63 protein-coding genes, 1 tRNA gene, 1 pseudogene and 1 riboswitch (2 of these 66 only partly in view) are annotated in these 52,615 nt (G+C 63.6%); of the genes and pseudogenes, 36 read left to right on the top strand and 29 right to left on the bottom strand.

Annotated features, from left to right (window positions below; translation table 11 throughout):
- On the bottom strand, positions 1-72 hold the 5' end (the start) of the coding sequence (locus NKI08_RS07520) for a DUF1259 domain-containing protein (RefSeq protein ID WP_352471465.1). It extends 816 nt beyond the left edge of the window; the window shows 72 of its 888 coding nt (coding positions 1-72); its start codon is at positions 70-72; its stop codon lies beyond the left edge, outside the window.
- 92 nt (positions 73-164) lie between these two features.
- A complete protein-coding gene (locus tag NKI08_RS07515) occupies positions 165-791 on the bottom strand; it encodes a hypothetical protein (protein ID WP_352564559.1) in 627 nt (208 codons plus the stop codon).
- 182 nt (positions 792-973) lie between these two features.
- Between NKI08_RS07515 and NKI08_RS07510 the strand changes: the two are divergent.
- Positions 974-1,959: pseudogene (locus NKI08_RS07510) on the top strand (alpha/beta fold hydrolase).
- Here NKI08_RS07510 and NKI08_RS07505 read toward each other — a convergent pair.
- A tRNA-Arg gene (locus NKI08_RS07505) sits at positions 1,954-2,030 on the bottom strand. The pseudogene NKI08_RS07510 and the gene NKI08_RS07505 sit on opposite strands and share 6 nt — an antisense overlap.
- A 47-nt stretch (positions 2,031-2,077) precedes the next feature.
- Complete coding sequence (locus NKI08_RS07500) at positions 2,078-2,770, bottom strand: winged helix-turn-helix transcriptional regulator (protein ID WP_352457625.1); 693 nt, start codon at positions 2,768-2,770, stop codon at positions 2,078-2,080.
- A 338-nt stretch (positions 2,771-3,108) separates the two neighbouring features.
- Between NKI08_RS07500 and NKI08_RS07495 the strand changes: the two genes are divergently transcribed.
- The 4 genes from NKI08_RS07495 to NKI08_RS07480 all read left to right on the top strand — a co-directional run bounded on the left by NKI08_RS07495 (position 3,109) and on the right by NKI08_RS07480 (position 4,698).
- Complete coding sequence (locus tag NKI08_RS07495) at positions 3,109-3,435, top strand: DUF1330 domain-containing protein (protein ID WP_023677873.1); 327 nt, start codon at positions 3,109-3,111, stop codon at positions 3,433-3,435.
- A 127-nt stretch (positions 3,436-3,562) separates the two neighbouring features.
- Positions 3,563-4,087, top strand: coding sequence for a hypothetical protein (locus NKI08_RS07490; RefSeq protein ID WP_502898360.1), 525 nt, complete (start codon positions 3,563-3,565; stop codon positions 4,085-4,087).
- A 135-nt stretch (positions 4,088-4,222) separates the two neighbouring features.
- A complete protein-coding gene (locus tag NKI08_RS07485; protein WP_352768154.1) occupies positions 4,223-4,513 on the top strand; it encodes a hypothetical protein in 291 nt (96 codons plus the stop codon).
- A 38-nt stretch (positions 4,514-4,551) separates the two neighbouring features.
- Complete coding sequence (locus NKI08_RS07480) at positions 4,552-4,698, top strand: glycine zipper domain-containing protein (protein ID WP_023677876.1); 147 nt, start codon at positions 4,552-4,554, stop codon at positions 4,696-4,698.
- Between the two features lie 72 nt (positions 4,699-4,770).
- Here the strand turns inward: NKI08_RS07480 and NKI08_RS07475 are convergent, their stop codons facing one another.
- A complete protein-coding gene (locus tag NKI08_RS07475; protein WP_352616115.1) occupies positions 4,771-5,934 on the bottom strand; it encodes a M20 aminoacylase family protein in 1,164 nt (387 codons plus the stop codon).
- A 270-nt stretch (positions 5,935-6,204) separates the two neighbouring features.
- Here NKI08_RS07475 and NKI08_RS07470 point away from each other — a divergent pair, with 270 nt between their 5' ends.
- A complete protein-coding gene (locus tag NKI08_RS07470) occupies positions 6,205-7,383 on the top strand; it encodes a D-alanyl-D-alanine carboxypeptidase family protein (RefSeq protein WP_352768461.1) in 1,179 nt (392 codons plus the stop codon).
- Positions 7,384-7,387: 4 nt separating this feature from the next.
- Positions 7,388-8,485, top strand: a complete 1,098-nt coding sequence (locus tag NKI08_RS07465; protein WP_352768150.1) for a CobW family GTP-binding protein — start codon at positions 7,388-7,390, stop codon at positions 8,483-8,485.
- A 190-nt stretch (positions 8,486-8,675) separates the two neighbouring features.
- Here NKI08_RS07465 and NKI08_RS07460 read toward each other — a convergent pair whose 3' ends face one another.
- The 5 genes from NKI08_RS07460 to NKI08_RS07440 form a co-directional block, all read right to left on the bottom strand.
- Entirely contained in the window at positions 8,676-8,951 is a 276-nt protein-coding gene (locus NKI08_RS07460; RefSeq protein WP_352683120.1) for a sulfurtransferase TusA family protein, read from the bottom strand.
- A gap of 5 nt (positions 8,952-8,956) precedes the next feature.
- A complete protein-coding gene (locus tag NKI08_RS07455) occupies positions 8,957-10,282 on the bottom strand; it encodes a L,D-transpeptidase family protein (RefSeq protein WP_352768459.1) in 1,326 nt (441 codons plus the stop codon).
- A 210-nt stretch (positions 10,283-10,492) separates the two neighbouring features.
- Entirely contained in the window at positions 10,493-11,443 is a 951-nt protein-coding gene (locus NKI08_RS07450; protein WP_352471457.1) for an acetyl-CoA carboxylase carboxyltransferase subunit alpha, read from the bottom strand.
- Between the two features lie 99 nt (positions 11,444-11,542).
- Positions 11,543-12,460, bottom strand: a complete 918-nt coding sequence (locus NKI08_RS07445; RefSeq protein WP_352451196.1) for a site-specific tyrosine recombinase XerD — start codon at positions 12,458-12,460, stop codon at positions 11,543-11,545.
- Positions 12,457-12,606 (bottom strand): hypothetical protein, encoded by a 150-nt coding sequence (locus NKI08_RS07440; RefSeq protein ID WP_023677884.1) that lies wholly within the window; start codon positions 12,604-12,606, stop codon positions 12,457-12,459. Before NKI08_RS07440 ends, NKI08_RS07445 begins: the two co-directional genes overlap by 4 nt.
- Positions 12,607-12,764: 158 nt before the next feature.
- Between NKI08_RS07440 and NKI08_RS07435 the strand changes: the two genes are divergently transcribed.
- The 4 genes from NKI08_RS07435 to NKI08_RS07420 are packed head-to-tail and all read left to right on the top strand — an operon-like array spanning position 12,765 to position 16,249.
- A complete protein-coding gene (locus tag NKI08_RS07435; protein WP_352768146.1) occupies positions 12,765-13,367 on the top strand; it encodes a shikimate kinase in 603 nt (200 codons plus the stop codon).
- Positions 13,364-14,506: a 3-dehydroquinate synthase gene (gene aroB, locus NKI08_RS07430; RefSeq protein ID WP_352768143.1), complete on the top strand. Its 1,143-nt coding sequence runs from the start codon at positions 13,364-13,366 to the stop codon at positions 14,504-14,506. Before NKI08_RS07435 ends, aroB begins: the two co-directional genes overlap by 4 nt.
- Positions 14,503-15,399 (top strand): HlyC/CorC family transporter, encoded by an 897-nt coding sequence (locus NKI08_RS07425; RefSeq protein ID WP_352471453.1) that lies wholly within the window; start codon positions 14,503-14,505, stop codon positions 15,397-15,399. The genes aroB and NKI08_RS07425 overlap by 4 nt, the downstream gene beginning before the upstream one ends.
- Before the next feature lie 40 nt (positions 15,400-15,439).
- Positions 15,440-16,249, top strand: a complete 810-nt coding sequence (locus NKI08_RS07420) for an alpha/beta hydrolase (RefSeq protein ID WP_352540339.1) — start codon at positions 15,440-15,442, stop codon at positions 16,247-16,249.
- A gap of 3 nt (positions 16,250-16,252) precedes the next feature.
- Here NKI08_RS07420 and NKI08_RS07415 read toward each other — a convergent pair whose 3' ends face one another.
- On the bottom strand, positions 16,253-16,555 hold the full coding sequence (locus NKI08_RS07415) for a BolA family protein (RefSeq protein WP_352768138.1): 303 nt from the start codon (positions 16,553-16,555) through the stop codon (positions 16,253-16,255).
- 133 nt (positions 16,556-16,688) lie between these two features.
- Here NKI08_RS07415 and NKI08_RS07410 point away from each other — a divergent pair, with 133 nt between their 5' ends.
- The 6 genes from NKI08_RS07410 to NKI08_RS07385 all read left to right on the top strand — a co-directional run bounded on the left by NKI08_RS07410 (position 16,689) and on the right by NKI08_RS07385 (position 22,384).
- Positions 16,689-17,318 carry a J domain-containing protein gene (locus NKI08_RS07410; RefSeq protein WP_036238769.1) on the top strand — a complete coding sequence of 210 codons (630 nt, stop codon included), beginning with the start codon at positions 16,689-16,691 and terminating at the stop codon, positions 17,316-17,318.
- A gap of 123 nt (positions 17,319-17,441) precedes the next feature.
- On the top strand, positions 17,442-18,428 hold the full coding sequence (gene cobS, locus NKI08_RS07405; protein ID WP_352451201.1) for a cobaltochelatase subunit CobS: 987 nt from the start codon (positions 17,442-17,444) through the stop codon (positions 18,426-18,428).
- Between the two features lie 11 nt (positions 18,429-18,439).
- Positions 18,440-20,338, top strand: coding sequence for a cobaltochelatase subunit CobT (cobT, locus tag NKI08_RS07400; RefSeq protein ID WP_352451202.1), 1,899 nt, complete (start codon positions 18,440-18,442; stop codon positions 20,336-20,338).
- Positions 20,335-21,360, top strand: coding sequence for an esterase-like activity of phytase family protein (locus NKI08_RS07395; protein WP_352768135.1), 1,026 nt, complete (start codon positions 20,335-20,337; stop codon positions 21,358-21,360). The genes cobT and NKI08_RS07395 overlap by 4 nt, the downstream gene beginning before the upstream one ends.
- Positions 21,361-21,536: 176 nt before the next feature.
- Positions 21,537-21,905 carry an ArsR/SmtB family transcription factor gene (locus tag NKI08_RS07390; protein ID WP_352768456.1) on the top strand — a complete coding sequence of 123 codons (369 nt, stop codon included), beginning with the start codon at positions 21,537-21,539 and terminating at the stop codon, positions 21,903-21,905.
- Complete coding sequence (locus tag NKI08_RS07385) at positions 21,902-22,384, top strand: SRPBCC family protein (RefSeq protein ID WP_352505072.1); 483 nt, start codon at positions 21,902-21,904, stop codon at positions 22,382-22,384. The genes NKI08_RS07390 and NKI08_RS07385 overlap by 4 nt, the downstream gene beginning before the upstream one ends.
- A 56-nt stretch (positions 22,385-22,440) precedes the next feature.
- On the opposite strand, the gene NKI08_RS07380 is transcribed toward NKI08_RS07385, so the two are convergent.
- The 3 genes from NKI08_RS07380 to rpmB form a co-directional block, all read right to left on the bottom strand.
- On the bottom strand, positions 22,441-23,115 hold the full coding sequence (locus NKI08_RS07380) for a polyamine aminopropyltransferase (RefSeq protein ID WP_352768132.1): 675 nt from the start codon (positions 23,113-23,115) through the stop codon (positions 22,441-22,443).
- 76 nt (positions 23,116-23,191) lie between these two features.
- Positions 23,192-23,872, bottom strand: coding sequence for a queuosine precursor transporter (locus NKI08_RS07375; RefSeq protein ID WP_352451206.1), 681 nt, complete (start codon positions 23,870-23,872; stop codon positions 23,192-23,194).
- 82 nt (positions 23,873-23,954) lie between these two features.
- Positions 23,955-24,251 carry a 50S ribosomal protein L28 gene (gene rpmB, locus NKI08_RS07370; protein WP_006328411.1) on the bottom strand — a complete coding sequence of 99 codons (297 nt, stop codon included), beginning with the start codon at positions 24,249-24,251 and terminating at the stop codon, positions 23,955-23,957.
- A gap of 612 nt (positions 24,252-24,863) precedes the next feature.
- Between rpmB and NKI08_RS07365 the strand changes: the two genes are divergently transcribed.
- Genes NKI08_RS07365 through NKI08_RS07355 form a run of 3 tightly spaced genes read left to right on the top strand, consistent with a single transcriptional unit; the run spans position 24,864 to position 27,253 of the window.
- The gene (locus tag NKI08_RS07365) at positions 24,864-25,655 is read left to right on the top strand and encodes a DUF3108 domain-containing protein (RefSeq protein ID WP_352616079.1); all 792 of its coding nucleotides are present in this window, start codon (positions 24,864-24,866) and stop codon (positions 25,653-25,655) included.
- Positions 25,656-25,697: 42 nt separating this feature from the next.
- On the top strand, positions 25,698-26,585 hold the full coding sequence (gene yddG / locus NKI08_RS07360; RefSeq protein ID WP_352768130.1) for an aromatic amino acid exporter YddG: 888 nt from the start codon (positions 25,698-25,700) through the stop codon (positions 26,583-26,585).
- Complete coding sequence (locus tag NKI08_RS07355) at positions 26,582-27,253, top strand: lysoplasmalogenase family protein (protein ID WP_352768128.1); 672 nt, start codon at positions 26,582-26,584, stop codon at positions 27,251-27,253. Before yddG ends, NKI08_RS07355 begins: the two co-directional genes overlap by 4 nt.
- Positions 27,254-27,257: 4 nt before the next feature.
- Here NKI08_RS07355 and NKI08_RS07350 read toward each other — a convergent pair whose 3' ends face one another.
- Positions 27,258-27,686, bottom strand: a complete 429-nt coding sequence (locus tag NKI08_RS07350; protein ID WP_352768126.1) for a cupin domain-containing protein — start codon at positions 27,684-27,686, stop codon at positions 27,258-27,260.
- Between the two features lie 21 nt (positions 27,687-27,707).
- The gene (gene gloB, locus NKI08_RS07345; RefSeq protein ID WP_352471442.1) at positions 27,708-28,475 is read right to left on the bottom strand and encodes a hydroxyacylglutathione hydrolase; all 768 of its coding nucleotides are present in this window, start codon (positions 28,473-28,475) and stop codon (positions 27,708-27,710) included.
- 98 nt (positions 28,476-28,573) lie between these two features.
- Here gloB and NKI08_RS07340 point away from each other — a divergent pair, with 98 nt between their 5' ends.
- The 3 genes from NKI08_RS07340 to NKI08_RS07330 all read left to right on the top strand — a co-directional run bounded on the left by NKI08_RS07340 (position 28,574) and on the right by NKI08_RS07330 (position 32,294).
- Positions 28,574-29,356, top strand: a complete 783-nt coding sequence (locus tag NKI08_RS07340) for a class I SAM-dependent methyltransferase (protein ID WP_352768123.1) — start codon at positions 28,574-28,576, stop codon at positions 29,354-29,356.
- A 222-nt stretch (positions 29,357-29,578) separates the two neighbouring features.
- Positions 29,579-31,411: an ABC transporter ATP-binding protein/permease gene (locus tag NKI08_RS07335; RefSeq protein WP_352768121.1), complete on the top strand. Its 1,833-nt coding sequence runs from the start codon at positions 29,579-29,581 to the stop codon at positions 31,409-31,411.
- 76 nt (positions 31,412-31,487) lie between these two features.
- Positions 31,488-32,294, top strand: coding sequence for a DUF1194 domain-containing protein (locus NKI08_RS07330; RefSeq protein ID WP_352616064.1), 807 nt, complete (start codon positions 31,488-31,490; stop codon positions 32,292-32,294).
- A gap of 18 nt (positions 32,295-32,312) precedes the next feature.
- On the opposite strand, the gene NKI08_RS07325 is transcribed toward NKI08_RS07330, so the two are convergent.
- Both NKI08_RS07325 and NKI08_RS07320 read right to left on the bottom strand, forming a co-directional pair.
- On the bottom strand, positions 32,313-33,338 hold the full coding sequence (locus NKI08_RS07325; RefSeq protein WP_352768118.1) for an RNA polymerase subunit sigma-70: 1,026 nt from the start codon (positions 33,336-33,338) through the stop codon (positions 32,313-32,315).
- Between the two features lie 42 nt (positions 33,339-33,380).
- Positions 33,381-34,127 carry an SDR family NAD(P)-dependent oxidoreductase gene (locus NKI08_RS07320; protein ID WP_352683094.1) on the bottom strand — a complete coding sequence of 249 codons (747 nt, stop codon included), beginning with the start codon at positions 34,125-34,127 and terminating at the stop codon, positions 33,381-33,383.
- A 235-nt stretch (positions 34,128-34,362) separates the two neighbouring features.
- Here NKI08_RS07320 and NKI08_RS07315 point away from each other — a divergent pair, with 235 nt between their 5' ends.
- Positions 34,363-34,683, top strand: coding sequence for a DUF1330 domain-containing protein (locus NKI08_RS07315; RefSeq protein WP_352768114.1), 321 nt, complete (start codon positions 34,363-34,365; stop codon positions 34,681-34,683).
- Positions 34,684-34,768: 85 nt separating this feature from the next.
- Here NKI08_RS07315 and NKI08_RS07310 read toward each other — a convergent pair whose 3' ends face one another.
- A complete protein-coding gene (locus tag NKI08_RS07310) occupies positions 34,769-34,975 on the bottom strand; it encodes a hypothetical protein (protein ID WP_352483502.1) in 207 nt (68 codons plus the stop codon).
- On the opposite strand from NKI08_RS07310, the gene NKI08_RS07305 reads away from it, so the two are divergent.
- Entirely contained in the window at positions 34,974-35,195 is a 222-nt protein-coding gene (locus tag NKI08_RS07305; protein ID WP_352768111.1) for a hypothetical protein, read from the top strand. The two genes, NKI08_RS07310 and NKI08_RS07305, sit on opposite strands and share 2 nt — an antisense overlap.
- 51 nt (positions 35,196-35,246) lie before the next feature.
- Here NKI08_RS07305 and metW read toward each other — a convergent pair whose 3' ends face one another.
- Both metW and metX read right to left on the bottom strand, forming a co-directional pair.
- Positions 35,247-35,861: a methionine biosynthesis protein MetW gene (gene metW / locus NKI08_RS07300; protein ID WP_352471435.1), complete on the bottom strand. Its 615-nt coding sequence runs from the start codon at positions 35,859-35,861 to the stop codon at positions 35,247-35,249.
- A gap of 115 nt (positions 35,862-35,976) precedes the next feature.
- Positions 35,977-37,146, bottom strand: coding sequence for a homoserine O-acetyltransferase MetX (gene metX / locus NKI08_RS07295; RefSeq protein WP_292661143.1), 1,170 nt, complete (start codon positions 37,144-37,146; stop codon positions 35,977-35,979).
- Between the two features lie 76 nt (positions 37,147-37,222).
- A riboswitch (SAM riboswitch) is annotated at positions 37,223-37,300 on the bottom strand.
- 138 nt (positions 37,301-37,438) lie between these two features.
- Between metX and hisC the strand changes: the two genes are divergently transcribed.
- On the top strand, positions 37,439-38,548 hold the full coding sequence (hisC, locus tag NKI08_RS07290; protein WP_352768107.1) for a histidinol-phosphate transaminase: 1,110 nt from the start codon (positions 37,439-37,441) through the stop codon (positions 38,546-38,548).
- 6 nt (positions 38,549-38,554) lie between these two features.
- Positions 38,555-39,490, top strand: a complete 936-nt coding sequence (locus NKI08_RS07285; RefSeq protein ID WP_352471433.1) for a prephenate/arogenate dehydrogenase family protein — start codon at positions 38,555-38,557, stop codon at positions 39,488-39,490.
- 133 nt (positions 39,491-39,623) lie between these two features.
- On the opposite strand, the gene NKI08_RS07280 is transcribed toward NKI08_RS07285, so the two are convergent.
- Complete coding sequence (locus NKI08_RS07280; RefSeq protein WP_352768103.1) at positions 39,624-40,625, bottom strand: DUF2125 domain-containing protein; 1,002 nt, start codon at positions 40,623-40,625, stop codon at positions 39,624-39,626.
- Between the two features lie 114 nt (positions 40,626-40,739).
- Between NKI08_RS07280 and NKI08_RS07275 the strand changes: the two genes are divergently transcribed.
- Entirely contained in the window at positions 40,740-41,288 is a 549-nt protein-coding gene (locus NKI08_RS07275) for a gamma-glutamylcyclotransferase (RefSeq protein WP_352683087.1), read from the top strand.
- 19 nt (positions 41,289-41,307) lie between these two features.
- Here NKI08_RS07275 and NKI08_RS07270 read toward each other — a convergent pair whose 3' ends face one another.
- Complete coding sequence (locus NKI08_RS07270; protein WP_352768100.1) at positions 41,308-42,288, bottom strand: quinone oxidoreductase family protein; 981 nt, start codon at positions 42,286-42,288, stop codon at positions 41,308-41,310.
- Positions 42,289-42,634: 346 nt separating this feature from the next.
- On the opposite strand from NKI08_RS07270, the gene NKI08_RS07265 reads away from it, so the two are divergent.
- Positions 42,635-43,582, top strand: coding sequence for an aldo/keto reductase (locus NKI08_RS07265; protein ID WP_352768097.1), 948 nt, complete (start codon positions 42,635-42,637; stop codon positions 43,580-43,582).
- A 75-nt stretch (positions 43,583-43,657) separates the two neighbouring features.
- Entirely contained in the window at positions 43,658-44,278 is a 621-nt protein-coding gene (locus NKI08_RS07260) for a LysE family translocator (RefSeq protein WP_352768094.1), read from the top strand.
- A gap of 27 nt (positions 44,279-44,305) precedes the next feature.
- Here the strand turns inward: NKI08_RS07260 and NKI08_RS07255 are convergent, their stop codons facing one another.
- Positions 44,306-45,106: a lysophospholipid acyltransferase family protein gene (locus NKI08_RS07255; protein ID WP_352540198.1), complete on the bottom strand. Its 801-nt coding sequence runs from the start codon at positions 45,104-45,106 to the stop codon at positions 44,306-44,308.
- Positions 45,107-45,212: 106 nt separating this feature from the next.
- Positions 45,213-46,121 (bottom strand): LysR family transcriptional regulator, encoded by a 909-nt coding sequence (locus NKI08_RS07250; RefSeq protein ID WP_352768090.1) that lies wholly within the window; start codon positions 46,119-46,121, stop codon positions 45,213-45,215.
- 132 nt (positions 46,122-46,253) lie between these two features.
- On the opposite strand from NKI08_RS07250, the gene NKI08_RS07245 reads away from it, so the two are divergent.
- Positions 46,254-46,874 carry a pyridoxamine 5'-phosphate oxidase family protein gene (locus NKI08_RS07245; RefSeq protein WP_352768087.1) on the top strand — a complete coding sequence of 207 codons (621 nt, stop codon included), beginning with the start codon at positions 46,254-46,256 and terminating at the stop codon, positions 46,872-46,874.
- 29 nt (positions 46,875-46,903) lie between these two features.
- Here NKI08_RS07245 and NKI08_RS07240 read toward each other — a convergent pair whose 3' ends face one another.
- From NKI08_RS07240 to ftsE, 3 genes are all read right to left on the bottom strand, one after another.
- Positions 46,904-47,491: a YdcF family protein gene (locus NKI08_RS07240; RefSeq protein WP_502899572.1), complete on the bottom strand. Its 588-nt coding sequence runs from the start codon at positions 47,489-47,491 to the stop codon at positions 46,904-46,906.
- Between the two features lie 262 nt (positions 47,492-47,753).
- A complete protein-coding gene (locus NKI08_RS07235; RefSeq protein WP_352768080.1) occupies positions 47,754-48,737 on the bottom strand; it encodes a cell division protein FtsX in 984 nt (327 codons plus the stop codon).
- Positions 48,730-49,389, bottom strand: a complete 660-nt coding sequence (gene ftsE / locus NKI08_RS07230; RefSeq protein WP_023677923.1) for a cell division ATP-binding protein FtsE — start codon at positions 49,387-49,389, stop codon at positions 48,730-48,732. Before ftsE ends, NKI08_RS07235 begins: the two co-directional genes overlap by 8 nt.
- A gap of 236 nt (positions 49,390-49,625) precedes the next feature.
- Here ftsE and NKI08_RS07225 point away from each other — a divergent pair, with 236 nt between their 5' ends.
- The 4 genes from NKI08_RS07225 (at position 49,626) to NKI08_RS07210 (ending at position 51,203) form a co-directional block, all read left to right on the top strand.
- Positions 49,626-49,754 carry a hypothetical protein gene (locus NKI08_RS07225; protein ID WP_352768077.1) on the top strand — a complete coding sequence of 43 codons (129 nt, stop codon included), beginning with the start codon at positions 49,626-49,628 and terminating at the stop codon, positions 49,752-49,754.
- 5 nt (positions 49,755-49,759) lie between these two features.
- Positions 49,760-49,915, top strand: a complete 156-nt coding sequence (locus NKI08_RS07220; protein WP_352768074.1) for a hypothetical protein — start codon at positions 49,760-49,762, stop codon at positions 49,913-49,915.
- Between the two features lie 182 nt (positions 49,916-50,097).
- On the top strand, positions 50,098-50,640 hold the full coding sequence (gene hpt / locus NKI08_RS07215) for a hypoxanthine phosphoribosyltransferase (RefSeq protein WP_254816654.1): 543 nt from the start codon (positions 50,098-50,100) through the stop codon (positions 50,638-50,640).
- A 191-nt stretch (positions 50,641-50,831) separates the two neighbouring features.
- Complete coding sequence (locus NKI08_RS07210; protein ID WP_352691048.1) at positions 50,832-51,203, top strand: response regulator; 372 nt, start codon at positions 50,832-50,834, stop codon at positions 51,201-51,203.
- Between the two features lie 18 nt (positions 51,204-51,221).
- On the opposite strand, the gene NKI08_RS07205 is transcribed toward NKI08_RS07210, so the two are convergent.
- Positions 51,222-52,172 (bottom strand): DMT family transporter, encoded by a 951-nt coding sequence (locus tag NKI08_RS07205; RefSeq protein ID WP_352768070.1) that lies wholly within the window; start codon positions 52,170-52,172, stop codon positions 51,222-51,224.
- 223 nt (positions 52,173-52,395) lie between these two features.
- On the opposite strand from NKI08_RS07205, the gene NKI08_RS07200 reads away from it, so the two are divergent.
- Positions 52,396-52,615, top strand: the 5' portion of a protein-coding gene (locus tag NKI08_RS07200) for a LysR substrate-binding domain-containing protein (protein ID WP_352471415.1). 638 nt of this gene lie beyond the right edge of the window; the window shows 220 of its 858 coding nt (coding positions 1-220); it begins with the start codon at positions 52,396-52,398; its stop codon lies beyond the right edge, outside the window.

Raw genomic sequence — 52,615 nt, 5'->3', positions numbered from 1 at the left:
TGCCGCCGATGCCGGTTGGAGCAGCGCCGACATCGCGATCAGCATTGCTCCGGTCACGAGTTTTGCATGCATGGGATTTCTCCTTGTGATCTGCCCCCCAATTTGTCATGCGGCTGCTGGCTTCGTGGCGGGAGGGTCGGCGCCGCGCATGATCGCGGCAATGATTACGATCGCCGGGTCGCGCTCGAGCCCATTTTTGGATCGGGCTCGCCGGCATATGGAATCCTGTCGGCCGTATCATAATCCTCATTGCACCAGCGCCCCACGACGTCGCCGACCGGAAGGTTCTTTCTCGCCCATTTTTCCAGTTCGGCAAACCGCTTCGCCACGTCGCCGTCATAGGCATCCATGCTGCCGAGACGGTAGCCGGGATATGGGCTGCTCAGATCCTCCTGCATCTTCCAGATCACGCCGCGGCCAGGGACCACAAATGCCGGGTGAATGTCCCGCGCCAGCGCAATGCCGCGCTTGCGGTATTCCGGCTTCAGATCGCCGAGACGCGCCAGGGCGAACAGCCACATCGCCAGATAGTGGAAATACTGGCCGTCGCGATCGGCCGCTTCGCCGATCCTCAGTCCGCGCCGGCGGCCGAGCACACGCTCGACATCGGCCACCAGCCGCGCGGCTTCGCCCAGCCAGCGCTCTTCGCCAGTTTCCGCATAAAGCGAGACGTAGAGCACGACCCCAAAGGCATCGGTCCAGAGATAACGCCAGCCGTTGGGCCAGATGCCTTCGGCGCGCATCCAGTCGAGTTTTTGCAGGACATAGTCGACGTCACGCAGCATCGTCACGCAGCATCGCGCCAAGCCCCGAACTGGCAGAGCCGGCCCGTGTTCGGTGTCCCGCGATTGTGAGCATGCGGCATGTCTGCCTCCGCTCCGATTGGCCTTAGCCAGATACCGCGAAACGATCTGATCGGCGGCAGGTTCCTTGGCCGCTGTCACCGGCGCGACCGGGAACCCTCGACCTGATCATGAGTTTCGGATCCAGGCGCTCACAACGGGATGCGGGGGTTACCAGTCATTTTCGGAGCCTTTCGATCGAGGAGGCAAAGTTGCGACACCGCCAAATCAGAGTTGACGGAACTACTGTCTTCTTTCGCGAGGAAGGCCCGGCCGACGCTCCCGTGCTTCTGCTGCCGCACGGCTATCCCTGTTCGTCCTATCAGTTTCGAAGGCTGATGCCCGGACTGGCTGATCGCTGGCACACGTTCGCCCCGGATTTTCCTGGCTTCGGCTACAGCGCTACGCCCGACATGGCTGCATTCGGCTACGATTTCGAGACCTATGCCGGGTTTTTGGCGGCTTTCGCGGACGCGCTCGGCCTATCTCACTATGCGCTCTGGCTGCACGATTACGGCTCGCAGATCGGATTGCGCCACGCCATCGCCTATCCGGAGCGCGTTGCCGCGCTTATCATCCAAAACGGCGACATCTACGAAGACGTGCTCGGCCCGAAATACGCAGCCATCAAGGCGTATTGGAACGACAAGACGCCCGACAAGCATCGCCCGCTGGAAGAAGCGGTGAGCGAGGAGGGCTTCCGGCACGAGTTCATCGGTGAGGTTGGCGAGGCCGTGGCCGAGCGCGTGCCACCGGATCTGTGGAAACTCCATTGGCCTCTGATGGACACGCCGCCCCGTCGGCGGCTTGCGGTCGGCCTGATGGAGAAGCTGGAGGCGAACCTCAACTGGTTCCCGAAATACCAGGCTTATCTGCGCGAACGGCAACCACCGACACTGATCGTCTGGGGTCCCGAGGATGGCTATATGCCGGCCGCATCGGCCCGCGCCTACAAGCGCGACTTGCCGCAAGCAGAGCTCCATCTCCTCAATGGCGGCGGCCACTGGCTACTGGAAACCCATTTCGATGAGGCGCTTGCGTGGTGCGCGACTTCCTCGCACGCGTTCACAGCCGAGCACCGACGCGACCGTCAGGTAACCAGTTGAAAGCGTGGTGATCCCGACAGGAATCGAACCTGTGACCTACAGATTAGGAATCTGCCGCTCTATCCTACTGAGCTACGGGACCACGCGGCCCGACACATAACCGCTTCGGGACGTTTCGCCAAGAGGCAGCTAGGCCGCTCGCTTGGGTTCGACCGCGAACGGGCTCAGGCCGAGCCAGGTCTGCATTTTGCGCGCGATGTCCTGGTCGCCCGTCAAGATAACTTTCGGCCCGGCCTTCTCGACGGTGATCAGCCCCATCCAGATTTCGGTCATGGTGTGCAGGTCGGTCGAGACGTAGAGATCGACATCGAAGCCCGGATCGTACCAGCAGAGGTCGACCTCGCCGTGCTTCTCGACGATCAGCCACCATGACCGCTTGGAGGCGGGGAGCTCCTGATACAGAAATTGTATCACCGTGCGCCCGTCGGGCAGCGGCGACGCGTTGAGATTGCGCCGCATGTCCCACATCAGCAGCGATGGATCGAGGTTCTTCAGCGACAGCCGCGACTCGACCCATTTCTGGCCCCAAAAACCCATCGCCTCGACGACGGAACGGAGATCCCTGCCTGCCTCGGTCATCCGGTATTCGAAGATGCCTTTCTCGCCGCGCACCTCCTTGCGCTCGACGATCCCGGCCAGTTCGAGCTCCTTGAGCCGTTGCGACAGAAGGGTCGGCGACATTTTGGGGACGCCGCGGCGCAAATCGTTGAAACGGGTCGAACCCGCCACCAATTCGCGAAGCAGAACCATGGTCCAGCGGGTGCACAGCACCTCGGCGGCCATCGATAACGGGCAGAACTGTTTGTATCCAGACTGGGTCACGATGTTGCCTTCCCTCAAACTCCGCCGGAACCGTAGGCCTTTCCCGGCGACGCGGCGAGTACAGAAACTGTACCGGCCCAGTGCGGTGGATTCGAAGTTCCTGCTTTCTGGGTGGCATCAGCATTAGGAACTTCAAATCCAAAACCACACTGGAAATCCAAGCACTTGCTGGTGTGGCTTTTGAATCCGAAATTCGCTCGCTGCGTTGCTCCAAAGTGAATGCGAATTTCGGATTCGCCACACCAGTACAGATCGCGGACTGGCTGGCGCCGGCCCTGCCATGCGACCCCTTGGCCGCTGCACGGGATACCCCTGTGCACGACCAGGAGACATGACCCATGACCGCTTACGTTATCGCAGACATCAAGGTGAGGGACCCGAAGTGGATGCCGGCCTATGCCGCGTCGGTCCACGACCTCGTTCACAAGCACGGCGGCAGATATCTGTCGCGCAGCGGCAATGTGAAGACGCTCGAAGGCAAGCCGCTCGACACCACGCTGATCGCCTTGATGGCGTTCCCGACCGAGGCAGCGGCGCGCGCCTTCACCGACGATCCTGCCTACGCGCCGTTCGTTTCGGCCCGTCAGGGCGGCAGCGACAGCCGTTTCCAGCTGATCGACAACTCCGATCTGGCCGGAACCATCCCGTATCTGCCGAAGGGATGATCTTGCCCTGCATTCGACGCATCGGGACAGGAATCTCCCAGCAACAACAGCCACAGCGCCCACCTGCCGGACCTCCCTACTTCCGGTGGCCGGCCGGGCTGTGCTTTTCAAGAAGAATGGAATGACTATGACAATCAACTTTCGCAATAGAGTTCTCGCTGCCGCGGCGCTGCTGTCGGCCTGCACTGCGTTGGCGCAGGCGCATCAGGCAGCGCCCGCGTCCGGTCCCAATCCGCTGGCCGACAAGGTACGCGCGGCCAACAGCCGCTTCGAGAATGTGGCGGCGGCGACCGCTGAGGGCTATGCGCCGATTCCCTGCGCCAGCGGCATCACCGGCGGCGCCATGGGCATCCATTACGTCAATCCCGGCTACCTCAAGGACGACGCTGTCGATGTCGCCAAGCCGGAAGCGGTGATGTACGAGCCGATGGCCGACGGCACGCTAAAACTGATCGCCGTCGAATACATCACCTCGAAAGGCCCCGCCTCGCTCGATGGACATCTGTTCAACTTCAACAGCGCCCCCAACCGCTATGGCCTCGGCCCGTTCTACGAGCTGCATGTCTGGGCCTGGAAGGGCAACCCGACCGGCGCGTTCGCGGACATGAACCCGAACGTGTCGTGCGAACCGACGACTGCTGCCAGCCAGTAAGCAGCCGAGCCAGGCGGCGCCAACGCCGCCTGGCCGCGCTGAATTGCGGGGCAGCCGGCAACGGGCGCAAAGACGGCTCAGAGAGCGGAACTTTCGGGATGTCGACGCGCTTTAGTGTCCCGAAGGAGACACCGCATGAGCGCCACCAAAGAGTTCTTTGAGACCTGGCTGCAGGAGAATGTCGGCAATCTGCCGCCCGAGAGCGAGATGAGCGTCGCCGTCCTGGCGCAGCAATTCGAGCAGGATGCCGATGCTGCCGGCTATGGCCACGAGGTTCGCGAAGACGAACTCGGCAATATCCAGGAGGCGATCGAGGCAGCCCTGACGAAGGCGAGGACAGGCGAAGAGCCGCAGGCTTCCGACGACAATGAGCTGGCGCCGGTCATGGAGGCGCTGGAGGTCGAGGATCCGAAGAGCGGACCGTAGCCGTTGCGGCTCTTGCCTTCCACGCTACATGACCGGGCATGATGGATGCCAAACACCTCACACTCGGCGTCGTGATCGGCGTGGCTATCGGCGTCGTGTTGGACAACATTGTTGCGGGCATTGGTATAGGTATCGCTCTGGGCATTGCCTTCGGCCTTGCCCGGAAGTCGTCCGGCCGGAAGTGACCAGCAGAACATGTCCTGCCCGATTTTGCCACCCAGAGGTGCGGCGGTCGCCGCACAGCCGATGCGGAAGGGCTACGCCGCCAGCGCTGTTTCCGCCAGCTTCACCCAATAGCTCATGCCGTGCGGGATGACCTCGTCGTTGAAGTCGTAGGCTGGGTTGTGCAGGCCGGCGGTATCGCCATTGCCGATGAAGATGAAGGCGCCCGGCCGCGCTTCAAGCATGTAGGAGAAATCCTCGCCGCCCATCACCGGCTGGATGGCGCGGTGCACATGGCTGTCGCCGGCGACGTCGGCCGCGATGTCGCTGGCAAAGACCGTCTCTTCCGGATGGTTGAAGGTGACGGGGTAATTGGCATTGTAATCAACCTCGATTGTCGCGCCGAAGGCAGCGCCCAGGCCTTGGCAAAGTGCGCGGATGCGCTCCTCTGCCTTCTTGGCGACTTCCTTCTTCAGCGTGCGTACGGTGCCGGCGATCTCGGCAGTCTCGGGAATGACGTTATAGGCGTCGCCCGCGTGGAATTTCGTCACCGAGACGACCACCGCCTCGACCGGATCGGTGCTGCGCGAGGCGATCGTCTGCAATGCGCCGACGAGTTGGCTGGTGATGACGATCGGATCGATGGTGCCGTGCGGCATCGCCGCGTGGCCGCCCCGGCCCTTGACGGTGATGGTGAATTCGGCGGTCGCCGCCATGATCGGGCCCGGCCTGATGGCGAACTGGCCGACCGGCAGGCCCGGCATGTTGTGCATGCCGAAAACCTTGGAGATAGCGAAGCGCTCCATCATACCGTCCTTGACCATCTCGTTGCCGCCGCCGCCGCCCTCTTCGGCCGGCTGGAAGATGACCGCGACGGAGCCTGCGAAATTGCGCGTTTCGGCGAGGTATTTGGCGGCACCCAACAGCATTGCGGTGTGGCCGTCATGACCGCAGGCGTGCATCTTGCCGGGGACGGTCGAGGCATAGGATTTGCCGGTGATCTCGTTGAGCGGCAGGGCATCCATGTCGGCGCGCAGGCCGATGGTCGAGCCTTCGCCGTGGCGGCCGCGGATGATGCCGACGACGCCGGTCTTGCCCAAACCCGTCACGATATCGTCGCAGCCGAAAGCCTTCAGCTTCTCGGTGACGAAAGCGGCGGTCTTGAAGACGTCGAAATTCAGCTCCGGCGTCTGGTGCAAATGGCGGCGCCAGCCGGCCACCTCGTCCTGCATTTCGGCGGCTCGGTTCAGGATCGGCATGATAATTCCATTTCGCTGTTGGAGCAGGCGGTCTTGGCCTGCTGCTTTGCAATTGTGCCTGCTGCCTTGCAACCATGCACGCTGCTTTGCATTGTGCTGCTGCTTCCACATTGTGATCGGCAGCACTTTGCCATGTTGACGTCACATAGAGTAAATAGCACCGCGACTGTGGTCCGGGAACAGAGGGCCGGACCATTATCCTGGCGATCGTGTAACGAAATCTTACGGAGCCAGGTGCGACTGCGGCAAGAGGCTATTTCGGTTTTCATGATGCGCTACAGGCATTTCCTCAGACTGTTGGTGGCCGGCACGGTGGTGCTTGCGTCGCTGGCCGGGCCTGCCTTGGCCAATCCGACAATCCTGTTCGACCTGAACAGCGGCAAGATCCTGCAGCACCAGGAGGCTTTCAGGCGCTGGTACCCGGCGTCGCTGACCAAGCTGATGACCGCCTATGTGGCGTTTCGGGCGATTGCCGTGGGCGAGGTCCAGCTCGATTCGCCGATCAAGGTAACGAAACATTCCGCCGGCGAGCCGCCGAGCAAGATGGGCTTCAAGCCGGGCTCGGTGATGCGGTTGGACAATGCGCTGAAGATGATGCTGGTCAAATCGGCCAACGATATCGCCATGGCGGTCGGCGAGAATATCGGCGGTTCGCAAGCGGCTTTCGCCGAACGCATGAACGCCGAAGCGCAGAGGCTCGGCATGAGCGGGTCCCATTTTGTCAATCCGAACGGGCTCTATTCGCCGGACCAGTATACGACAGCGCGCGATCTCGCTTTGCTGGTGATGGCGATTCGCAAGGAATTTCCGCAATATGCCCCCTGGTTCTCGATCGAAGGCCTTGCGGTCGGCAAGAAGGCGATCTCCAACTACAACCTGCTGATCGGCCGCTATCCGGGTGCCGACGGCATGAAGACGGGTTTCGTCTGCTCGTCCGGCTTCAACATGATCGGCTCGGCGACCCGCAACGGCCGCACCCTGGTCGCCGTAGTGCTCGGCGAGCAATCGGCCATTACCCGTGCAGAGGCGGCGGCAAAATTGCTCGACCAGGGCTTTGCAACGCCGGCGCCGAGCTGGCTGACGGTAGCGGCGCTACCCACCTATGGCGATACCATTTCGGCCAACGACATGAATGACGAAATCTGCAAGAAGAAGCCGGTCGAGGAGCAGTCGGAAACCGCACCCGCCGTCGGCGACAAGGGCAAGGACGTGCCGAAATCGCCCTATCAGGAAAAGCTCGACCATGTACCGACGCTGATCGCCGTCGGCCTCGGCGGCGCCACGGGACCGAAGCCGAAGGCGATGCTCGACGCCTCCGGGCAGGAATATGCCGACGTGCCGCTGCCGACATGGCGGCCGGACCGGGCGCCGCCGGCCGGCGCCGAGCCAATTGTGGCCGGATCCGCCACCGCCGCGCAGGTCCAGCAGCCGGCCAAGGCGCTGAACTAGCCGCATGGCCGGCTTCCCGATCCCCGTTTCGGTGCTCACCGGCTTTCTCGGTGCCGGCAAGACGACGCTGCTCAACCGGCTGCTCCGAGATCCGGCGCTCGCCGACACCGCCGTCATCATCAACGAGTTCGGCGAGGTGGCGATCGACCATCTCCTGGTCGAGCAGGCCTCCGACGGCATCATCCAGCTCTCCGACGGCTGTCTCTGCTGCACGGTGCGCGGCGAGCTGGTCGATACGCTGGCTGACCTCGTCGACCGGCTGCAGACCGGCCGCATCGACCGGCTTGCCCGCGTCATCGTCGAGACCACCGGGCTCGCCGATCCCGCCCCCGTACTGCAGTCGATCATGGCACACCCCGCCCTGGTCCAGGCCTTCCGGCTCGACGGCGTCATCACCCTGGTCGATGCCGTCAACGGCAATGCGACGCTCGATGCGCATGTCGAGGCGGTGAAGCAGGTGGCCGTCGCCGATCGCATGGTGCTCAGCAAGGCCGACCTGACCACGGATGCAGGCGATGTCGAGGCGTTGCGGGCGCGGCTCAGGCAGCTCAACCCGGGCGCCGTGGTGCTCGACGCGGGCGAGGCAAGCACCGCGACCCTGTTCGATAGCGGCCTCTACAATCCGGCCACCAAATCCGTCGATGTGCAGCGTTGGCTGGGCGAACAAGCCGGCCACGACCATGACCACGGCGGGCATGACCATGCCGACCATGATCACCATGACCACAGGCACGATTCCCGCGTGCGTTCGTATTCGCTGGTTCATGACGGGCCGGTGCCGTTTTCGGCAATCGAGATGTTCCTCGATCTGTTGCGCTCGGCGCATGGCGAGCGCCTTTTGCGGATGAAAGGCGTCATCGAGCTTGCAGAAGACCGGTCGCGGCCGCTGGTTATCCATGGCGTGCAGAAGATCCTGCATCCGCCGGTGCAACTGCCGGCCTGGCCGGACAGCCAGCGCGGCACCAGACTGGTGCTGATCACGCTCGACATGCCCGAAGACTATGTCCGGCGGCTGTTCGCCGCCTTCACCAACCGGCCGTCGATCGACACGCCGGATCGCGCAGCACTGGAAAGCAACCCGCTGGCTATTGCCGGATCGTGATCTCCCCCCTTGAGGGGGAGATGTCGCCGAAGGCGACAGAGGGGGTCGCCTCGGCTGGCGCCCCTGTGGGACGAAAGAAAAGGTTGGCGCTTCACGCGCGGCAACCCCCTCTGGCCTGCCGGCCATCTCCCCCTCAAGGGGGGAGATTATCCCGCTCAGCCGCTTTCGCCAGAACGAGCTAAGTCGAGACTCAGCCGATCCCGCGCTCGACCAGGAAGCGGTGGCCGCCTGCCATCGCCGTCGTTTCGATCAGCCGATGGCCGCTCTCGGCGCAGAAGGCGGGAATGTCGATGACGGCGAGCGGGTCGGTGGTTTCGAGCCACAGGCGGCTGCCCGGCTGCATTGCGGCCAGGCGCTTTTTTGCCTTGAGCACGGGCAACGGGCAGTTCAAGCCTTTGAGGTCGTAGACGGCGGCGGGGCTGGTTGAGGGCCTGTCTTCCTGGCCCCCATCTTCCTGTTCAAGCATGAACCTCAGCCGCCAAACATGCCGAGCAGCTTCTTCTTCAGCCTTGTCGCCGTGCTTTCGGCGTCCGCAGCCTGCGTTTCGACTGCCGGGGCGGCCTCCGATGGCGCTACGGTGGCGGTGGCGACAGGCACCTCGGCGGCGGTCTTGGCAGCTTCCTTTTCGGCTAGCGCCTGGGCTTTTGCAGCTTCCTTCTCGGCCAAGGCCTGTGCCTTGGCTGCCGCTTTCGCTGCCTTCGCCGCTTCTATCGCGGCAAGCCGCTGTTCCTCGGCCTTCTGCTTGGCAGCCTTTTCGGCGTCGAGCGCTGCCATCTTGCGGCCCGCCGGCGAATCGATGCGGCCCATGCGCGCCGTTTCGGCCACCGTGCCGTCCGGGTTGAGCGAGGGCGGCTCGATCGGAACGCGTTCGCCGCGGGCACGCCGCTTCGACCAGTCGGAAACGATGCTGGCTTCCTTGATCCCGGCGATGGTCGGCTTGGGTGCCGGCACGCTGGCCTTCATGGCGCCGTTGAAGGCCGCCTCATAGGTGCTTTGATAGGCGTTGATGGCGCTCTTCAGCGAATCGGGCTGGGTGGTCACAGGGCAAGCGCCGGTCGGATTAAACGTCGAGCCGTCGGCCGCTACCTGGTTGAAGACGTAGCGCTTCTCGCAGACGTCGACTTTCGGCGGCACCTTGGTAACCTCGAAATTGTCGTAGCCGACCTTCAGCATCTTCCAGAATTCGTAGTTCGGATCGTTGCGATAGCGCGCCATGTTGGCTGCGGTCATGCGGAACGGAAAAGCCTGGATCTGGAACTCGGTCTGGCCGCCCTGGAAGGCGTCGCGGCCGAAAGCGTAGATCTGCTCGATCTGGGCGTCGGTCATCGAATAGCAGCCGGACGACGAGCAGGCGCCATGGACCATCAGGTTGGAACCGGTGCGGCCATTGGCGCGGTCATAGGCGTTCGGGTAGCCGATGTTGAAGGACAGGTGATAATTCGACCGCGGGTTCATCTGTGCCGGGCGGACCGTGTAAAAGCCTTCCGGCGCCTGGCGGTCGCCTTCGGTGAACTTCGGTCCGAGCTTGCCCGACCATTTGCAGATGTCGTAGCTGGCGACCAGGTCGTAGCGGCCGTTGGTCTTGGCCTTCCAGATTTCGAGCTTGCCTTCTTCCTTGAAGATGCGGGCCATCACCGAAGAGGTGCGGACCATTCCCTTGGCCTTCATCTCGGCCAGGATCTTGTCCGGCAGCGGCTTGTTGGCTTGCGGCGCAAAATCCTTCATCGAAGCGTCATTGCAGCCGGCGACGCCGATCGCAGCGATCAGAACTCCGGTGCGGGCAAGCTTGGCAAACATGGATATGGCTATCGTCTTCATCTCTGCGCCGCGGATGCCGCAGCTGCTAAACCGACCGCTGACGGACCTTAAGCCCGTTAACCTTGAAAATTCCTTACCGCAAGCATGCGGCGCGTCCCCTTGCGTTAAGCTCACTGAGCCGAATGCAGCGGCATTTTTGTGGCGAAACTGGTTCACGCCGCCACATTTCAGGCCGCGTGCCTGCGTTGGTTACAGATTGCGGCCCATCGCCAGGTATTTCTCGCGGCGATGCTCGCGGAAGTCGGTGTTGGCGCCGGAGAATTCCTTCATCGTCCTGGCGATGAGGTCGCCGGTGGCGGCGATCACCGTTTCGGGGGCGCGATGGGCACCGCCGAGCGGCTCGGCGATGATGGCGTCGATGATCTTCAGCTCCAGCAGGTCCTGCGCCGTGATCTTCATATTGGTCGCAGCATCCTTGGACCGCGTGGTATCGCGCCACAGGATCGAGGCGGCGCCCTCCGGCGAGATCACCGAATAGATGGCGTGTTCGAGCATGTAGACGCGGTTGGCGGTGGCGATCGCTATAGCGCCGCCCGAGCCGCCTTCGCCGATCACCACCGAGATCGACGGCACCTTCAGGCCAAGGCAGGCCGAGGTCGAGCGGGCGATGGCTTCCGCCTGGCCGCGCTCTTCGGCGTTGACGCCGGGATAGGCGCCGGCCGTGTCGACCAGCGTCAGCAGCGGGATCTGGAAGCGGTCGGCGAGTTCCATCAGCCGCACCGCCTTGCGGTAGCCCTCCGGCCGCACCGAGCCGAAATTATGCTTCAGCCGGCTTGCCGTATCGGAACCCTTCTCCTGGCCGATGATCGCCACCGGCTCGCCGCGAAAGCGGGCGAAGCCGCCGACGATCGCCTGGTCCTCGCCGAAATTGCGGTCGCCGGCAAGCGGCGTGAAATCGGTAAGCAGGCCCTTGATGTAGTCGATGCAATGCGGCCTGTCCGGATGGCGCGCCACCTGCACCTTCTGCCATGGCGTCAGCGCCTTGTAGGCGTCGCGCAGCGCATCGCGCGAGCGCTTCTCGAGACGTGCGATCTCATCGCCGACGTCGACCGCCTCGCCGTTCTCGGCAAGCTTCTTCAGCTCAAGGATCTTGCCTTCGAGATCCTGCACAGGCTTTTCGAAATCGAGGTAATTGTACATTCTTGGGCGAACCGGCAAGTCGGAAGGCAATGACTGACGCAAGCCCGAAAATGCAGGCTGGGCGCGGTGGAGCGTCGTTCTCACATAGCGATATGACGCCTAGTCGGCAAGCGGATGATGATCGTTGACCAGACGCACCAGCCGCTCCTCCAGCACATGCGTGTATATCTGCGTCGTTGAAATATCGGCATGGCCGAGCAGCTGCTGCACGGCCCTGAGATCGGCGCCGTTCTGCAGCAGATGGCTGGCGAAAGCATGGCGCAGCACATGCGGCGATATCTTCGCCGTGGCAATGCCGGCCCGCGCGGCAAGCCCTTTCAGCTCGCGGGCAAAGACCTGTCTCGAGAGATAGCCGCTGTCGGCGGCGGCCGGAAACAGGAACGGGCTGTCGGCAAAAGCCGGCACCGTTGCCCGTGCGGCAAGCCATGTCCGCATCGCCGCGCGCGCCTTGGCCGACAGCGGCACCATGCGCTCCTTGTTGCCCTTGCCGCGCACCATGAAGAAGCGGTCGTCGCGCTGTGCCACCGTCACGGGAAGGCCGACCAGCTCCGAAACGCGCAAGCCGGTGGCGTAGAGCACCTCGACCAGTGCGTGCAGGCGCAGCGCCGCCAGCCTGTCGCCGTCATGCATGGAGGGGTCCATCGCCTCCTGCGCCGCGCGGTCGAGCAGCCGGCCGGTATCGGCCTCGCTCATCGTCTTAGGCAGCGGCCGGCCCTTCTTCGGACTGTCCAGCGTGCCGGTCGGATCGTCACCCCGCAGGCCTTCGGCGTAGAGGAACTTGAAGAACTGCCGGATCGCCGACAATTTGCGCGCCTGCGAGGTGGCGGCAAAGCCGCGCGCGGCGATGTCGTCGAGATAGGCACGGATGTCGGCGCTGGTGGCAGCGGCAAGCCCACCGCCGATCCCGGCGGAAGCGTCTTCGAGGTCGCGGCGATAGGAGGAAAGCGTGTTTTCGGCCGCGCCGCGCTCGGCGCTCATCATCTCCAGGAAGGCTTCGATGCGGGCGGCGCTGTTCATTTTTTGGGATTGAGCTTTTCTGGAGGGATACGCACGCTCATTTCCGCCTTCCTCGGCTCGACGAACATGACCAAGGCGAACATCGCGCCATAGACAATGCCGGCCAGAATCGCGAGCGTCACGACAAAGCGAAACAGTGTTGGCATTAATTTTCGCCCGTCGTCTTATTCTGCATTTCCAACCCTGTGCCCTTATGAGACGCCAATCCGGCCAATTCAAGGGTGAAGCCCATAGTCCCGGTTGCGCCGCGCTTGACGCAAACAGGCTTTTGATGTCGATACGCCGCCAAAGAGGCCCTAGAAGCATGAACGCGCTACCAGCAAATCCTCCGGGCGAGAGCCATGCCGCGCTGCTCGGCCGGCTGGGCGGCCGTTCCATCGTCTTTGTCGGGCTGATGGGCGCCGGCAAGACGGCGATCGGCCGCAAGGTGGCGGCGATGCTGGCACTGCCCTTCATCGACAGCGACCAGGAGATCGAAAGCGTCTCGCGCATGAGCGTCCCGGACCTGTTCGAGCGCTATGGCGAGGCGGAGTTCCGGGCACTGGAGCAGCGCGTCATCCTGCGTGTGCTGGAGCACGGGCCGCAGGTGCTGTCGACCGGCGGCGGTGCCTTCATGAACGCGCAGACGCGCGAGGCGATCGCCAGCCATGGCGTTTCGGTTTGGCTGAAGGCCGAGATCGACCTGTTAATGGAGCGCGTTTCCAAGAAACAGAACCGGCCGCTGCTGAAAAGCGCCGATCCGCGCGCCGTGCTTGAACGGCTGATGGCGGAACGCTACCCGGTTTATGCCGCGGCCGATGTCATCGTGCCGACCCGCGACGACCGCAAGGAGATCATTGCCGCCGAAGTGGTGGACGCGCTGCGCGGCCATCTCGGCGTTGCCGATATTGACGAGGTGCGGTCGTGAGCGCTGATGCAACGGTCTCTGTCGAAGTCGGGCTTGGCGAGCGTGCCTACGATATTTTGATCGGTCCCGGCCTGCTGTCACGCGCCGGCGCCGAGATTTCGCGCCGTCTGCCGGGGACGCGGGCGGCGGTCGTCACCGACGAAAACGTCGCGGCCGCGCATCTCGCGACGCTTGCGGCCGGCCTGGCAAGCGGTGGCATCCAGCATGCCGTCATCACGTTGCCGCCAGGCGAAAAGACCAAGAGCTTTGCGCATCTCGAAGAGGTGGTCGACGGCGTGCTGGCCGCCAAGCTGGAGCGCGGCGACGTCGTCATCGCGCTCGGCGGCGGCGTCGTCGGCGACCTCGCCGGCTTTGCCGCCGGCATCGCGCGGCGCGGCATGAACTTCGTGCAGGTTCCGACCTCGCTGCTGGCGCAGGTCGATTCCTCCGTCGGCGGCAAGACCGGCATCAACAGCAAGCGCGGCAAGAACCTGGTCGGGGTATTCCACCAGCCGAAGCTGGTGCTGGCCGACACCGAAGTGCTCGACACGCTGCCGATCCGCGAGTTTCGCGCCGGCTATGCCGAACTGGCCAAATACGGGCTGATCGACCGGCCCGAGTTTTTCGCCTGGCTGGAAGAAAACTGGCGTCAAGTGTTTGCCGGCGGGCCGGAGCGGGCTGCGGCCATCGCCGAGGCCTGTCGTGCCAAGGCCGACGTCGTTGCCCGCGACGAGTTCGAGACCGGCGACCGCGCGTTGCTCAATCTCGGCCACACCTTCGGTCATGCGCTGGAGGCGGCGACCGGCTATGACGGCGCAAGGCTCGTGCATGGCGAGGGCGTCGCCATCGGCATGGCGCTGGCGCACCGCTTTTCGTCAAGGCTCAATTTGGCGAGCCCCGACGACGCGGCGCGTGTCGAGGCGCATCTTCGCGCCGTCGGTCTGCCCTGGCGCATGGCCGACGTTCCAGGCGAACTGCCCGACGCCGAGACGCTGTCCTCCTTCATCACCCAGGACAAGAAGGTGTCGCGCGGCGCGCTGACCTTCATCCTGACGCGCGGCGTCGGCCAGGCCTTCATCGCCAGGGATGTGCCGGCCTCGGAAGTGCTGGCGTTCCTCCGGGAGAACCATCCGGGTCGGCAGGAAAGCCGGCCGGGATGAGCCAGGCCGGCTGGATCGCGGCTGCCGTGCTCGCCGGCCTCGGCGTGCTGGGCTTCGTCTTGCGCCGGCGCCTGCTCGCCGCCTTCGGCTACGAGCTGCAACGCATGGAGCCGCAGCGCTCTGCGCGCGAGGAACTGCGCGGCGCCGTCGACGATTTCCGCCGCGACGGCCAGGTGGTGCGCGAGGACCGCGCCCGCATCGGCGGCCTGTTCGACCTCGAGGAGCTCGAAGTGTCGGACGTCATGGTCCACCGCACCAATATGCGCTCCGTCAACGCCGACGACCCGCCCGAAGCGGTGGTTCGCGAGATCCTGCAGAGCCCGCACACCCGCATGCCGTTGTGGAAGGGTTCGCTCGACAACATTGTCGGCGTGCTGCACGCGAAGGATCTGCTGCGCGCGCTGAACGAGGTCGGCAACGATTTTTCCAGGATCGACGTGATGAAGATCGCGTCGAAACCGTGGTTCGTGCCCGACACCACGACGCTTCAGGAGCAGCTCAATGCCTTCCTGCGCCGCAAGGCGCATTTCGCCATCGTCGTCGACGAATATGGCGAGGTTGAAGGGCTGGTGACGCTGGAAGACATCATCGAGGAGATCGTCGGCGAGATCGCCGACGAGCACGACATCGACATCCAGGGCGTCAAACAGGAGGCCGACGGCTCCGTCGTCGTCGACGGCACGGTGCCGATCCGCGACCTTAATCGGGCGCTCGACTGGAACCTGCCGGACGAGGAAGCCACCACCATCGCCGGCCTTGTCATCCACGAGGCGCAGTCGATCCCGGACGAAAAGCAGGCCTTTACGTTTCACGGCAAGCGCTTCGTCGTCATGAAGCGCGACAAGAACCGTATCGCGCGGCTGAGGATCAAGCCGGCGATGCTTGGAGAATGACAGTGCGCACCTTGTGGCAGCCGTGGGCAGTCAGGCGTTGATGAAGATCGATCGGCGAAGCCTGCTTCTGGCGTCGATGGCGGCGCTGCTGCCGGGACAGGCTGCGGCGGCATTGCGGCTGCGTTCGCCGTCGCCCGAAACCTTCGACTATGGGCCGGCCAAGCTCGACATTTATTCCCGCGACGGCGCAAGCGGCCTGCCGGTCGTCTTTTTCGTCCATGGCGGCGCCTGGCGAGTCGGCAACCGCGGCAACGTCAATGCCAAGCCGCAATTCCTGCTCGACAATGGCTTCGGCTTCGTCTCGATCGACTACCGGATGCTGCCCAAGGCCGACGTCGCCACCCAGGCGGCAGATGTCGAACTGGCCTATCGTTACGTCCGCGCCAACATCGCCAGGCATGGCGGCGATCCGGACCGGATCGTCGCCATGGGCCATTCGGCCGGCTGCCATCTCGTCGCATTGACCGGGCTGCGCGGCGGCCTGCCCGGCGTCGCAGCGCTGGTTCTCGACGACACCAGGGCCTACGATCTGGAGGCGCTGGCCAGAAGCGGCGGCATGGCAGGGGTCTATGCCCGCGCCTTTCCCGATCCGGCACAGTGGCGCGCGCTGTCGCCTGTCACCTATGTGGAAGGCCGCAAGCACCCGCCGACCTTCATCGCCCATTCGCGGGCGAAAGCCCGCGCGGCGGACGCGCAGGCCTTCGCCGGGCGTCTGCGCGCCACCGGAACCAGGGTCACGCTGTTCGACGGCGGCGCCTATTCGCACATGTCGATCAATCGCGACTTCGGCACCGAGGGCGATGCATTGACCGCAGCGGTGATGGCTTTCCTGAGGGCGAGCCTCGGCTGAAATCTACCAGCGGGTCTTTTCGCCGGGCGCTGCCGGCTCGATCGCCAGGGCATGCACGCCGGATTTCAATTCCTCGGCCAGCAATGTGTTGATGGCGCGGTGACGTTCGACGCGGCTCATGCCGGCAAAGGCTGGCGCGACGATGCGGACGCGGAAATGCGTCTCGCCGGCGCCGTCGAAGGTGGCGTGATGGCCGGAATCCACATGATGATGCCCGGCATGGAGATGGCTTTCGTTGATGACGTCCAGCCGTTCCGGCGAAAACGCCTTTTTCAGCTTATCTTCCATCGTTGCCTGTATGGACATCGCCGCTTCCCTTCACCACATCTATGTCATCGCACAAAATTCGCAATTCGCCGGTTTTATGCCGCGATTCAGCGGTTAGGGCGATCATCGCGAAAATGTCAATTCTTGTTTCGCATGCGCGAACAGCCCATAAATGGGTGAGATGAAGCCGTACCCAAAATATTTCGAAAAGATTCGCATCCGCCCGGAGAAGGACGCGGAGCTGAAGTCGCGTTCGCCGATCTGCCAGTGGGATGGCTGCAAGGAGGCCGGTACCCACCGTGCCCCGGTCGGACGGATGAAGGAAGGCGAGTATTTCCAGTTCTGCTTCGACCATGTGCGCGAGTACAACAAGGGCTTCAATTATTTCTCGGGCGTTCCCGACACCGAGATCGCCCGCTTCCAGAAGGAAGCCATGACCGGCCACCGGCCGACCTGGAAAATGGGCGTCAACGGCGCATCGACCCGCTCCTCGCCGGACTTTGCCCAGGCGCGCTCCGGCCGCGCCGGCTACTACAATCGCATGCGCGATCCGTTCGACCTGTTCAAAGGCCCGAAGGACCCGCGCGAAGCACGCGAGCGCAAGGCCAAGCCGCTTGAGGCCAAGGCACTGGAAACGCTTGGCCTTGATACAAAGGCAACTGGCAAGGATATCAAGGCGCGCTATAAGGAACTTGTGAAACGCCACCATCCGGATGCGAATGGCGGCGACAGAGGTTCGGAAGACCGGTTCCGCGATGTGCTCCAGGCGTATCGCGTGCTCAAGCAGGCAGGTTTGTGCTGAGCGACCTTACGGTTCGTGTCGTTTTCCAACTTTCATAAGGTTGGAAAAGGCTCTAAGACCGCCCCCGAACAAAATCGATTGCCGGCGAAACGCGGCGTTTCGCTTGTGGAGACGTTGATAGAGATGAACAAGGTCGATCGCGACATCGCCAACCTGCCCGACACCACGGTGTCGGTGAAGGAGACATTCGGCTTCGACTCCAAGATGGTGGTGCCGGCCTATGCGGTGACGAGCGAGCATGTCCCCGACATCGACCCGGACTACCTGTTCGACAAGAACACGACCATGGCGATCCTCGCCGGCTTTGCCTATAACCGCCGGGTCATGGTGTCCGGTTACCACGGCACCGGCAAGTCGACGCATATCGAACAGGTCGCCGCCCGCCTCAACTGGCCTTGCGTGCGCGTCAACCTCGACAGCCATGTCAGCCGCATCGATCTCGTCGGCAAGGACGCCATCGTCGTCAAGGACGGGCTGCAGATCACCGAATTCCGCGACGGCATCCTGCCCTGGGCCTATCAGCACAATGTCGCGCTGTGCTTCGACGAGTACGATGCCGGCCGTCCGGACGTGATGTTCGTCATCCAGCGCGTGCTGGAATCGTCGGGCCGGCTGACGCTGCTCGACCAGAGCCGGGTCATCCGCCCGCATCCGGCCTTCCGGCTGTTCTCGACCGCCAACACGGTCGGGCTGGGCGACACCACCGGCCTCTACCACGGCACCCAGCAGATCAACCAGGCGCAGATGGACCGCTGGTCGATCGTCACCACGCTGAACTACCTGCCGCACGACAATGAAGTGAACATCGTGCTGGCCAAGGCCAAGCATTACCGCGACGGCAAGGGCAAGGAGATCGTCAACAAGATGGTGCGTGTCGCCGACATGACGCGCTCGGCCTTCATCAACGGCGATCTGTCGACGGTGATGAGCCCGCGTACGGTTATCACCTGGGCCGAGAATGCCGAGATCTTCGGCAATATCGGCATGGCGTTCCGGCTGACCTTCCTCAACAAATGCGACGAGCTCGAACGCTCGCTGGTGGCCGAGTTCTACCAACGCGCCTTTGGCGAGGATCTGCCGGAATCGGCTGCCAATGTGGTGCTGGGCTAAGCAGAGTCTCGATGGCGGGTCCGGGCGACAATACGCGAAACAAATCCAAGACCGGCGCTGAGAACGACAGCTTCAAGCGCGCGGTTACCGTCTGCATGCGCGCCATCGCCGGCGACAAGGATCTCGAGGTCGGCTTCGCCAAGGATCGGCCGGCACTGGCCGGCAGCCGCGCCCGGCTGCCGGAACTGCCGAAGAAGGCATCGAAGGCGGACATCGCCATCACCCGCGGGCTCGGCGATTCCATGGCGCTGAAGCGCGCCTGCCACGATGCGCGCATCCACACCAGGCTGGCCCCGGAAGGCAAACAGGCCCGCGCCATCTATGACGCGGTAGAGCAGGCCCGGGTGGAGGCGATCGGCAGCCGCGCCATGCAGGGCGTCGCCGACAATATCGGCTCGATGCTCGAGGACAAATACGCCAGGGCCAACCTCGTCGACGTCAAGGACAAGGCCGACGCGCCGATCGAGGAAGCGCTGGCGCTGATGGTGCGCGAAAAGCTGACCGGCCGCACTGTGCCGAAGAGCGGCGAACGGCTGGTCGATCTCTGGCGCCCCTGGGTCGAGGAAAAAGCCAGTGCCGATCTGGACGGGCTGTCGGCAAAGCTCGACGACCAGCAGGCGTTCGCCCGCGTCGTGCGCGAGATGCTCGCCTCCATGGAAATGGCCGAGGAGCTCGGCGATGACCAGGAGACGGAAGACTCCGAGGACAACGACGAAAACCAGCCGCAAGGCGAGGAGCAGAGCGAGGAGGGCGGCGAAGACGATTCGGGCTCCGAGCAGTCGCAATCCGAGGATACCGAGGCATCGTCGGACGACGAGCAATCGGCCGAGACGGAAGCCTCCGACGCCACCGCCGAGGATCTCTCCGACGATGACGACGCCGATGCGGAGACGCCCGGCGAGGCGCGCCGCAACGACAATCCCTTCACCAATCTGCCGAAAGAGATCGACTACAAGGTCTTCACGACCGCCTTCGACGAGACCGTAGGTGCGGAGGAACTGTGCGAGGAGGAGGAGCTCGACCGGCTGCGCGCCTTCCTCGACAAGCAGCTCGCCAACCTTTCCGGCGTCGTCGGGCGGCTGGCCAACCGGCTGCAGCGCCGCCTGATGGCGCAGCAGAACCGCTCCTGGGATTTCGACCTCGAAGAAGGCTATCTCGATCCGGCACGGCTGGTGCGCGTCGTCATCGACCCGATGCAGCCGCTGTCCTTCAAACAGGAGCGTGATACCAAATTCCGCGACACGGTGGTGTCGCTGGTGCTCGACAATTCGGGTTCGATGCGCGGCCGGCCGATCACCGTCGCCGCGACCTGCGCCGACATCCTGGCGCGCACGCTGGAACGCTGCGGCGTCTCGGTCGAAATCCTCGGCTTCACCACCCGCGCCTGGAAGGGCGGACAGGCGCGCGAGAAATGGCTGAAGGAAGGCAAGCCGCCGAACCCCGGCCGGCTCAACGATCTGCGCCACATCATATACAAATCCGCCGACCATCCGTGGCGGCGGGCGCGCCGCAATCTCGGCCTGATGATGCGCGAGGGCCTGCTCAAGGAAAACATCGACGGCGAGGCGCTGCTGTGGGCGCACAACCGGCTGATCGCGCGGCCGGAGCAGCGCAAGATCCTGATGATGATCTCCGACGGCGCGCCGGTCGACGATTCGACGCTGTCGGTCAACCCCGGCAATTATCTCGAGCGGCATCTGCGGGCCATCATCGAACTCATCGAGACGCGCTCGCCGGTCGAGCTTTTGGCCATCGGCATCGGCCACGACGTCACCCGCTACTATCGCCGCGCCGTCACCATCGTCGATGCCGAAGAACTGGCCGGCGCCATGACCGAGCAGCTGGCCTCGCTGTTCGCCGAGGAAACCGTGCGCGACACGCGGCGCGGCGGCATGCGGCGCGCCGGATGATTTTTTCCCGCGGCGGCTTTTGGCAGAAGCTTTTGGCCGCCATTGCGTTGTTAGGCATCAGTTTGGCGCCAGCTGTCGCTGCCGGCCCGGCCTCGGTCGAGCCGGCCGAAATCACGGCACGGCCGATCAGCGAATTCCACATCGGCCGGCCGGACAAACAGTTCGGGCCGCTCGAATTCATCGGCGGGCTCGAAATGACCTCGTCGACGCGCGATTTCGGCGCGCTGTCGGCACTTCGGTTCCTCGAGCCCGGCAGCGATTTCATCGGCGTCGCCGACACCGGCTTCTGGTTCTTCGGCACCCTCGTCCACGATGCCGAGAAGCGGCCTTCCGGCATCCAGAATTTTCGCATGCAGCAGATGGTCGATTCGGCCGGTCAGCCGATCGACGAGAAATGGGCGGTCGATGCCGAAGGCCTCGCGGTGAAGGACGGCATTGCCACGGTCGGTTTCGAGGGCGATCACCGTATCGCAGAGTTCAAGATCGATCTGGACGGCATGAAGGCGCCGTTCAGGCAATTGGACTTCCTGATTCCAGCCTGGGAACTTCGCCGCAATCGCGGCTTTGAGACCGTCACCCGCGCCAACCCCAACGGGCAGCACGCGGGCGGACTGGTCGTGGTGTCGGAAAAGAGCCTCGACAAGGCCGGCAACATCTTTGCCGCGATCATCGAAGGGCCGCACAAGGGCGTCTTCACCGTCAAGCGCAATGGCGATTTCGACATCACCGACGGCGCCTTCCTGCCGGACGGCGACCTGTTGCTTCTGGAGCGCAGTTTTTCGATGGCCGGCGGCGTCAAGATGCGGCTGCGGCGCATCTATGGCGAAAGCGTCGAGAAGGGCGCCGTCGCCGACGGGCCGGTGCTGCTCGAAGCCGACATGGGCTACCAGATCGACAACATGGAAGCGCTCGACGTCTGGACCCGCGACGATGGCGCGCTGATCGTGGCGCTGATGTCCGACGACAACCACTCGATCCTGCAGCGCAATCTTTACCTGGAATTTGTGCTGCACGAGGATTGACGCGCGACCGGCCTGCTGGCTGACAGCATCGCTGGCGTTTCCGCGCCGTTTTGCAGCGCAGGCAATTTCCCCTGGCAATGACCCGCGTCGCGGGTTTTCCAGCCGGCTCTCACCATCCGAAAAAATACTTTAGTCGTGACTTGACAATTTGCGTCATCGGCGAAATACTCAAGTCCATGCTTAAGTATTCCGGGATCGACAGCATCCTGCGGGCTCTTGCCGAGCCGACGCGCCGGGCAATCCTGGAAAGGCTGAGCCGCGGGCCAGCCACCGTCAGCCAGTTGGCGGAGCCGTTCGGCATGACCTTCGCTGCCGTACTCCAGCATCTCCAGGCGCTGGAAGCGTGCGGGCTGATCCGCAGCGAGAAGGTCGGACGCGTGCGCACCTGCCGGATCGAGCCCGGCGGGCTAGCCCCGCTCGCCGACTGGATCGCCGCGCGCCGTACACCGGCCGAACGCCAGCTCGACCGTCTCGGCCAGATCCTGGCGGAGACTGACCAACCGGACGCAACACCCCACGACCAGGAAAAGGACGAAAAGAAATGAACCAGATTGCCCCCGTGAACGACCAGTCCGTCATCCATTCAAGCTTCACGATCGAGCGGACCTACCCGCAATCGCGCGAACGCGTCTTCCTCGCCTTTGCCGACAAGGCGACGGTGCGGCGTTGGCGCGTCGAAGGCGACGGCTTCACCATCGCCGAATTCACTTTCGATTTCCGTGTCGGCGGCAGCGAGGTTTCGCGGTTCAGCTACCAGGGCGGCCCGGAGATCAGGCTCGATGCGCAGTTCCAGGACATCGTCCCTGACCGGCGCATCGTATTTTCATACCGGATGGCGGTCGGGGCGCAGCCGCTGTCGGCGTCGCTCACCACGGTCGAGCTTGCACCTTCCGGCGAGGGCACCCGCCTGACCTATACCGAACAGGGTGCGTTCTTCGATGGCGTCGATTCAGCGCAAGGGCGCGAGGAGGGCACACGCGGGCTGCTGCAGGCGCTCGCCGCCGAGCTTCAGAAGGCGAAGTAGAGGTTCGTCGGCGTGGCGGGCGGCGACCACAAGGCCCGCCCGGATTGCGAGGTGGCCTATTGCCCCTTGGTCGCGAGCCAGACGATGTGCCGGGCGCCGCGCTTGCCGTGAGCCCGCACCTTGACCTCCTCGACCGTGAAGCCGGCCTGCTTGAGCCTTCGGGTGAAACCTGCGTCAGGGCCCTGCGACCAGACCGCCAGCACACCGCCGGGCTTGAGAGCTGCTCTCGCGCTGATCAGGCCGGCTGCGCTGTAGAGCGCATCGTTGGCCTTGTAGACGATGCCCTCGGGGCCGTTGTCGATATCGAGCAGGATCGCGTCCCAGGCCGAAGCTTGCGATCGGATGAGCTGACCGACATCGGCCTCACGAATGCCGACACGCCGGTCGTCAAGGCAACCGTCGAAAACTTCGGCCATCAGGCCGCGCGCCCACGCCACGACCGCCGGCACCAATTCGGCAACGGTGACCTGCGCATCGTCGGCAAGCTCGGCCAGCGCCGCGCGCAAGGTAAAGCCCATGCCGAGGCCGCCGATCAGGATGTTTGGGGTCCGGCGGCCGGCAATCCTTTGGCAGGACAGTTTCGCCAGCGCCTCTTCGGAACCGCTGAGCCGGCTGTTCATCAGCTCGTTCGCGCCAAGCATGATCGAGAATTCGCCGCCGCGCCGCTTCAGGCGGAGTTCCTGTCCGCCGTCAGGCGTTTTTGCCGAGTCCAGTTGAAGCCAGGGGATCATGCTCGATAGTCTTTGAGCATGATCTTGTCCGAAAACCGGTTCCCACTTTTCGCTAACGCGGACCTTTGGTTCGGGATCATGCTGCCAGTGCCGGCTGGCTCCAGCGGGCGGCAAGCAGCCGGTAGGGGATCAGCGCCACCACCGCTATGATCAGCTTGACGCTGAGATCGCCGAGCGCCCAGGAGACCCAGCGCATCGTCTCGACCGGCAGCACGCCCATCAGCGGCGCGGTTTCCAGCGCAAAGCCGTCGTTGGGCCCGGCGAAGGCGAACGCCGCCGCGAAGGCGACGGTGAAAAACACCACCGTATCGAAAACGGAGCCGACCAGCGTGCCGACGATCGGTGCGCGCCACCAGCTCTGCCGGCGCAGCCGGTTGAACACGGTGACGTCGAGCAACTGCGCGGTGAGGAAGGCGGCACCCGACGCCGCGGCAATGCGCACCAGCCGGTCGGCGGCGGTCTCGAATTCGATCAGGCCGTGGCGAAACAGCAGCGGTGGGATGACGATCGAGCAGATCACCGCTGTCATGAAGCCGACAAAGACGATCCTGCGCGCCACCGCCGGCCCATAGCGGCGGTTGGCGAGATCGGTGACCAGGAAGGAGAACGGATAGGTGAAGGCGCCCCAGGTCAGGATGTCGGCCAGCGACAGCCCGCCGATTGCGCCTTGCATCGGGAACTGCACGAGGATGTTCGAGGCCACGACGACGAGCGCCATGGCCGCCACGAAGGGCAGGTACCGCGAGAGGAAAATCATTTTTTTATCCTGGGTAATGGAACCAGCGGAACGCGATCCGGAGTTCGGACCACGCCCTGGAAGGCGGCTGCCGCCGAAAAACTCAGGCGGCCGGCTGCTCGGCGAGCTTCTTGGCGATCTGCTTCTTCAACAGGCGGGCGCGCTGCGACAATTCCTTGGCATCGGCCTTGGCCAGGAAGGCGTCGAGGCCGCCGCGATGCTCGACCGAACGCAGCGCGTTGGCCGAAATGCGCAGGCGCACGTTCTGGTTCAGCGCTTCCGAGATCAGCGTCACATTGACGAGATTGGGCAGGAAGCGACGCTTGGTCTTGTTGTTGGCGTGGCTCACATTGTTGCCGGACATGACTGCCTTGGCAGTGAGTTCGCAGGTGCGGGACATGGTTCTAACCTTCGGTTCTCGGTCCTGGCCAAACATTCGACCCGCGCCGGGTGGCGCGCGGTTTCGGTCAGGCGGCCTTATGGAAAAAGTTAGCGTTCCATAGTTGCATTTCGCCGAGGCGTCAAGCTTGGGGTTGGTTAGTGCCAAGGGAATCAATCAAAAGATGACCGATGCCGGCGCTGCCCCTCATCCGCCTGCCGGCACCTTCTCCCCGTATAGTGACGGGGAGAAGGGGCTTGGCCGCAGGCTCGGCGCTTCTGCAACTTCGCAAATTGGCGAAACCCTTTGCAAGGCGACCTTCTCCCCGTCCCTATACGGGGAGAAGTGCCCGGCAGGGCGATGAGGGGCTGCGCAAACCTGTAGCGATTTTCCAGGTGGCCACATTTTGTTCTTGCTTTGTGCCGGCAGCTATGCTACTAATTTCGGTATGGTGCTAATTGGCTCCAACGACCCGCCCGCCGAGGCGGGTTTTTTATTTTGGCTGTCGACCAGCCCCAACGTTGCCTGCCGACGGCGCCTTTCACATTAAGGCCGGAATTCAGCCTATAAGCGGTCGCACAGGGACATGCCAGACCGGAGCCGCCCCGTCCGGTCGACAATCAAGGACCCGCCATGCCTCGTTCTTTCCTCCATGCCCTGGTCGTGCTGATGGCCGTCGCGCTTTCGACGACGGTTTCGGCCGCTGAGCCGCAATCCTTCACGGGCGAATATTCGGTGTCGTTCCTCGGCCTCTCCGTGGCCAAGGCGAAATTCTCCAGCCAGTACGAGGGTGACAGCTATTCGATCGAGGGCAGCGTTTCCGCCGCCGGGCTCGCCACTTTGTTCGACGATACGCGAGGCACGATCTCGTCGAAGGGCAAGATTTCGGGCAAGCAGTTGCAGCCGCAAGCGTTCCACGCCGACTACACGTCCGGCAAGAAGGCATCGATGATCGACATCCAGTTTGCCAACGGCGTCGTCACCTCGACCAAGGTCGTGCCTGAGCCGAAGAAGCGCAATCCCGAGAATTGGATACCGCTGGTCGGCAGCCATCTCGTATCGGTCCTCGATCCGATGGCCGCCACCGTCATCCATGCCGACAGCCTCGACCAGGTCTGCGGGCGCACGGTGAAGCTCTATGACGGCGAAATGCGTGCCGATCTGAAACTGACCTACGAGTCCAAAGGGTCGATCTCGGTGGCCGGCTACAAGGGCGATACGGTCACCTGCAGGCTGGGCTTCGAGCCGGTGGCCGGTTACCGCAAGAACCGCAAGGCGCTGAACTACCTGAAGAAACGCAGCCGCATCATGGTGACGTTTGCACCGGTCGGCCAAAGCGGCGTATATGCGCCGATCCGCGCCACGGTCAGCACGCAAATCGGCCCGTTGACGATCAGCGCGGAGCGGTTCGAAGCAAACGAATAGGCGTGACGGTGCGCCGCCAACGATGGGCAGGGGGCGACCGGTATGGCGCGCGCAACACTGATCGGCTTCTCCGCGGTCGCCATGTGGGCGCTGCTGGCGCTGCTTACGGATGCTTCGGGCGCCGTGCCGCCGTTCCTGCTTTCGGCAATCACCTTCACGATCGGCACCTGTGTCGGGCTGGTTGCCCGGCTGTTCATGCCGGCAGCTGATGGCGCCGCGAAGATACCGCGCCAGGTTTGGGCGATCGGCATTGCCGGCCTGTTCGGCTACCACTTCTTCTATTTCACCGCGCTGCGCAATGCGCCGGCCGTCGAGGCCAGCCTGATCGCCTATCTGTGGCCGCTGCTGATCGTGCTGGGGTCGGCGCTGATGCCGGGCGAGCGGCTGGCCTGGAACCACGTCGCCGGCGCGCTGCTCGGCCTTGCCGGCACGGTCCTGATCGTCACCAAGGGCGGCGGGCTTGCCTTCGATGCGCGTTATGCCTTCGGCTATGCAATGGCCGGCGTCTGCGCGGTGCTGTGGTCGTCCTATTCGCTGTTGTCGCGGCGCTTCCCGTCGGTGCCGACCAGCATCGTCACCTGGTTCTGCGCCGCCACCGCGGCACTTTCGCTGGTCTGCCATCTGTTGCTGGAAGAAACGGTGCTGCCCAACGGCGCCGGCCAGTGGCTGGCCGTGCTCGGCCTCGGTCTAATGCCGGTGGGGGCGGCGTTCTATGCCTGGGACATCGGCGTCAAGCGCGGCAACATCCAGGTGCTGGGGGCGGCGAGCTATGCCGCACCGCTGCTGTCGACGCTGGTGCTGATATCAGCCGGCTTCGCCGAGCCGTCATGGCGCATCCTCGCCGCCTGCGTGCTGATCACCGGCGGCGCGGCACTGGCGGCGAAATCGCTGTTCCTGCGCAAGAGGGCCGCGAGCGAGGCAAACGCATGATGCCGTTTTCCGGCGGCATCGGTGCCAATGCCAATGCGACGCTGCTGTTTTCGCTGGCGGCGGCGGTGATTTACGCGTTCAGCCTCGGCATGCCGCCGCGCCTTTCGCGGTCGGCGGCAAGGACATTGGCGATGGCGATGCTGGCGGTGCTGGTCGCGCAGCAGGGCGGCCCATGGCTGCTCGTCGCCGCGCTGGCGCTCAGCGCCGTCGGCGACGCCTTCCTGTCGCGCGACGGCGAGAAGGCATTTCTTGGCGGCACAGCCAGTTTTCTTGCCGCGCATGTGCTTTACGTCGTGCTGTTCCTGCGCGCCGGCAGCGGCCTCGGGCTGCTCTCGGCCGAACCGTGGCGAGGAATTATTGCCCTGGCGATGGCCGTGTTGGCGCTGGCGATGATTTTCGCGCTCTGGCGCCGCATCGGCCCGGCCTTGCGTTTGCCGATTGGCATCCATGCCGCGGCGCTGCTTGGCATGGGCATTGCGGCGCTCACCCTGAACAGCGTCTGGGTCGTCGGCGGCGTCATCCTGCTCATGCTGTCCGACGGGCTGCACGCCGCGGAAAAGTTCCTGCTGCCCGCCATCTCGGCGCACCGCATTTGGGTGCGCCATGGGGTCTGGGCGCTGTATTACGTCGGCCAGCTGGCGATCACGCTGGGTTTGCTGCTGGGCTAGGTGCCTAGGGCGTTCCCGGCAGCCAGCCTGGTTTGGCGAGTTCGAAGGCGGAGAAATCGAAACCCGGCGCCACGGTGCAGCCGACCAGGGTCCATTCGCCGAGGCTGCGTGCCGACTGCCACCAGCCTGCCGGCACGACGATCTGCGGCCGCTCGCCCGCGGCAAGCGCCGTACCGAGGATCTCCTCGATAACGGGACCGCCTTCTCGATGTATCGACAGCGCCAGCGGCGCACCGTCATAGAAATGCCAGACCTCGGCCGCGTCCTTGACTCGGTGCCAGGCCGACAATTGGTCCTTGTTGAGGAGGAAATAGATCGCCGTCGAATGGCCGCGCGTGCCTGCCGCGCCGTCGCGAAAGGTCTCGGCATACCAGCCGCCTTCCGGATGCGGCTTCAGGCCGAGCAGGGCGATGATTTCGGCGGAACTGGTCATGACCCTAGCTCCTGGCGCCGCTCAGAAATTGTCCTTGCGCTTGCGGATCTCGGCGAACACTTCGGCGTCGGAGGCCTTCTCCAGGCCGAGATGCCTGCGGATCGCCGGATCGTGCCAGCGCAGGAACGGATTGGTCGACAGTTCCTCGCCGATGGTCGTCGGCAGCGTCGGTTTGCCGTCGGCACGCAGCGCCTCGACCTTGGCGGCGCGCTCTTTCAGCGCCGAATTGGTCGGGTCGACGGTGAGCGCGAAACGGGCATTGGCCAGCGTATACTCATGGCCGCAATAGACGACCGTCTCGGCCGGCAGCGCCGCGAGCTTCTTCAGGGATTCGTACATCACCGGCGGCTTGCATTCGAGCAGCCGCCCACAGCCGAGCGCAAACAGTGTGTCGGCGGCGAAAGCCACTTTCGACGCCGGCAGATGATAGGTGACATGGCCGGCGGTATGGCCGGGTGTGGCGATGACCTCGATCCGCTCGTCGCCGAGATGGACGACCGAGCCTTGCTCGACAGTTTCGTCGATGCCGGGAATCTTTGCCTTTTCGGCTTCCGGCCCGACAATGCGCAGCTTGAAACGCTCCTTCAGCGCCAGATTGGCCTCGACGTGGTCGAGATGGTGGTGAGTGGTCAGGATCATCGTCGGGGTCCAGCCGGTGCGCTTGATCGCCGCCAGGATGGGCGCCTCCTCGGGCGCATCGATGAGCGCCGTCTGGCCGCTTTTCGGGTCGTGCACCAGCACGCCGAAATTGTCGCTGCGGCACATGAATTGTTCGATCTCGACCGGCATCGCATCTCTCCCTTTGTTGCCGCAGACATAGGGCGCCTGCCAGCCGATGTCATCTGCCTTTGTTGAACTTGGACTGCTTCGAAGCTACCGTTCCGCGCATGCATTCAGACATTGTCGATCTCCGTTCGTTTTATTCGACCACGCTCGGCCGCCTGGCCGAACGCTCGATCACCATGGCGCTGTCCTCGATATGGGCCGTCGTGCCCAACGAGCGGCTGGTCGGCCTCGGCTACACCTTGCCGTGGCTGGAGCGCTTCGGCAGCGATGCCGAGCGCGTCTTTGCCTTCATGCCGGCAACGCAGGGCGCGGTGGTCTGGCCGGCGACCGGGCCGACGGCGACCGCCCTGGTCTTCGACGAGGAACTGCCGCTGGTTGATTCCTGCATCGACCGCATGCTGCTCGTCCATTCGCTCGAACATGTCGAGAACCCACGCGAGACGCTGAACGAGATCTGGCGGGTGCTGTCGCCGGCCGGCCGTGTCGTCATCGTCGTGCCGAACCGGCGCGGCGTCTGGGCACGCTTCGAGCATACGCCTTTCGGCAATGGCCGGCCGTTCTCGCGCGGCCAGCTGACCGAATTGCTGCGCGAAGCGAATTTCACGCCGGCGGCGTGGTCCGATGCGCTGTTCTTCCCGCCGTCGCCGCGACGTTTCATGATGCAGTTCCATAATGTGCTGGAACGCGCCGGCCGGCGCTTCTGGCCGATCTTTTCGGGCGTTATTGTCGTCGAGGCGCAGAAGCGGCTGTATCAAGGCGTGCCGGTTGCCCAGCGCGCGTCCCGCCGCGTCTTCGTGCCGGTTCTCTCGCCGCATGGCGCGCCGACGCTTGGCCGGGCTGTCGCGGGCCGAACGTCCGGCGCCGCCAGGATGACGCGTTCGTGATCCGACGCAGGCTTTTTCTCACCAAAAGCGCGTCGCATTAGACCGGCCTCGTACGACGCGCTTTAGGTTGTTGTTTTATGCATGTCGTTATCGCAAAACCGCTGCACACTTTTGCGCGACATGCATTGTCTGCCGCGGACGGGTTGGCTGCCCGATTGAAGGCATACGCGGTCGATTCTATGACCGGGTTTCAGCATCGCTTCCGAATGCAAGGATCCACTCATGGCTGATCTTCCGGATGTCGAGGCCAGCGCCCAGAAGCTTGCCACGTCGATCGAGGCCAGCAGCCTGCGTGAGCAGCTGGCAACAATCAAATTGGCACTGACCAGCTCGCCAGTGCGAAAACAATTGCTTTGGGCAGCGATCGGCATCGTCGCCGTCATCGTGGCGAGCTCGATCGGGCAGGTTCTGCTCAATCGCTGGAACCAGCCTTTCTACGACGCGCTGGCGCGGCGCGACATGCCGGCTTTCCTGCATCAGCTTCTGGTCTTTGCCGGCATCGCCGGCGGGCTTGTGGTGCTCAATGTCGGCCAGACCTGGCTCGACCAGATGCTCCGCCTGAAGCTGCGCGAGGCGCTGACGCTCGACCTGATCGACGAATGGATGCGGCCGGCGCGTGCCTTCCGGCTGACCCATGCCGGCGCCATCGGCGTCAATCCCGACCAGCGCCTGCAGCAGGATGCCGGGCATCTCTCCGATCTTTCCACCGGTCTTGGCATCGGCCTGCTGCAGTCCTGCATCCTGCTTGCCTCGTTCGTTGGGGTCCTGTGGTCGCTGTCCTCCGGCTTCGTCTTCCACATAGGCGGCCATTCGCTGGCCATACCCGGCTACATGGTCTGGGCGGCGATCCTTTATGCCGGCACCGCCTCCTGGTTGAGCTGGCTGGTCGGGCGACCGTTGATCCGCTTCAACAACGATCGCTATACGCGTGAAGCGGAGCTGCGCTCCTCGGTGGTTCGCGTCAACGAGAATGTCGATGCCATCGCGCTCGCGCATGGCGAGGCCGATGCCAGGCGTCGGCTCGAATTCGATCTCGGCATGGTGCTGGGCGCCATGCGGCGCATCTACAGCGCCCAGATCAATCTTTCCTGGGTTACCGACACCTATGGCTGGATCACTGTCGTCGCGCCGATCCTGGTCGCCTCACCGGTCTATTTCGCCGGCGATATCAGCTTTGGCGGCTTGATGATGGCAGTCGGCGCTTTCAACCAGGTTCATTCCTCGCTGCGCTGGTTCATCAACAATATCGGCGGCATCGCCGATTGGCGCGCTACGCTGATGCGGGTCGCCGACTTCCGCATCGCGCTTGCCGACACCGACGCGCTGCACCATACGGAAAGGCGCATTTCGTTCGGCGAAAACCCGGACGGCAGCCTGACCTTCGAGAAACTCGAGGTCGCCTCGCCGGAGGGATGCACCAAGCTTGCCGAGCCGCATGTCGAAATCCGCGCCGGCGACCGGGTCATGATCACCGGAGATCCGGGCGCCGGCAAGACGCTGTTCTTCCGGGCCATTGCCGGTCTGTGGCCATGGGGCAGCGGACGGATCGGCATGCCGGCCGGAGAAGCGCCGATCTTTGTTCCGCGTACCCCCTATTTCCCGCTCGGCAAGCTGCGCGAGGTGCTCAACCATTCAGACGGCGCGGCGGAGGCGAGCGATGCCGAGATCTCGGAGGTGCTGGCCGATGTCGGGCTGCAACGCCTGTCGTCCTCGCTCGATCGCTCGGCGCGCTGGGAGCGTGAGCTCAGCGACGACGAGCAGCGTCTGCTGGCCTTTGCCAGGCTGGCCTTGCGACGGCCGAAATGGGTGATCATCGACGAGGCGCTGGACGCGTTCGACGGCCCAACGCTGAGGCAAGTGCTGTCGATGCTGGAGAAGCGCCTTCCCGACGCCGCGATCCTCAATATCGGCCGCGGCCAGCACAATGCCCGCTTTTTCCGGCGGGCGTTGACCATCGTCAAGGATGCCGGCCAACCGCCACTCAAGCCGGCCCGTATCAGGGCAGGTGCCATCGAACCGCCCCCGGCGATCGCCTCGACCGGCCGAAAGAAATAGAAGGCAAGCTTTATTTCGCCGCGATCGCGGCGAAAAACTGTCGCGATCGTTTCAGATGGGAACGTTCCGATCGGCCATGCTTGACGCACTCGCCCTGCTCGCCTGCCTTGCCTGCACCCCGGCGGCACCTGCGGCCGCGCCGGCCAATGCAATTGCCGTCGATGTCGAGCTGGTGCTGGCCGTCGACATCTCGCAGTCGATGGATGAAAGGGAGTTTGCCCTGCAGCGCGCCGGCTATGTCGCGGCGCTGCGCCACCCCGACTTCATCAACGCCGTGCGTGCCGGCACCTTCGGCCGCATCGCCATCGCCTATTTTGAATGGGCCGGCACCATCCGCGACGATGCGGTCATTGCCTGGCAGGTCGTCGACAGCAAGGAGAGCGCCAACGCTTTCGCCGACAAGATCGCGGCCCGCCCGTTCAGGAGCTTTCGCGGCACCTCGATTTCCGGTGCTGTGGCTTTCGGCGCCGAGCTTTTCGACGGCACGGCCTTCACCGGCAAACGCCGCGTCATCGACGTCTCGGGGGACGGCCCAAACAACACCGGCTTGCCGGTCACAACGGCACGCGATGCGGCACTGGCGAAGGGCATCGTCATCAACGGGCTGCCGATCCTGGTCAGCCCGTCACCCACCTTCAGCCATCTCGACCGGTATTATGCCGAATGCGTTACCGGCGGGCCGGGCTCGTTCGTGCTGCCGATCTATGCTGCTTCCGAATTCGCCACCGCCACTCGCCGCAAACTGATCCTCGAGGTCAGCGGCATCGAGTATCCCAAGGTGGATCCGAGGACGATCCGCATCGACGCACCGATCGACTGCCTGCAAGGTGAGCGCGACCGAAGGTTTTTCTCGGACCCCTATTTCCCGGAACTTGACCGATAAGGCTGGCCCAGGGGTAAGCTAGGCTGGTGGCAGGCCGAAGGCCGGGAACAGAGATGGCCCGAGCGGCCCTATGAAGATCGTCAAGGAAGCGATCCCGCCCTCGGCTGCGTCGAACACATGCAGGGAATGGGCCCGCCATTCAGGGCCGTCGTGGCTGCGGGAATAAACCCCGACCGCCGGCTGGGCATTGGCGCGGGTGGCCAGTGTGCGGAAGCCGCCAAACTTAGGCCAGACGGTCTCGAAGAAACCGCGGATCGCTTCGCGGCCTTGATACCATTCACGCCAAGGCGGCATGGTGTAGATGGCGTCCTCACGCAGCAGCTCGATCAAGCTGTCGAGATTGGCGGCCTGCCAGGCCTGCATGTAGCGTTCGAGCAGCAGGCCTTCTTCGGGGCTGGGCCGTGATCGGCTGGCCGGCCGTCCCTGAGGATAGCGCGCCGCCAGCGTTGCGCGGGCCCGTTGCAACGCGCTGTTGATCGAAGCCGTCGATCCGCCCAGCAAACGCGCCGTCTCGACAGCCGACCATCCGAGGACGTCGGCAAGCAGCAGCGCGGCGCGCTGCCTGGGCGGCAGATCCTGGATCGCCGCGACGAAGGCGAGCTGGACGGCCTCGCGGCTCTCGTAACGGGCTTCCGGACCTGGCTCGCTGCCGGCAACGTCTGGAAGCTCGGCGTCGGGGTAGGGCTCCAGCCAGGCGATGTCGGCTACCGGCCCGCCTATGGCCGCCCCGTGCGAGGGCGGCCGTCCGGGTTCCCGGAGAATGCGACGCGCCCTCGACCTCGCCTTGATGGCGTTGAGGCAAGCGTTGGTCGCGATCATGTAGAGCCAACCGCGAACCGAACCTCGCCCGTCGAACTCCGATCTTGCGCGCCAGGCGCGAAGCAACGTGTCCTGGACGAGGTCGTCGGCCTCGTGCAGCGAACCCATCATGCGATAACAATGCAGCTTGAGCTCGCGGCGATGCGCGGCCGTGACCTTCTCGAAGGCCAGCCGATCGAGGATCGGCTGGCGTGATGGTTCCAGAGGTGGTTGAGCGTCTGTCATGTGGCTTGTGCGGTTACGAGCGAGCGTTGCATTACGCGCCCCTCAGGCGGCCGGGGCAAGCCCGCTACCGCTCACCATGAAGGAACTGCCTTGCGGCTGGCCGGTGGCGAGTGCGACCACCGCCCGTCCGACATCGGCCGGCGTTTGCATGTCGGTCATGGCGGCGATGAAGTCCGCCGGCTGGATGCCCATATAGGCCGCTATGCTGTCGACGCCGGCTTTGCCCACGCCGGTTTCCGGCATGATGCGCATCGGCGCGAGCGCCATGAAGCGCAGGCCGAGGCCAAGCCGGTCGGCCTCCTTCTGGCTATGACCGGCCAGGAACATCTGCATGCGTTTTGCGCCAGCATAGCCGCCGGCGTTCGGTGGTCCGCCGGTCAAGGCCGCGCCGCTGGAGATCAGAACGATCCGGGTCCCCGGCTTGAGCGGACGCCGCAGAGCGGCCCGGCAAAACAGGAACGACGCCTTGACGTCCGTGTCCCAATTTGCCGAGAACGCCTTCCAGTTCTGTTCATGCACCGGCGCAGAAGGCGCCAGCGCACCTGCGCAGATCACCAGTACGTCCGGCTCAAGCGCGGCGAAGACCTTATCCGGGGCGGAGTCCATCGTAGCATCGGCCGCGAGCGTCTTCACGCCCGAGACCTCCCAGGCAAATTGCGCCAGGGCCTGTTTTCCGCGGGCGACGGCCAGCACCGTCGCTTTCTCCTTGAGGGCGGCCTCCGCGATGGAGCGGCCGACACCACGGCTGCCTCCGACGACGACGACATTCTGATTTTGCAACGATCCCATGGATCACCTCTCTATTCCCGGCCGCCGGACCATCCAGGCGCGCTCATCGATAAGGACAGCGCAGGTGGGTGGAAATCATCGGTGCCAGGCGGAAATATCTTTCCGCTGACGGCAGCGGCGCGTCGGTTTTGTATTCAGTGTCATTACCTCGGGGGTAATCGACCTGTGCGCGACGTCTCGGCAAACTGCTCCCATCAAGCCGGTTGTCCGGCCTTCGACCACAAGGAGTTACGCCATGACCGCCTACGCCGTCGCCCATATGCGCCAGGTCACGCCGGGACCGCAGATCGTCGAGTACCTGCACAAGATCGATGCCACGCTGGAACCGTTTGGCGGCCGCTTCGTGGTGCACGGAGGCGAGGTGGAAGTCGTTGAAAACACCTGGCCGGGCTATCTCATAATCATCGAATTTCCCGATAGGCAGCAGGCGCGCGCATGGTACGACTCGCCCGCCTATCAGGAGATATTGCCGCTGCGTACCGGCAATTCCCGGTCCGACGTGGTCTTCGTTGATGGCGTCCAGCACCCGCACAAGGCCACGGACGTGCTTGAATAGAGGGAATGATCGGGTACAACCGGCGTCTATGGTGCCGCCATCCATCTGGCGGCACCGAATTTGGATCGCGTCTGCATCGGCAGCTTCACCGCCCCTGCAGCACCTTGATCGCGTTGGACATGTCGCCGTGCGACAATGCAGCCAGGTAATCCGAGTAGTTGATCCTCCCGTTCGCGAAGCCGTTCATCAATCGCGTGCAGAACGTGTGTTCCAATCCGGCATCCGGGACGTTCATGAGCGCGGCGAGGTTTGCCCTTTCAACCTTGCCGAACCGCATCTTGAATTTGGTCATGCACCGCTGGATCGCCTGCCGTTTCAGCGCCGGGCTGCCGCTCAACGCGACTTGTCCATTCTGGAAATCGGTCTTCGACGTCGTGCATCCGGAAATCAAAGTGGCCGACATCAAAGCTGTTGCTAAGACTAACGTCTTCATTGCTTCCCCCAAACCAACCCGTTTGAGACCTGTTAAAGCAACAAAGAATGCCGGGCAACTTCATTGGATTGAAAATTGAAAATATGGTTTCTTGCGCAGGTCTGAGGTTCGTTGCTTCTGCCTGTCAAACCTATCGTTTCAGCAGGAATACCGCTTGCTGGCCGAAAAAATTCCAGAACCACCACGGCATCGAGAAGCCGATCCGCTGGCCGTTGGCGTCGAGCGCGGTTGCCTTTTCCACCGTCGCGCCAAGCTCGTCGCACAGATTGACGAAGTCGCGAATGGTGCAGAAATGGATGTTGGGCGTGTCGTACCAGGAATAGGGCAGGTCCTTGGTCACCGGCATGCGGCCGTTGAAGAGCAGCGAAAGGCGCACCCGCCAGTGGCCGAAATTCGGGAATGAGACGATGGCGCGGTTGCCGATCCGGAGCAGTTCGTCGAGCACCAGCTTCGGATTGCGGGTCGCCTGCAAGGTCTGCGACAGAACGACGAAGTCGAAACCCTTGTCGGGATAGAATTGGAGATCCTTGTCGGCATCGCCTTGAATAACCGACAGGCCGCGCGCCACGCATTCGTTGACGCCGCGCTGCGACAGTTCCAGCCCGCGACCGTCGACCTTCTTGGTCTCCTGCAGCAATTCGAGCAGCAGGCCGTCGCCGGAACCGACGTCCAGCACCCGCGACTGCGGCGGGATGAGATCGGCGACGACTTCGAGGTCGACGCGCTGGGCGCGGTTGACGCTCATGCCTTCGGCTCTTGCTCGGCACATGATCCTGATCCGAAAAGTCTGCAACTTTTCGGGGTCATGCGCTGATGCCTGGCGCATGGTCCTGATCCGAACAGCCTGCAACCTTTCGGGGTCATGCGCCAAGCCCTCTTGCCCGGGCGGCCGAGGCGATGAAGCCTTTGATGGCGGCGAACAGTTCGGGCTCGTCGAGCAGGAAGGCGTCGTGGCCGCGGTCGGTCTCGATCTCGACGAACGAGACCGAAGCGCCGGCCGCGTTCAGCGCGTGCACGACCGAGCGACTCTCCTCGGTCGGGAACAGCCAGTCGCTGGTGAACGAAACCAGGCAGAAGCGCGTCTTGGTGCCGGCGAAGGCATCGGCCAACCGGCCGCCATGGTCGGCGGCGAGATCGAAATAGTCCATCGCCCGTGTCATGTAGAGATAGGAGTTGGCATCGAAGCGATCGACGAAGGTCATGCCCTGATGGCGCAGATAGCTCTCGATCTGGAAGTCGGCATCGAAACCGAAGGTCAGGGCTTCGCGGTCCTGCAGGTTGCGGCCGAACTTGCGGTGCAGCGCTGCTTCCGACAGATAGGTGATGTGGGCGGCCATGCGCGCCACCGCCAGCCCCTTTTCCGGCCGCTTGCCATGCTCGAAATATTTGCCGCCATGCCAGTCGGGGTCGGCCATCACCGCCTGCCTGCCGACCTCATGGAAAGCGATGTTCTGCGAGGAATGGCGGGCGCCGGTGGCGATCGGCAGCGCCGAGAAGACGCGCTCCGGATAGCTGGAGGCCCATTGCAGCACCTGCATGCCGCCCATCGAGCCGCCCAGCACGCTGAACAGCTGTTCGATGCCGAAATGCTCGACCAGCATCAACTGCGCCCGCACCATGTCGCGGATGGTGATGATCGGCAGGTCGAGCCCGTAGGGCTTGGCGGTGGCGGGATTGGTCGAGGCGGGGCCGGTAGAGCCGAGACAGCCGCCGATGACGTTTGACGAGATGACGAAGAAACGGTCGGTATCGATGATCTTGCCGGGACCGATCAGCACTTCCCACCAGCCCGGCTTGCCGGTCACCGGATTGGTGTTGGCGACATGCTGGTCGCCGGTCAGCGCATGGCAGACGAGGATGGCGTTGGAGCGCGCGTCGTTGAGCGTGCCATAGGTCTGGTAGGCGATCTGGAACGGCGACAGCAGCGTGCCGGCGTCGAGCTTGAGCGGCTTGTCGGCGCCGAAACGCAACACCGGGCTCGACGGCTGGTCGGCCTCGTTATTGGTTTTTCGAGCGCGCAAAGCGACCATCACATCTCCTTGCCCGGCCTTCAGTTGTCCACCGGTCCGGGCAACAAAAAACCGGCCATGCCTTCGCAAAGCCGGTTACAAGATGCAAACGGCCCTTTAGCAAGTTGTTTAACGTGGCTGCAAGCCGACCGGCCAAATCACCACGGAACTGTAGCCGTTCTTCTATGACTCGCGCATGGCTTCGTCAACGGCAAGTTCTTGATCCCGAATTGCCGGCCCTCGACATTCCGGGCCACGGCTTGTATTTCCGCTGCGGCTTCCGGATGGAGGCACTCTCGACGGATTTCATGAAATGAGCCAGACACCGGATCAGACACGTCCAAGGCCCCGCGCCGGCATCATGGACATCGAAGCCTATGTGCCCGGCAAGAGCGCGGCGCCTGAAGGTGTCGCCAAGGTCCATAAATTGTCGGCGAACGAGAACCCGCTCGGTCCTTCGCCAAAGGCGATAGAGGCCGCGCGCGCGGTCGCCGACAAGCTCGCGGTCTATCCCGACGGCAGCGCCAGGCGCCTGAGGGAAGCGATCGCCGAGGTGCACGGGCTCAACCCGGCGAACATCGTCTGCTCCAACGGCTCCGACGAGATTCTGGGCCTGCTGGCGCAGACCTACCTCGCACCCGGCGACGAAGCCATCATCACCGAACACGGCTTCATGGTCTACAAGATCTACATACAGTCGGCCGGTGCCGTCCCGGTGACGGTCAAGGAGACCGATGAACGCGCCGACATCGATGCGATCCTCGCCGCGGTGACGCCGGCTACCCGGATCATCTTCCTTGCCAATCCAAACAATCCAACCGGCACCTACGTGCCGTTCCAGGAGGTGCGCCGCCTGCATGCCGGCCTGCCGCGAAACGTGCTTCTGGTGCTGGATGCAGCTTACGCCGAATATGTCCGGCGCAACGATTATGAAGCCGGCGTCGAGTTGGTGGCCAGCGCGGAAAACGTGGTCATGACCCGCACTTTCTCCAAATTGGGCCTGGGCGGGGCGCGGATCGGCTGGATGTATGCGCCAATGCACGTCATCGACGCGATCAACCGCGTGCGCGGGCCTTTCAACGTCAATGCAACGGCAATCGAGGCCGGCATCGCGGCGATCCACGACCGCGCCCATATCGAACGCAGCGTCGCGCACAACGAGACCTGGCTAGCCTGGCTGAGCGAGCAACTAAGCGGGCTCGGGCTGCGGGTGACACCGAGCGTCGGCAATTTCAGCCTCATCCACTTTCCCGAGGACAAAAAGCATTCGGCGGCGGCCGCCGACGACTACCTCAGTGCGCGCGGCTACATATTGCGGCGCGTTTCCGGGTACGGTTTTCCCAACGCGCTGCGCATGAGCATCGGCACCGAAGAGGCCAATCGCGGCGTTGTCGCAGCACTCGCGACATTCCTGAAAAGCTAGAACACCATGACATCACCGATGTTCGAAAAAATCGCGCTGGTCGGCATCGGCCTGATCGGCTCGTCGCTGGCCCGCGTCATCCGCCGCGAGGGGCTCGCCGGCCAAATCGCGATTTCGACGCGCAGCGAAGCGACGCTGGCACGGGCGAGCCAACTCGGCCTTGGCGACACCTATACGACGGATGCGAAAGAGGCGGTTCGCGATGCTGATCTGGTTATCGTTTCGGTGCCGGTCGGTTCTTCCGGTACGGTCGCCGCGGAGATCGCGCCGGCGCTGAAGAAGGGCGCCATCCTCACCGATGTCGGCTCGACCAAGGCGTCGGTGATCGCGCAGATGCAGCCGCACGTGCCTGATGGCGTGCACTTCATCCCCGGCCATCCTTTGGCCGGCACCGAAAAATCGGGACCGGACGCCGGTTTTGCCGAACTGTTCGAGAACCGCTGGTGCATTTTCACGCCGCTGCCCGGCACCGATCCCGCAGCACTGGAAAAGCTCTCGGAATTCTGGCGCCGCTGCGGCTCCAACATCGACACGATGGACCCGCAGCATCACGACATGACGCTGGCCATCGTTTCGCACCTGCCGCATATCATCGCTTACAACATCGTCGGTACCGCCGACGATCTGGAGTCGGTGACCAAGTCCGAGGTCATCAAATACTCGGCTTCCGGCTTTCGCGACTTCACCCGTCTCGCGGCGTCCGACCCGACCATGTGGCGCGACGTCTGCCTGCACAACAAGGACGCCATTCTCGAAATGCTGGCGCGGTTTTCCGAGGATCTGTCCTCGCTGCAGCGGGCGATCCGCTGGGGCGACGGCGAAAAACTGTTCGACCTGTTCACCCGCACCCGCGCCGTCCGCCGCTCGATCATCGAGGCCGGCCAGGATATCGACGTACCGGATTTCGGCCGCCAGGCAGTCGAACACCCGCCGAAGGGATAAGCCGCGGCAGGCCGATCGCAGGCCGGCCTGGCTTAGAGCGGTTCATCGTTTCACAGAAACGCCGAACGGCTCTATCTCTTTGTTTTGCGCAATTCCGGACGGAAAACCGTTTCACACTTTTCCTGGAATTGCTCTAATCGAGCGGCTTGATCTTGCCGAGCGGGATGAAGCCGAGCGAGGCCTTGCCCCTGACGATCTTCAGCGGCATCGACGGCTGGTTGCCGAGGAGCGCCAGTCCGGCAAAGCCGGTCTGGATCTCTTTCTTTTGCTCGGGGATGGCGGTGGCGAGGATTGCCGCCACGGCCTTTGGATCATTGAGCCTGATCGTCAGGTCGGCATTTATGAGACCGTCGTCATCGACCGACAGCGGTCCGGAAACGCTGATGCGCGCAGTTCCGGACGACAGATCGAGCTCGTGGATTTCGGCCGCCTGGCCGCGCAGGCTCTTCGGATTTGCCTTGATCAGTGTCACGCCGTTTTTCAGCGTGACGTCGCCGCTGCCGTCGAGCGGCGGCAAGACGCGCCCGCCGATGGCCGCCGCGTCGATTTCAAGATCGGTGAAATTGCCGGCATAGTCGATGTCCGGGCCGTTTGGGCGCAATTGTCCGGTGGCGGTTCCGGCGCTGAACAGCGAGACGGGATCGGTGTCGTCTGCCGGATCGGTCTGGCCGGACAGGCCTTCTGCCTGCAGCGAGAGGCGCCTCGGCAGCGGCCAGGACAGCTTCATGTCGGCCCGCAGATCATCCCAGTCGATCCAGAGCGGGGTCATGCCGGGAACAGAGGTCCTGAGCGGCCCCCTGAGCTCGGCGGCAGGCGACAGAAGCCGGGTGATCTGCGTGGCGGCGTTGATCTTGCCTGTCGATGCCGCGATGTTGCGGCTGTCGTCCTCGTAAGCCAGGCTGTCGCAGGAAACGGTGAAGCTGAAGGGATAGCCGCTGACCGCGAGATTGGCGCAGTCGGCCTTGATGCCTTTGTCGTCGAGATCGGCGACCGCCTTTTTGGTGGCGCTCTCGACCAGGTCCGCCAGGTAGAACCAGCCGGCGCTGTAGATGCCGAACAGCACGAGGATGAAAGCGGCAAGCCACAACAGGCGGCGACGTTGGCTGGGCGGCGGGCGCTCGTCACTTGACGTCATGCTGCGGCTTTCGTTAACGCGGGGTGGCACGGGCGGGCTGTCGCTTGCGGCACCAACAGGTAGACGGACTGAAACACCACCGGTGAGGTGGTCGTCACAATCAGGCTTGGCGATATGGGCGATTTTTGGGTTTTTGGCTACGGCTCACTGATCTGGCGACCGGGATTCGCACATGTCGAGACGCGGCGCGCCCGCCTGCATGGCTACCGCCGTTCGCTCTGCGTCTATTCTTTCGTGCATCGCGGCACGCGCGAACGGCCGGGCCTGGTGCTCGGCCTCGACCGCGGAGGCTCCTGCATCGGGCTGGCGTTCCGGGTTCCAGGCGAGCTGCGCAACGAGGTCATCACCTATCTGCGCGAACGCGAGCTGGTCACCAACGTCTATCTCGAACGTGTGCTCCGCGTTCGCCTCGATAACGAGGAGACGGACAGGCGCGGCACCAATGGGGGCGAGACGGTGGAGGCCGTGGCCTACGTTGTCGACCGCAGCCATGAGCAATATGCCGGCGCGCTCGACGCGGCCGAGGCGGCGGCCGTCGTCCGCGGCGCCGTCGGCCAGTCGGGGAGGAATGAGGATTACGTGCTCAGCACGCTGGAGCACCTCGAAGCACTGGGTATAAGCGATCACTGGCTGGAAGACGTGACAAGACGGATCGCGACGTAGCTTCGGTGTCGTGAGCGGGCTACATCCTGAAAATCTGTTTTCCAAGATCAGCGCGATCCAGGCTGTCTGCCACGGCAAGCTTGAACTCGGTCAGCACGTGGAGACCGCCGACAGGAACGTGGAAGCCGGGCTGGCCGAAGATGTCGATGATCTCGCGTAGCACAGGCCGGTCGGCTTCGACCGGCGGCGAAAAGAAATAGCGATAGATATTCGCCCTGATCTCGACGCCGCTCAGCAACACATCGAAATTGTGCAGTTCGAAGCGCTCGGCACTCATGCCGCCATTGATCACCATCTGCCCGCCGAGCGTCAGGGTGCGGATCAATTCGCCGCTGACAGGTCCGCCGACATTGTCGATAATCCCGTTCAATCCGGCGCCACCAGTGATATCCATCACGGCTTCCCGGATACTTGTCTTCAACTCCGAAAGGTCAAGAATGGCGGCGGCGCCAAGCGTCTTCAGATCGAATCTTTGGTGCGAGCGCCGCACAAGCGCGATGACGTTGATGCCGCGTCGTTGGGCGAACTGCATCACCATTGTCGAAATTGACGAATAGCCGGCCGTGACAGCCAGCCACTGGCCAGGCCGCACACGGGAATCCACCAGCAGATCCCACGCGGTAATGGGGTTCACCATCTGCCCGGCGCGTTCGACAGGATAGCCGGCAGGCAACGGGATCAGCCATTCGGCGGGAATGGCGGCGTACTCGGCCCAGCTGCCATAATAGCTGAACGCGACAAGCATCCCCGGTTCCAACCGAACGTTCTCGCCAACGGCTTCGACGATGCCGGCGCCATGGTTTCCGGCGATCTGCCGGGGAAAATGCGGCTTCTTCGGTTCGGGATAGAGGTTCTGGATAAACAGGAAGTCGCCCGGATTGATCGAGGCCGAGACCATCCTGACCAGCACCTCGCCGTCGCTGATCCGTGGCAACGGCAGGTCATTCACATAGAGCACGTCGCGCGGCAAACCGATGGCGTCAAATACAATTGCTTTCATGCCGGTCTCCATAACAAACGATCCGAGGCCAACAGTCTGAGCCCCGGCCAGACCGTGCTGAGACTTGCGTCAGCGCGGCGGAACCTACGGTCGGCCGGCAAAAGTCAGAATTGGCAGATTTGACAATCTATGTGCCAAACTTGCCAGATCGTTTCTTCAGAGGCTGCTGGTTTGGATACCCGGGACCAGCGCCTTGGGGCCGGACACGGCGCGGCGGGTCGCGGCTTTGTGAAGCGCCGGCGGGCTGGAAAAGAGGCTATGCGTTTGACGTTGCCACGGCGCGACATAGGTTAGCCCGGTCGGCGGCTCCCATCCGCCCCAGCATGAATCACCATGGAGATCAGCCTTGCAGAAACGTCGTCTCGGTCGCACCGACCTATCCATCGCGCCATTGGTTCTGGGCGGCAATGTGTTCGGCTGGACCGCCGATGAGAAAACCTCGTTCGACCTGCTCGACCGCTTTGTCGACGCTGGCCTCAACGCCATCGACACGGCCGATTCCTATTCGCGCTGGATTGCCGGCCACCAGGGCGGCGAATCCGAAACCATCATCGGCAAATGGATGAAAAGCCGCGGCAACCGCGACAAGGTTGTCGTTATCACCAAGGTCGGTTCGGATATGGGACAGGGCAAGAGGGACCTGTCCGCCGCCTATATCGAAAAGGCCATCGATGCTTCGCTGAAGAGGCTGCAGGTCGATAGCGTCGATCTCTATCTGTCGCACTGGCCCGACCTGGCGACCCCTTATGAGGAAACGCTCGGCGCTTACCAGAAACTGCTCGACAAGGGCAAAATCCGTTATGCCGGCGCTTCCAACCTCGACGCCGCCCAGTTGCGGGCCGCACTTGACGTAGCAAGCCTGCGCGGCCTGCCGCGCTACGAGGTGCTGCAGCCGGAATACAACCTCTACGACCGCTCGTCCTTCGATGGTCCGCTGCGCGATCTCTGCGCGGCCGAGGACATCGGCGTCATCACCTATTTCAGCCTCGCCAAGGGGTTTCTGAGCGGCAAGTACCGCAGCGAGGCCGACCTCGGCAAAAGTCCGCGCGGTGGCGGTGTGAAAGGCTATCTCAACACCCGCGGCATGCGCATTCTCTCAGCGCTCGACGCGGTGTCGGCCAGACATTCGGCCAAGCCGGCGGAAGTGGCGCTTGCCTGGGTCATGGCGCGGCCCGGCGTCACCGCCCCGATCGCCAGCGCGACGACGCTCGACCAGCTCGACAGCCTGGTGCGTGCCGCGTCGTTGCAGCTCAGCCCGGACGATATCGCCGAGCTCGACAAGGCCAGCGCGTAGCCGCGCACGATCGTTCAAGACCGGCGCCGCTGCCTTGCCCTACCGTCCCTGCCTCGTCACAGGATGCAGCGCCGCATGGCCGGACAGGGTCTTCTCGATCAGCAGCTATGGCAGCGATTGCTGGCGCTTGTGTTGGTGTCGGCCATCGTCATGGGCAGCCCGGGGCCGGCGACGATAAGCGTCACCGCGATCGGCGCCGCGTTCGGCCTGCGCGGTTCGGTGCGCTATGCCTCGGGAATCGTTGTCGGGACGGTTCTCGTGCTTTTGGTGGTGGCGACGGGCATCATGGCCGTTCTCACCGCGCTGCCGAAGCTCGCAGCGCTGTTGGCGGTCGCGTCAGCAGCCTACATCCTCTATCTGGCGTTCAAGATAGCGACGGCGCCGCCGCTGGCGGCACGCATTGGTGGGGCGGCACCTCCCACTTTCCTGGGCGGGTTCCTTCTGGCCGTTGCCAATCCGAAAGCCTATGTGGCGATTGCCGCCGTGTTCGCCGGCGCGTCTCCTGGCGCCGGCGGTCTTGCTATTTCAGCCAAGCTGGCGGTCCTCGCCTTGATGATTGCTGCCATTCATCTCTTGTGGCTTCTCGCCGGCGCGGCTTTTGCACATTTGCTGCGCAAACCGCTGGCGTCGCGGATCATCAATCTGGTGTTTGCCGTGACGCTGGTTGCAACAGCCGCCCTGGCTGCCTTGCCGTGAGCCTTTCCGGCATGCGCGGCAGGTGTCTCAGCCTTTCAATTCAGGTTTCGCATCGAGCTCACCAAGCCGTTTCATTGCCGTCGGCGGCATCGGCGGCGGGTTCGGCGTCTGTGCCGCCTCGACGAGAAGCTGGTCGCAGGCGGCTTCCGTCTCGCCGATCAGCCGTTGCATGAATTCGTCCTTGCCGAGGCCGGGCGGGATCGGTGGCAGGAAGCGCGCCTTGATCGTGCCGGGATAGCGCAGGAATTTGCGGCGCGGCCAATAGAGACCGGCAACGTGGGCGACCGGCACCACCGGAATGCCAAGCTGGGCATAAAGTTCGACGATGCCGTATTTGTAGACCGGTTCGTCGCCCGGCGCCCGGCGGGTGCCCTCGGGGTAGATGATCAGCTGGCGCGGATTGCGCGCCAATTCCTGTTTGGTCGCGGCGATCACCGTCTTCAATGCCTTCGAGCGGCTGCCGCGGTCGACCGGAATCATCCGCATCTTCAAAATGTACCAGCCGAAGAACGGGATCCAGGTCAGCTCCCGTTTCAATATGTAAACGGGATCGTCGAGATAAGGCAGGAAAGCGATCGTGTCCCAGAAGGACTGGTGCTTCGGCGCCAGGATAAAGGAGCCGCCAGGCAGGTTTTCCCGGCCGGTGATCTCACTTCTGGTGCCGGCGATCTTGTCGTAGAGCCACATGCTGGTGCGCGACCAGAATTTCGGCACGAACCAGGCGCGATGGCGTGGCGACAGGAAATAATACGGGGTCCAGAGGATCATCTGGACGATCAAATTGAGGTAGAAGGCGAGATTGAACGCCAGCGAGCGGAAATACAGCATACAGCAAGTGCCCGGTGAGGAGGTGTGCGTTGGTTACACCAAGCGCCTGCAAAAAGGAAACGCTGCGAGGCGGGCGATCGGCCCGGCCTTGCGAGGGCCGTCTTCGTCACGTTTCCCACGCGGCCTGCAGCAGGCGCTGTCTCAGGCGCGGGGCGGCGAAGTCGAGGAATGCGCGCAGCTTCACCGGCAGTAGCCCCTGGCCGGCATGGACGAGGCTCACCGGCCATGGGTCTGGCTCAAACTCTTGCAGCACCGGGCGCAGCGTACCCGACCGGACTGCGGCGGCAATCTGATAGGAAAGCAGCCTCGTCACGCCGACGCCGGCAATCGCCGCATCGATTGCCGCCTCAGCGGTGTTGACCCGCAGCCGGGAGCGGATCGGCACGCTGAATTCGGTCTTGCCGGTGGCGAAGCTCCAGGCTGCGGCGGTGAGCCCTTCGAAGGTGATGGCACTGTGTGCTGCAAGCTCCTGCGGCGTTTTCGGTGTGCCGTGCTCGGCGAGATAGGCCGGGCTCGCGCAAGCGACGCGGCGGATTGAACCCAGGCGGGTGGCGATCAGGTTCGAATCGGCAAGCTCGCCGATGCGGATGGCGAGGTCGATGTGCTCTTCGACCAACTGGGTTATCCGGTCGGCGAGTGTCAGCCGCACACCTACCTCAGGATAGACGGAGAGGAAGCCGGTGACGACCGGCAGCACATGCAGGCGGCCGAAGACGATCGGCGCAGTGACGATCAGTTCGCCGGTCGGGGCGCTGTATTCGCCGGCGGCTATTCGCTCGGCCTCGCCGACCTCATCGAGAATGCGACGACAGGCGGCGAGATAGGCGTGGCCTGCATCGGTCAGCGACAGCTGCCGCGCCGAGCGGTTCAACAGCCGTGTCTTCAGGTGCTTTTCCAGGTCCGAAACCTTGCGGCTGACCGTCGTCAGCGGAATGCCGAAGCGGCGCCCGGCAGCCGAGAGGCTGCCTGTCTCCGCCGCGGCAACGAAAAGCGACATGGACTGGAGGCGATCCATAGCTCTCCCGAAAATTTGCCCTTCCGGAAAACGGAAGGATGGATTGCAGATATGGCATCTGCATCTCGAAGATGGAAGGACGTATTTTCCTGACTAGCAATGCAGCGCAGCTCGGCGCTTGAGGAGGCTTCCATGAACGCTCACACCAGCGATGTTGCTTTCACCCCGACGGTGAAGGCGATTCAGGCGCGCAAGGGCTCGCGCCAGGCCTATGCCCGTGTCGAGAAGCGTGGCGGCTGGCAGGCGGCAATTACGCCCGATCTCGCCGCCTTCATCGAGGCGCAGACCAGCGTCTTTCTGTCGACCGCCAATGCCGACGGGCAGCCTTACATCCAGCATCGCGGCGGGCCTGCCGGTTTCCTCACGGTGCTCGACGAACGGACGATCGGCTTTGCCGATTTTTCCGGCAACAGGCAGTTCATCACCCAGGGCAACCTCAGCGACAACCCACAGGCTTTCCTATTCCTGATCGATTATGCGCACCGGCAGCGCATCAAGATCTGGGGCAAAGCGCAAGTCGTCGAGGGCGATGCCGAGCTGACGGCAAAGCTGATGCCGCAAGACTATAAGGCGCGACCCGAGCAGGTCATCCTGTTTACGGTTTCGGCTTGGGATTCAAATTGCTCGCAGCACATCCCGCAGCGTTTCGAAGCGGCCGACGTGGCGGCGGCGCTGGGCGAACGCGACAAGCGCATCGAACGGCTCGAACAGGAGATCGCACGCTTGCGATCGGATGCAGCAGCCAGGGAATAAGAGCCAGGGAATAAAAGTGCCGGTGCCGTTCAGCTTCCGCCTGCGGCGTCGGCCAGCGCGACGCTCTCGGCTTGCTTCACCGGCATGATGCCGCGCGCCAGCGCCAGCAGGTATTTGTTGTATTCGGTGAACAGCACGCGCAGCGCTTCCGGCTTGGTCAGCCAGCCGCCATTCTCGAGGTTGGTGTTGACCACCGGATAGGGCTCGAGCCTTGCGCCGTGCAGCAGCCGGCCCATTTCCAGCAGGCTACGCGGCATATGATAATTATTGGTGACGAGAATGACGGTGCCGTAGGCATGGTCCTCGACCCATTTGGCACTTTCCTCGGCATTGCCGATCGTGTCGAGCGCGGCGCGGTCGATGTCGACGCAGCAGGAAAACAGCCTCTTGTCGCCGCCGGTCGCGGCCTGAAGCTGGCGGCGGCTGGCGGAGGGATGGACGCCGCTGATCAGCAGCCGCTCGCCCTTGCCTAAGGCAAGCAGGCCCATCGCAGCGTCGAGGCGCGATTGGCCGCCGGTCAGCACGATGATAGCGTCGGCCCTTGCCGGATTGGCGGGCGTAGTCAGGCGGCTGACGGTATTGGCGAACCAGCCGAAGCCGGCGACAAACAGCGCCATAAAGGCCAGCAGAAGGAGAGCCGAGATGCGCAAGGAGCGCCCTGCCAGCAGCCGCCCATGTTTGGCAAACTGATCCGGCTTGGCAAATTCATCAGGCTCGGCGAATACAGGCGGGCGCGCAACCAGCACTGGCATGCATCCAGCGGTATCGGTCGAGTCCCGAACGTCCATCATGAAATGGTTAATCCCGAAATACGGCCTTTGGTAGGAAAAAAATGCAATTTTCGTGACGATGCGTTTTCATCCGTGATCGATCTTTCCTTTAGCCGGCGTCCGGCTGGCGAATGTCGATGTCGCTGAGATAGGTAACCACGGTAAAATGGGAAGTTGCCGCCGTCAGCGCGCCGATCACCAGCACCATGACAGCGACCCCGAGATAACCCGCCGAGCCGATGGCGAAATTGCCGAACAGGGCGGTCGCCTGGTCGGCCTGCGGCGTTGCCATGTTGCGTGACGACCACCAGGAGAAGACGATGAAGACCAGGATCGCCGCGGCGCCGCCTGCCGCGGCGCCCTTCATGCCGGTGACCAGAAAATGCCGGCGGAATTCGCGCGCGATGAAGCGCGCCTCGGCGCCGACGAAATGCAGCACCTCGATGATGTGGCCATTGCCGGCCATGGCGCCGCGCGTCGCGAATACAACGGTCAGCACCGTCGCCGACAGCATCAGCGCCAACACTGCGATACCGATCGTTACCGTGGTGCGGGCCATGGCAACCAGCCGGTCGACCCAGGTGCGATGATCGTCGAGCGAGGCGCTCGGCAGCTTCGGCGTGATTGCCGCGCGCAGTGCGGTGAAATCGGGCGGACTATTCTCGTCGATGGTGATGATGATCAAGCGCGGCACCGGCAGCTCATCGATGTTCAGGCCCGAGCCTAGCCAAGGCTCGAGCAGTCGGGCCGTTGCTTCGCGATCGATGATCCTGGCGCTTTTCACGCCAGGGAATTCGCCGGCGATCTGCGAGGCCAGCGCAAGTGCGGCCTCCATGTCGAGGCCGTCGACCGGCTTGATCTGGATGGTCGCTTCGCGCGAGATCTGGTTCTCCCAGACGGAGGCGGTGTCACGCACCAGCGTGACTGCGCCAAACGTCAGACAGGACAGAAACGTCATGATGGCAATGACCAGCACCAGCGCCCGGCCGGCGATGTTCTGCGCCGGCACGATCGGCGCCATTTTGCGCTGGACGCGGGGCTTTGCCGCCGCGGCGTCCTGACCCTCGAAATGTTCGACGGAGAGCTCAGTCATAGATGTCCAGCCTTCCGCCGGCCAGGATCATTCGCCGTGCGTCGACCTGTTCCATCAGGCCGAGGTCGTGTGTGGCGATCACCACGGCGGTGCCCAGCCGGTTGAGCTCGATGAACAACCGCAGCAAGCGTCGCGCCAGCGGCGGGTCGACATTGCCGGTCGGCTCGTCGGCGAGCAGGATCTCGGGCTGCTCGATCAACGCCCGGGCAATGGCGGCGCGCTGCTTCTCGCCGCCAGACAGCACCGGTGGCAGCACATGCATGCGCTCGCCGAGGCCGACCCATTTCAGCAGCTCGGTGACGTCAGTGCGATAGGTCGCCTCCTCGCGGCCGCGCACGCGCAGCGGCAATGCCACGTTCTCGTAGGTGGTCATATGGTCGAGCAGGCGAAAATCCTGGAACACCACGCCGATGCGACGTCTCAGATGCGGCAATTCGGTGCGCGAGATGCGCGAGCGGTCCTTGCCGAAAATGGTGATCAGGCCGCGCGTCGGCTTCAGCGACATGAACAAAAGCCGCAGCAACGTCGTCTTGCCGGCGCCTGAAGGTCCGCTCAGGAACTGAAAGGAGCGCTCCGGAATGTGCAAGGAGATGTCGCGGAGAATCTCCGGACCCATGCCATAGCGGAGGCCGACATTTTCGAAGCGGATCACTTTCGACGACCTGAAATTCTCGGCGGCAAGATGCCAGCCCTTTCTGTGGAAAGACCATCGGCCGGCATGGTTAACCGACGGTTAATTTGGGGGCTTTTCGAGCGAGTCACAGGGGTTCCGGTGGGGAAGCGTTAACCATTTCCGTTTACCCAAAAGAAACGAACAGCGAACAGGTGCGGTAGTGTTGGGCCATGATGGCTGAGGATCGAACCGCGCGCCCGGTTTCCGGCGAAATCATGACCGATCCGGCCGCCGAGCCGGAACGCATCATGCGCGACGTGACCGCCGAGGCATCGATGCCGACTATGAGGTGCTGCCCCGCCATTTTACACGTCAAGACTTTGCGCCGCCGCCTGCGCGCATGATTTCCATGCCTTCGATCGAAGGCATGGACATGTTGCGCAAGCCCGAAACCGCCGTCGAACGGCCGTTGTGGGTGCATGGTGGGCCGATCTTCTGGATTGTCGGCGTCGGTGCCGTCTTTGCCGCCTTCTGGATTTCGGGCGGCCATGCGCTGGTTCGTTAGAGCGGCGCCAGAAAATCAACAGGTCACCAGATAAACGATTCGCGACGGTGGGACATCCGACCGTTCGCGGGTGCCCTGCGAAAGATTTGGCCTTGCCAGACGGCACGACATGCCTAGAAACGGGTTGAAGACCGTTTCGGTCGGCTTCGCCTACAAAGGCGATCATTCTGGAAGGGCAGCCAATGCCAGTTGTGCGCGGCAAGGACATCGAAGTCCTGTTTTCGGCGTCCGCCATCGCGCGGCGGAACCTGGAACTTGCCAAGGAGATCGCCGGGCACGACTACCACGACCTTCTGGTAATCTCGGTGCTGAAGGGATCGTTCATCTTCGCCGCCGATCTTATCCGTGCCATGCACGATGTCGGCCTGTCGCCGGAGGTCGAGTTCATCTTCATCTCCAGCTATGGCGCCGGCACGACCAGCGGTGAGGTGAGGGTGCTGCGCGACATCGACAACGAGGTCGCCGGTCGCGATGTGCTTTTGATCGACGACATTCTGGAATCCGGCAAGACGCTGAGTTTCACCCGCGACCTCATGCTGTCGCGCGGCGCAAGGAGCTGTGCCATCGCCGTGCTGCTCGACAAGCGCATGCGCCGCCAGACCACGCTCAACGCCGACTATGTCGGCTTTGACTGCCCCGATTATTTCGTCGTCGGTTATGGCATGGACGTCGCCCACGCGTTTCGCGAATTGCCGTTCGTCGGCATCGTCAAGGGCGACGCCTGAGGCCTTTTGAAAATTCTACTCCGGCGGTCATCTGACGCGGTTTTCTGCGCTTCCGGTGCTCACGGACTCGAACGTCCGCTCCGGGTCTCGAAAACCACGTCATATGACTCGGCGGAGCGAATTCTGAAAAGGCCTCATGGCCTTCCTGGCTTTCAGGAAACATCAACTTTTCCTCGCCAAATATCTTGCCCATGGCAAAGCTCCTGATCGTCGAGGACGATGAATCCGTCCGCACTCTCGCCGCTCGCGCGCTCGAGCGCGCCGGGCATAATGTCACTGTCGCCGCGGACGGCGCACATGGCCTTTCTCTGATCCGGGCGGCGCAAGGGAGCTATGACCTTGTGCTGTCCGACATCCGCATGCCGGAGATGGACGGCATCGAGATGGCCAAGGCGGCAGCAGCGCTGTTCCCGGCGATGAAGATCATGCTGATGACCGGCTATGCCGACCAGCGCGAGCGCGCCGAGGAATTGGACGGCATTATTCTCGACGTCGTGCAAAAGCCGTTCACGCTGGCTGAAATCCGCGCCCGCGTCGAACAGGCGCTCGCCTGCTTCGCCTAAGCCCAAGGCCGACCGCCTTCAGGCAGGGTCGCAGGTCGCCGTATTGGCTGGCGCGCCGCTCCGGCGCCGGCCGGCATTGAGCGCAAAAAGCCCGGCGCCGATGATGAGGGCTGCGCCGGCCGCCGTCGCTGGTCGCGGCACCTCGGCAAAGAACAGAAAACCCCATAGCGGCGACCAGATGATACCGGTGTATTCGAAGGTGGCGACGCTGTTGGCGGGCGCCAGCCGGTAGGCCTGCGACAACAGGATCATGCCGGCCGAGGCAACGAAGCCGCATGCCCCCATCTTGAGGAGGTCCGGCGTCGCCGGCCAGACCCATGGCCGGACGAGGAATTCGAGGCTCGGATGCACGGCGTGGTCAATGCCTGCCAGCCAAAACAATGCCGCCACCAAGGCGGCGCCGACCAGATAGGCGCCGTTCTGATAGAACGCCATGACAGTCGAGGATTCGGTGTCGCCGATCTTGCGTGCCATCAGCTGCGAGAAACCGTAGAGCAGAGCCGAACCTAGCGACAGCAGCGCTGCCCAGTCGAACAAGCCGGCGCCCGGGCGCACCATGACCAGCACGCCGAGCATGCCGACCAGGACGGTGGCGAGCGCCTGCCAGGACACGCGTTCGCCGAGATAGGGGCCGGCCAGCGCCATGATGAACAGCGGCGCCATGAAATAGAGCGCCACCGCGTCAGTCAGCGGCAGGGCGGCGATTGCCAGATAGTAGGCCGTGTAGGAGGTGAACTGGATGAAGGCGCGCATCGTCAGCATGCCGAACCGCTTCGACAGGATCGCCTGCAATCCGACATCGGCGTGGACGAGGAAAACCAGGATCGGCAGGGCGACGATCGAGCGGATCGCCATCACCTCGGTGACCGGATAGTGGCTCGACACCGCCTTGACCAGCGGGTCCTGCAGCGAAAAGACCAGCACGCCGAGACAGAGGCTGAAGATGCCGAGCACAAGCCGATTCTGCATAGGCGCTCCTGTCTCCCGCGTGCGTGGCCGAAGGCAGGCCTGCATCCGGGTAAAAAGAACCCGCCACCGTTTCGGGCAGCGGGTACGAGTGAGGACTTTTGATTGGTCCGCAGCCGATTTCGCGGCCGCATATCCAATGGGTAAGGCGACTATCGTCCCCCGTTTGGCATGTTGCAAACGAATTGGAATGATGCCAGCAATCAGATTTTCTTATGGTGGGCACATGCGACCCAATCTCGACAGCGACCTGTTGCGCACCTTCGTGGCGGTCGCCGACACCGGCAATTTCACCAAAGCGGCGGAGCGGGCCGGCCGCACCCAGTCGGCAGTCTCGATGCAGATGAAGAGGCTCGAAGGCATGATCGGCGACAGCCTGTTCGAGCGCGGGTCGCGCGGTGTAGCGTTGACGCAGCGCGGCGGCGAACTCATCGCCAACGCCAGGC

It is taken from the genome of Mesorhizobium sp. M0768 (genome assembly GCF_040320195.1).
Lineage (GTDB): Bacteria > Pseudomonadota > Alphaproteobacteria > Rhizobiales > Rhizobiaceae > Mesorhizobium.
This window is presented reverse-complemented; position numbering and strand designations above follow the sequence as displayed.

Bases quoted from the DNA above. Each gene is read 5' to 3' on its own strand.
- NKI08_RS07495 (WP_023677873.1), top strand. From the start codon at position 3,109: ATGACCGCTTACGTTATCGCAGACATCAAGGTGAGGGACCCGAAGTGG.
- NKI08_RS07490 (WP_502898360.1), top strand. From the start codon at position 3,563: ATGACAATCAACTTTCGCAATAGAGTTCTCGCTGCCGCGGCGCTGCTG.
- NKI08_RS07485 (WP_352768154.1), top strand. From the start codon at position 4,223: ATGAGCGCCACCAAAGAGTTCTTTGAGACCTGGCTGCAGGAGAATGTC.
- NKI08_RS07480 (WP_023677876.1), top strand. From the start codon at position 4,552: ATGATGGATGCCAAACACCTCACACTCGGCGTCGTGATCGGCGTGGCT.
- NKI08_RS07475 (WP_352616115.1), bottom strand. From the start codon at position 5,934: ATGCCGATCCTGAACCGAGCCGCCGAAATGCAGGACGAGGTGGCCGGC.
- NKI08_RS07470 (WP_352768461.1), top strand. From the start codon at position 6,205: ATGCGCTACAGGCATTTCCTCAGACTGTTGGTGGCCGGCACGGTGGTG.
- NKI08_RS07465 (WP_352768150.1), top strand. From the start codon at position 7,388: ATGGCCGGCTTCCCGATCCCCGTTTCGGTGCTCACCGGCTTTCTCGGT.
- NKI08_RS07460 (WP_352683120.1), bottom strand. From the start codon at position 8,951: ATGCTTGAACAGGAAGATGGGGGCCAGGAAGACAGGCCCTCAACCAGC.
- NKI08_RS07455 (WP_352768459.1), bottom strand. From the start codon at position 10,282: ATGTTTGCCAAGCTTGCCCGCACCGGAGTTCTGATCGCTGCGATCGGC.
- NKI08_RS07450 (WP_352471457.1), bottom strand. From the start codon at position 11,443: ATGTACAATTACCTCGATTTCGAAAAGCCTGTGCAGGATCTCGAAGGC.
- NKI08_RS07445 (WP_352451196.1), bottom strand. From the start codon at position 12,460: ATGAACAGCGCCGCCCGCATCGAAGCCTTCCTGGAGATGATGAGCGCC.
- NKI08_RS07440 (WP_023677884.1), bottom strand. From the start codon at position 12,606: ATGCCAACACTGTTTCGCTTTGTCGTGACGCTCGCGATTCTGGCCGGC.
- NKI08_RS07435 (WP_352768146.1), top strand. From the start codon at position 12,765: ATGAACGCGCTACCAGCAAATCCTCCGGGCGAGAGCCATGCCGCGCTG.
- NKI08_RS07425 (WP_352471453.1), top strand. From the start codon at position 14,503: ATGAGCCAGGCCGGCTGGATCGCGGCTGCCGTGCTCGCCGGCCTCGGC.
- NKI08_RS07420 (WP_352540339.1), top strand. From the start codon at position 15,440: ATGAAGATCGATCGGCGAAGCCTGCTTCTGGCGTCGATGGCGGCGCTG.
- NKI08_RS07415 (WP_352768138.1), bottom strand. From the start codon at position 16,555: ATGTCCATACAGGCAACGATGGAAGATAAGCTGAAAAAGGCGTTTTCG.
- NKI08_RS07410 (WP_036238769.1), top strand. From the start codon at position 16,689: ATGGGTGAGATGAAGCCGTACCCAAAATATTTCGAAAAGATTCGCATC.
- cobS (WP_352451201.1), top strand. From the start codon at position 17,442: ATGAACAAGGTCGATCGCGACATCGCCAACCTGCCCGACACCACGGTG.
- cobT (WP_352451202.1), top strand. From the start codon at position 18,440: ATGGCGGGTCCGGGCGACAATACGCGAAACAAATCCAAGACCGGCGCT.
- NKI08_RS07395 (WP_352768135.1), top strand. From the start codon at position 20,335: ATGATTTTTTCCCGCGGCGGCTTTTGGCAGAAGCTTTTGGCCGCCATT.
- NKI08_RS07390 (WP_352768456.1), top strand. From the start codon at position 21,537: ATGCTTAAGTATTCCGGGATCGACAGCATCCTGCGGGCTCTTGCCGAG.
- NKI08_RS07385 (WP_352505072.1), top strand. From the start codon at position 21,902: ATGAACCAGATTGCCCCCGTGAACGACCAGTCCGTCATCCATTCAAGC.
- NKI08_RS07380 (WP_352768132.1), bottom strand. From the start codon at position 23,115: ATGATCCCCTGGCTTCAACTGGACTCGGCAAAAACGCCTGACGGCGGA.
- NKI08_RS07375 (WP_352451206.1), bottom strand. From the start codon at position 23,872: ATGATTTTCCTCTCGCGGTACCTGCCCTTCGTGGCGGCCATGGCGCTC.
- rpmB (WP_006328411.1), bottom strand. From the start codon at position 24,251: ATGTCCCGCACCTGCGAACTCACTGCCAAGGCAGTCATGTCCGGCAAC.
- NKI08_RS07365 (WP_352616079.1), top strand. From the start codon at position 24,864: ATGCCTCGTTCTTTCCTCCATGCCCTGGTCGTGCTGATGGCCGTCGCG.
- yddG (WP_352768130.1), top strand. From the start codon at position 25,698: ATGGCGCGCGCAACACTGATCGGCTTCTCCGCGGTCGCCATGTGGGCG.
- NKI08_RS07355 (WP_352768128.1), top strand. From the start codon at position 26,582: ATGATGCCGTTTTCCGGCGGCATCGGTGCCAATGCCAATGCGACGCTG.
- NKI08_RS07350 (WP_352768126.1), bottom strand. From the start codon at position 27,686: ATGACCAGTTCCGCCGAAATCATCGCCCTGCTCGGCCTGAAGCCGCAT.
- gloB (WP_352471442.1), bottom strand. From the start codon at position 28,475: ATGCCGGTCGAGATCGAACAATTCATGTGCCGCAGCGACAATTTCGGC.
- NKI08_RS07340 (WP_352768123.1), top strand. From the start codon at position 28,574: ATGCATTCAGACATTGTCGATCTCCGTTCGTTTTATTCGACCACGCTC.
- NKI08_RS07335 (WP_352768121.1), top strand. From the start codon at position 29,579: ATGGCTGATCTTCCGGATGTCGAGGCCAGCGCCCAGAAGCTTGCCACG.
- NKI08_RS07330 (WP_352616064.1), top strand. From the start codon at position 31,488: ATGCTTGACGCACTCGCCCTGCTCGCCTGCCTTGCCTGCACCCCGGCG.
- NKI08_RS07325 (WP_352768118.1), bottom strand. From the start codon at position 33,338: ATGACAGACGCTCAACCACCTCTGGAACCATCACGCCAGCCGATCCTC.
- NKI08_RS07320 (WP_352683094.1), bottom strand. From the start codon at position 34,127: ATGGGATCGTTGCAAAATCAGAATGTCGTCGTCGTCGGAGGCAGCCGT.
- NKI08_RS07315 (WP_352768114.1), top strand. From the start codon at position 34,363: ATGACCGCCTACGCCGTCGCCCATATGCGCCAGGTCACGCCGGGACCG.
- NKI08_RS07305 (WP_352768111.1), top strand. From the start codon at position 34,974: ATGCACCGCTGGATCGCCTGCCGTTTCAGCGCCGGGCTGCCGCTCAAC.
- NKI08_RS07310 (WP_352483502.1), bottom strand. From the start codon at position 34,975: ATGACCAAATTCAAGATGCGGTTCGGCAAGGTTGAAAGGGCAAACCTC.
- metW (WP_352471435.1), bottom strand. From the start codon at position 35,861: ATGAGCGTCAACCGCGCCCAGCGCGTCGACCTCGAAGTCGTCGCCGAT.
- metX (WP_292661143.1), bottom strand. From the start codon at position 37,146: ATGGTCGCTTTGCGCGCTCGAAAAACCAATAACGAGGCCGACCAGCCG.
- hisC (WP_352768107.1), top strand. From the start codon at position 37,439: ATGAGCCAGACACCGGATCAGACACGTCCAAGGCCCCGCGCCGGCATC.
- NKI08_RS07285 (WP_352471433.1), top strand. From the start codon at position 38,555: ATGACATCACCGATGTTCGAAAAAATCGCGCTGGTCGGCATCGGCCTG.
- NKI08_RS07280 (WP_352768103.1), bottom strand. From the start codon at position 40,625: ATGACGTCAAGTGACGAGCGCCCGCCGCCCAGCCAACGTCGCCGCCTG.
- NKI08_RS07275 (WP_352683087.1), top strand. From the start codon at position 40,740: ATGGGCGATTTTTGGGTTTTTGGCTACGGCTCACTGATCTGGCGACCG.
- NKI08_RS07270 (WP_352768100.1), bottom strand. From the start codon at position 42,288: ATGAAAGCAATTGTATTTGACGCCATCGGTTTGCCGCGCGACGTGCTC.
- NKI08_RS07260 (WP_352768094.1), top strand. From the start codon at position 43,658: ATGGCCGGACAGGGTCTTCTCGATCAGCAGCTATGGCAGCGATTGCTG.
- NKI08_RS07255 (WP_352540198.1), bottom strand. From the start codon at position 45,106: ATGCTGTATTTCCGCTCGCTGGCGTTCAATCTCGCCTTCTACCTCAAT.
- NKI08_RS07250 (WP_352768090.1), bottom strand. From the start codon at position 46,121: ATGGATCGCCTCCAGTCCATGTCGCTTTTCGTTGCCGCGGCGGAGACA.
- NKI08_RS07245 (WP_352768087.1), top strand. From the start codon at position 46,254: ATGAACGCTCACACCAGCGATGTTGCTTTCACCCCGACGGTGAAGGCG.
- NKI08_RS07240 (WP_502899572.1), bottom strand. From the start codon at position 47,491: ATGGCGCTGTTTGTCGCCGGCTTCGGCTGGTTCGCCAATACCGTCAGC.
- NKI08_RS07235 (WP_352768080.1), bottom strand. From the start codon at position 48,737: ATGACTGAGCTCTCCGTCGAACATTTCGAGGGTCAGGACGCCGCGGCG.
- NKI08_RS07225 (WP_352768077.1), top strand. From the start codon at position 49,626: ATGACCGATCCGGCCGCCGAGCCGGAACGCATCATGCGCGACGTGACC.
- NKI08_RS07220 (WP_352768074.1), top strand. From the start codon at position 49,760: ATGCCTTCGATCGAAGGCATGGACATGTTGCGCAAGCCCGAAACCGCC.
- hpt (WP_254816654.1), top strand. From the start codon at position 50,098: ATGCCAGTTGTGCGCGGCAAGGACATCGAAGTCCTGTTTTCGGCGTCC.
- NKI08_RS07210 (WP_352691048.1), top strand. From the start codon at position 50,832: ATGGCAAAGCTCCTGATCGTCGAGGACGATGAATCCGTCCGCACTCTC.
- NKI08_RS07205 (WP_352768070.1), bottom strand. From the start codon at position 52,172: ATGCAGAATCGGCTTGTGCTCGGCATCTTCAGCCTCTGTCTCGGCGTG.